Origin of the sequence: Verrucosispora sp. SN26_14.1, from assembly GCF_004307965.1 — a bacterium.
Classification (GTDB): Bacteria; Actinomycetota; Actinomycetes; order Mycobacteriales; family Micromonosporaceae; genus Micromonospora.
In genome coordinates this window covers 1-41750 of record NZ_SISL01000014.1, presented here as the reverse complement: position 1 = coordinate 41750, position 41750 = coordinate 1, and the positions used below count along the sequence as shown (strand labels likewise).

Below are 41750 nucleotides of genomic sequence, written 5' to 3'. Positions count from 1 at the left end.
GCGCGGCGGCGGCCACCGTCTCGGCGGCGGCGACGGCGAACCGGGCGGAGACGCCGGAGCGCGGGTCGACCGAGGGCGACTCGCGGACCGCGCGGGCGAACCGGGCGAGGACCTCCAGCACGTGTTCCGGCACCTCGGCGACCAGGTCGGCCTCCTGCCGGATCAGCTCCAGTTCCCGCTCCAGGTCGGTCGGGTAGTGGGTGCGGACCTCGGCGCCGAACCGGTCCTTGAGCGGGGTGATGATCCGCCCCCGGTTGGTGTAGTCCTCCGGGTTGGCGCTGGCGACCAGGAGCAGGTCCAGCGGGAGCCGGAGCTGGTAGCCACGGACCTGGATGTCCCGCTCCTCCAGCACGTTCAGCATCGCCACCTGGATGCGTTCGGCCAGGTCCGGCAGCTCGTTGACGGCGAAAATCCCCCGGTTGGTGCGCGGCACCAGCCCGAAGTGGATCGTCTCGGGGTCGCCGAGCGTACGGCCCTGGGCCAGCCGGATCGGGTCGACGTCACCGATCAGGTCACCGACGCTGGTGTCCGGGGTGGCCAGCTTCTCGCCGTACCGCATCGAGCGGTGCAGCCAGCCGATCGGCAGGTCGTCGCCGGACTCGGCGACCAGCGTCCGCGACGCCGGGGTGACCGGGTGCAGCGGGTGCTCGTTCAGCACCGACCCGGGGATCACCGGGGTCCACTCGTCCAGCAGCGTCACCAACGACCGGATGAGCCGGGTCTTGCCCTGGCCCCGCTCGCCGAGCAGCACCATGTCGTGCCCGGCCAGCAGCGCCCGCTCCACCTCCGGCAGCACCGTGTCGTCGTACCCGACGATGCCGGGGAAGCGTGGCACGCCGCTGCGCATCCGGGCCAGCAGGTTGTCCCGCAGTTCCTGCTTGACGCTGCGGTACCGGTGGCCGGCGGCGCGCAGCGCACCGAGCGTGCCGGGCAGGTCGGCCGGTGGGACCGGGGTCATCGAGGTCGGTGCAGTCACCCGCCCAACGCTAGCGCGCTCGGGTGGCTTTCAGCTCTCCCCGTCGGATCCCCGGCTCAGCCGGGTGAGTGCGGCGTCGATGGCGGCCCGCTGCGACTCCTCGCAGTAGGTCTGCGGATCGACCGCTGCCAGCGCGTTCAGCCCTTCGACCACCGCGACCAGGCTGATCGCGGTCTCCGCGCTGGCGGCCGGCGGCCAGTCCGGGCGGACCTCGGCGACCAGGCCGCCGATGCGGTCCAGGAACCGCCGGTTGTAGGCGCGATGCAGGTCGGCGAGGACCGGGTCGGCCAGCGCGGCGGCGAGGAAGCCGACCCACACCCGCGCTTCCTCGCGCTTCTCCTCGGTCGGCGAGGCGGCCTGCCACAGCACGGCCCGCAGTGCCGCCCGGGGCGAGTCGGCGGCGGCTTCGACGGCGTCGGCGCGCTGGCCGGTACGACGGTGCAACAGCTCCCGGGCGTGCGCCAGCAGCGCCTGCTTGTCGGCGAAGGTGTGCAGCACCATGCCGGTGGTGCAGCCGGCCCGTGCCGCGACCGCGCGCAGGGTGAGGCCGGGCAGCCCCCGCTCGGCAAGCACCGACCAGGTGGCCGCCGAGAGGCGCTGTCGCTGGTCGGCGAGGTCCCGCCGTCTGGGCATCCGTCCCTCCCCTGGCCGTGGCCCGTTACCGTAGCGTACGTTACGGTAACGCTTGTTACGGAAACCGGAGAGGGAACGACGATGGTCTCCATCGACCACGAACCGTGGGGCTCGACCGACGCGACCCGCCTGCGCGCCGCGCAACGGGCCGAACTCGACGCCCGCTACGGCTGCGACGACCACGAGCCGGGGACGCCGCCGAGCGCCGAGACGATCAGCGTCTTCCTCGTCGCCCGCGACGCCACCGGCACCGCCGTGGGCTGCGGCGGCCTGCGCCTGCTCGGGCCCGACTCGGCCGAGATCAAGCGGATGTACGTGGTCCCGCCCGCCCGGGGCACCGGTGTGGCCGTCGCCGTCCTACGCGCCCTGGAGGAGGCGGCCCGTCAGGCCGGCGTGCGCACCCTGCTGCTGGAAACCGGCACCGCCCAGCCCGACGCGCAGCGCTTCTACGAACGCGAGGGCTATCGGCGCATCGACAACTTCGGCCCGTACCACGGTGCGGCGCTCTCCGTCTGCTACGCCCGAGACCTGCCCTGAGCGAGCACCGCTCCCTGCCGCATCTCGCGAGGATCCGAGCCGCAGACGGGGCAGCTACCCTCCGTACCTGCGTCGGCAGTTCCCCTCTCCACCACTCCGGGCCCTTTGCTCTGCTTCAGCCCACGCAATAGCGGCTGAGCAGGAGTGATCCACGTGCAGGGACCGACCGCAGAAGGACCGCCGACCACCGAGGGTGACTGCCGCGTCCGTTGAAGCAGAGCAAAGGGCCCGGAGGGAAGGTCGGTGGCCGCCCCGGAGCGGGGCACCGGGAGCGGTTGGAGCACCGGGAGCGGGTCACCGGGAGCGGCAGAGGACCGGCAGCGGCCGAGGACCAGGCCGATGGTGGGCCGGGCGGACGGTGGGCCGGGCGGACGGTGGGCCGGTCAGCGGCCGGCGCGGGCCTTGATCATGCGCGGTACGGCGGCCAGGCCGGTCAGGGGGCGGAACGCCCGGGCGGCGTTGACCAGGGCGGCGTACTCGTCGTCGGTCAGGTCGATCTCGGCGGCGGCGGCGTTGCGCTCCATCTGCTCCACGCTGGACGCCCCGGGGATGGCCACCACGTTCGGGTGGCGCAGCACGTACGCCAGGGCGATCTGGCTCGGCGTGGCGTCGTGGGCGGCGGCCACCTGGCGCAGCGTCTCGATCAGGGCGGTGCCTCGGGCCAGGTTCTCCGGCAGGAAGTACGGGTTGGCCCGGCGGATCGCGCCGACCGGTGGGTGGTGTGCGTCGTACCGGCCGGAGAGGAAGCCCTGGGCCAGCGGGCTGTACGCGATGACGACCCGACCCGCCTGGGCCGCGTACGGCAACAGGTCCTGCTCCGGTTTGCGGTCCACCATGCTGTAGCGGACCTGGTTGCTCAGCACCCGGCGCCCCAGCACGGTCTCGGCCACCTGCCAGCGGCGCAGGCTGTAGTTGCTCACCCCGACCTCGCCGACCAGGCCGACGTCCTGCAACGCGCGCATGCCCCGCATGGTGGTGCCGTCGGCGACGAGCGGGTTGGGCGAGTGCACCTGGTACAGGTCGATGCTGCTGACGCCGAGCCGGGCCGCCGAGGCGACCGCCCGCTGCTGCACCACCGCCGCCACCGGCAGCACCGGAAAGATCTTGGTAGCCACGGTGACCTTGTCCCGGTCGGCGGCCAACGCGGCGCCGAGGATGCGCTCGCTGCGACCGAGGCCGTAGATCTCGGCGGTGTCGAAGACGGTCACTCCCAGCTCGACGGCACGCCGGACGATGTCCGCCGCCAACCGTTCGTAGTCGGGGCCGTAACCCCACTCCCGCGAACCGAACTGCCAGGTGCCGAGGCCGATCTTGGACAGGGGCTTCGGGGTGTCGAGCTGCACGTAGCGCATGATGTCGACCGTACCCGCCGCGCTGTGCCCCGGCCGCCGGTCCGGCGGGCGAGGCCGCCCCGGGCGGTCACCAGGGGCGCGGGTTGGCCCGGTGGTTGCGGACCGTGCAGACGGGTCCCGGCGGTGGCCCGCCGCGCGAGCCGCGCAGCCACCGGACGATCGACACGAGCAGCAACGTGACCAGCAGGCCGCCCGCGACCAGCGGCCAGCGACGGCCGTCCAGGTAGGTGACCGCGGCGACGGGTACGTTCTCGGCGGCCTCGGTCCCCGCGTCGGCACCGGCGCCCGGCAGCGCGTCCGTGGTCTCCGGGGTGCCGCCGACCGCGCTGGCCGGTGTGGTGCCGGGGCGGAGCGCGTCGACCGCCACGACGTCCACGTCCGAGCAGGAGTAGTAGGTGTCGGCGGTCTCCGAGTGCTGCCAGATCGTGTAGATCACGTGCCGGCCGCTGCGGTCCGTCGGCAGCCGGCCGGACATCAGGTACGTCCCGTCCCGCAGCGGCGGGTCGGTGATCCGCAGGAAGGGCAGCCTGTCCAGGTCCGCCCAGGTCAACGCCCTCGACGGGGTGTAGCCCGGCCGGGTCAGATAGAGCCGGAAGGTGCCCTTCTGGGCGGCGGTGGCGCGGTACTGGAAGGCGAACTCGGCGCCAGCGGTCAGCGGCGTCGCCGGCCAGTCGGTGCGCGGCAGGTCCAGCCCCCGGTACGCGGACAGGCCGCCGCTGCACAGCTCCCCGTCGGGGATCGTCTCCCGGTCCCGGCCGTCGACGCCGTACACCCGGACGTTGTCCCACTCGCGCAGCGCGGCGCCCTCCTTCTCCGCCGCCAGGCAGGCCGACGTGCCCACGTGCGGCCCGCCGGGCGCGCAGCCGGCCGAGCGGCTGACCGGGTACGTCGGGGCACCCTGCGCGGCGGCGGGCAGCGCACCGGTCGTCGTCCCGACGAGGGCGACCAACGCGACGACGACAACTCGACGTACGGCCATGATTTCGGACCTCCCACGCACCAGTACGGGCCGGAGGCGTCGAGAGTTCGATCTCTCCGGCCCGGATCGGCGGGCGGCCCGATCGACCGGCGTCAGGAGCGGTACGCGGCCACCGCCTTGGCGAACCGTTCCACCAGTTCACGGCAGTCGTCGGTGGAGACGGTCAGGTGCGGCAGCAGTGGCATCACGCCGCTCGCGTAGCTGGTCAGCAGCCCGTACTCGCGGCACACCCCGCGCAGGTTGTGCACGTCGCGCAACGACCAGAGGTCGCCGTCGGCGTCCCGCAGCTCCACGCCGAGCATCATGCCGATGCCCCGGACCGCGCCGATGCGGGGATCCGCCTGCGAGGCGGCGTCCAGCATCTCGACCAGTTCGGCGCCGCGACGGCGGACCGCGGGAAGGAACCCGTCGGCGGTGAGGATGTCGAGCACCGCCAGGCCGGCCGCCGCGCCGATCGGGTGGCCGTCGGTGGTGGAGCCGTTGGGGAAGCCGAGCCGCACGGGCGGGTCGGCGAGGGCCTCGTAGATGTCGCTCGCCACGACGAGTGCGGCGAGCGGGAAGTAGCCGGCGCTCAGGCCCTTGCCGAGGACCAGCATGTCGGGGACCTCGGCGAGCCGCTCGACGTAGCTCATCGCGGCGACCCGGCCGGCACCGGTGGTCACCTCGTCGGCGATGGTGTGGATGCCCCGGCGACGGCACTCGACGATGAGCGTCTCCAGGTAGTGCTCCGGCGCGGGCAGGAACGAGGTGCCGGAGACCGGCTCGAACATCACCGCCGTCACCCGCTCCACGCCGACCGACTCGATGGCGTCGAGGACCGGGCGTACGCACTCGCCGGTGCACGCGTCGGGGTCGCAGGTCACCGGCGGCGGCGTCGACACGTGCACCACGTGCCCGTCGATCGGGGCGGAGTAGTCGTGCAGGATCGGCTCGTCGGTCAGCGCCGTGGCCAGCGGTCCGGTCCCGTGGTACGCGTCGTGCAGCGCGATCACGGTGTGCCGGTCCGTCTCACCGGTCATCCGGCGGTAGAACCGGGACAGCATCGCCGCCGCCTCGGTCATCTGGCTGCCGGTGTTGCCGAAGCGTACGTGTCGCAGCGGCTGCGGCAGCAGCGCCACGAGCGCGGCGGCGTAGTCGACGGTGACCTGCGGCGGATGCTCGTAGCGCATCACGGTGCCGCTGGGCAGCACGTCGAGCTGACGGGTCATCGCCTGCTTCACCGACTCGCACGAGTACCCCAGCGTGACGTTCCACATCGACGAGCGGGCGTCCAGGTAGCGCCGCCCGGCGGCGTCCTCCAGGTGGCTGCCGGCGCCGCTGACCAGGAACAGATCGGGGCCGTTCTCCCGCAGGTGGGGGCCCATCGGCGTGAGGCCGTGCCAGACCGCGTACTCGCTGTTCGTCATGGTCATCTCCGCGGGGTGAGGGGGGCCGGGGTGTCGAGTGCCGCGCGGACGATGCGGTCCGCGTCGGGGAGCAGGCCGTCGAGCAGCGCCGGGCTCACCGGCGCGGGCACCGGGACGCCGGTGAGCAGCTCGACGTGCTCGGGGCGGACGGCGCCGGTGCGTACCAGGTGATAGGCCAGATCGGTGAGGACGGACCCGGCCCGGGGCTGTTCGTCCACCAGGATCACCGGCCGGTCGGGCACCACCATCGCGGCGACCCCGTCCCGGTCCAGGGGCGCCGCCGTCCGCAGGTCGACCACCCGGGCCTGGACGCCGTGCTCCGCCAGCCGTCGTGCGGCCAGCAGACTCTCGATGACCGTGTTGCCGATCCCGACCAGCGTCAGGTCGTCGCCGGGCCGGGCCAGCCCGGCGACGCCGAACGGCAGCGGGGCCGCGGACGGCTCGGGCTCCGGCAGGTCGGCCCAGGTGGGGGTGAACAGGCGCGGGGACTCCAGCAGGACGACCGGGTCGGGGTGTCGCAGCGCGGTCCGCAGCAGGCCGCCGACGGCGTTCGGCGAGCCGGGTACGGCGACGACCAGGCCGGGGATCTGGCTGAGCAGGCCGTACGGCACGTGTTCGTGCTGCGCGCCGAGGTGCTCGCCGCCCTGGGTGACGCCCCGGATCACCAGCGGCACCGAGAACTGGCCGTCGCTCATGTACCGCCAGGTGGTGACCTGGTTGACCAGTTGGTCGAAGGCGCTGAACAGGAACGCCGCCCGGTGGACGCTGAACAGCACCCGCCGACCCACCAGGGCCATGCCCAGCGCCATGCCGAGCATCGCGTTCTCCGCGATCGGCATCCGGACCATCCGCTCGGGGCCGTACTGCGCGACCAGGTCCTCCTGCTGGAAGGTGCTGAAGTGGCTCAGCGTCGGCTGCTCGGTGAACGCCTCCCGGACCGCCTCACCGATCGGGTGCCGGCGGCTCACCGGCCCGCCCCGATCAGGTCACCGGTGACGGTCACGCCGGTGGTCGCGGTCGCCGGATCGGGCTCCTCGGCGTCCAGCGCCGCCTGCAGCAGCGCGTCGACCTCGGCGGCCACCTCGGCGTGCAGGGCGGTCAGGTCGACCGTGAGCCGTCCGGCGGCGACGGTCAGTGGATCGCGTTCCGCCCACCGTCGCCGTTCCTCCTCGGGCCGGTACTGCGGCGGCGGATGCTGCCCGAGTTGGGTGTGGAAGTCGCGCAGGTAGGTGTGCGCCACGACGACCTGCGGTCCGGTGCCGGCACGGCAGGCCGCCAACGCGGTGTCGGCCGCGTCGTGCACCGCCTCGACGTCGTTGCCGTCGACCTCGACGTACGGCAGCTTCAACCCGGCGACGAGTTCGACGGGGCTCAGATGGCGTACCAGGGCACTCGCCGTCTGGTCCTGCCAGCCGTTGTCCTCGCAGACCACCAGCAGCGGCAGCCGCTGGGCGGCGGCGATGGTGAGGGTCTCGTACGCGCCGCCGGCACCGAGCGCGCCGTCACCGCAGAAGACCAGTACGGCCCGCCCGTCACCGTCGAGCCGGGCGGCCATCGCGGCACCGGCGGCGATCGGGAGTTGGGCGGCGACGATCGACGTCGAGCCGAGCAGACGGTGGTCCCGGTCGGCGAGGTGCATCGAGCCGGACTTGCCGCCGCACAGACCACCGCTGCGGCCGAGCACCTCGCGCATCACCCGGTCGGGCGGGCAACCGGCGGCAAGGGCGTGCCCGTGGCAGCGGTAGAAGCTGACCACCCACTCGGCGGGGTCCCGGGCGCCCAGCACACCGACGGCGACCGCCTCCTGACCGGTGTACGGATGGATCGCGCCGGGCACCAGGCCCTGTTCCGCGCACCGCAGCAGGCTTTCCTCGAAGAGTCGGATGGTGAGCATGTCACGGTAGGCGGACAACAGGTCCATGGTGCTTCCCGTCGTTGGCTTCTCAGCGAGTGCGGTCCCGGGCGGAGATCGCAGAACGCGGTGCGCCAAACGTGATGCCGGTTCAACTTTCGGGTCGGCGGGGTGCGGCGTCAACGGCTGGCTCCGAGGATGGCGCGATGCTGCCAACCTGGTCGCCGCCGTCGGAATCGTCGATTGGCGAGATCGTGCCATCTTCCGGGCCGGACAGGTCCGTACCGGTGCCGCGCAGGCTGCTCACGCAGCCGCCGAGCAGCGCGGCGGAGGCGAACAGGATCAGCGTGGGCACCAGTCCCCACCACTGCGCCAGGGCTCCGCCGAGCAGTGCGCCGACCGGGATCGCGAAGGTCGTCGCGGCCCGCCCGAGGGCGATCACCCGGCCGAGTTGGTGAGTGGGCACCAGCGACTGCTGGAGGGTGGTGGTCGCGATGAACCAGACGGTGGCGCAGAACGAGAAGATCGCCTCGTAGACCACGAGCGTGACGAAGGGCGGGGCGACGGTGGCGGCCGGGATGAGGAACAGCGCGGCACCGGCCAGCGGGGCGAACACCGGCACCACCCGGGTCATGCCCAGCCGGCGGATGACCCGGCCCGCCACCGTGACGGCCAGCATGGACACCACGCTGCTGACCACGTAGGTGATCCCGATCAGCCCGGGTGACAGGTGCAGGTGCTGGTAGGCGTAGACGAGATAGAGGGCACCGAGCGCCGAGCCGCCGAAGTTGAGGGCCGCCGCCGTCACCGCCACCCGCACCAGGACCGGGCGCTGACGCATCGCCGCCACGCCCTCGCGCAGCTGGTCGAGCAGTCCGGCCGTCGCACCCGCGGAGGTGGCGGCGGGGTCGGTGCGGGGGCCGATCCGCAGCCGGGCGTACGCGACCACGCTGACCAGCCGGGCCAGCGCGTCGACGCCCATCGCGGCGGCGGCGCCGGCCACCTGGATCAGCCAGCCGGCCAGGGCGGGCCCGGCCACCTGCCCGACCGACCGCGCCCCGGCCATCGCCGAATTCGCCTGGACCAGCCGTTCCGCCGGGACCAGGCGGGGAATCGAGGCCTGGAGGCCGATGGTGACCAGGGCACCCAGGCCACCGGCGACGACCGCGACCACGGCCAGCATCGGGATGGTGAGCACGTCCAGCAGACCGGCGACCGGCACCGTGGCCACCACGGCCGCGTAGCCGAGACTCCCACCGACGAGCAGGCGGCGCGGCGAGCGGGTCCGGTCGACCACCACCCCGAGCATCGGGGACGCGAGGGCATGCGTGCCGAACTCGATCGCGAACAACGCGCTGGCCACCAGCGGCGACGCTCCCAGGTGGAGGATCGCCAGCGTGGGCAGCGCCAGCGCGGTGATCTCGGTGCCGACGACACCGGCCCCGTGCGCCGCGACCAGCGGGCCCAGACCCTCCACCCGGCGCCGTAGCCGCCCCAGTCCCGCAGTCATCAGCGCAGGGTATGCCGCCCGGGTGGCAGGTCCGTGCCACCGCCCGGCGGGCACCTTGACCATGGTCCACACCGCCGTTACCGTGGCGCCAAGCTCCGGGCGGAGAAGTGGCTGGTAGCACCGGCCGCAGGCAGGACACGAGGCGCGTGGCCGGTCCCAGCCGAACCCACGGGTTCGCCGCCGGATCGCCCTGCCAGACGTGAGGCCGAGATCCCTTCCCCTGTCGGTAGTGGAGCTGGTCATGGCACTCATTCGTCACGATGAACTCGACAGCGACGCCGTCGCGTACCGCGTCTTCGGTGTGACCCGGGACAAGAAGGCCTGGCGCGCGAGCGACATCATCGGCGACGGACTGCGCCGCAAGGACTGGGACCGCACCGAGATCGCCTGGCGGGCCGCCTCGCGCGGGTACTACGCCGAGCAGGCCGGACTGGTCGCCGCCGCCACGCTGGCGGCGAACACCGAGGACGCGCCGTTCCGCTTCAGCCTGGCCCTGGCCACCGCCGACGAGGCACGCCACGCGGACGCCTTCTACCAGTACGCCCGCGCGATCGGCGGCGACGTCGAGCCGGACGCGCAGGAGACGATGGAACCGCTCGACGAGATGCTGCTGAGCCTGCCGCACATGGGTCGGGCGCTGGTCCACACGATCCTGGAGGGGCTCGCGTCGGACGAGTTCATCCTCTTCAGCGAGATCTTCGCCGGTGACCCGCTCGCCCGCCTGTACGAGGCGGTGCGGACCGACGAGATGCAGCACATCGCCATCGGGCTGAACTATCTCTCCCGGGTCTCCGCCACCCCGGCCGGCGCCGAACTCTGGCGCGCGCACGGCCAGGAGTGGCACGACATCGGCTTCGACATCACGGCGCTGAACAGCATCGCGACGTCGTGCGCCACGTTGACCGGCCGCGACCCCGAGAAGGTGCGGTCCTGGTTCGTCCGGCGGCACCGGGCCCGACTGCGGGCCGCCGGTCTGTCCTTCCTCGACCTCGAAGGAGGTGAACGTAAATGAAGATCAAGAAGGTGGCGATCAAGAAGGTCACGCACGGCTCCTGCAAGTACGCCGTCATCCTGTGAAACACAGGTGACTGATCCGGTGGTCCGGGTGGGGTGACCCGCCCGGACCACCGGTAGCCCGCGCTGCCCACCAGTTCCTGCCACCCGCGCCGGATCCCGGAGACGAGACGATGACCATCTGCCTCGCGGCCATGCCGTGGCAGTCCCTGGACTGCCCGTCGCTGCCCATCGGACTACTGAAGGCCGTCACCGTCGCCGCCGGCCGACCGGAACCACTCAGCTACCACGGCGGCATCCGGTGGGCCGAGTACCTGCTTGAGGCCTCCGGCGGCGAACTGGGACCGCCGGAGTACACCGAGGTCGCGGAGGAGGGGCTGTTCCACGGGCTCGGCGACTGGGTGTTCGCCGGGGTGTTGCGCGGCGACGACGCGTTCGGTGTGCCGGAGTTGCGCCGCTACGCCGAGGACCGTGGCCTCGACATCGACCGGGTCACCCGGATGCGCGAGTACGCCGCCGGCTTCGTCGAGGTCGCGGCCCGCGAGATCCTCGCCACCGAACCGACCCTGGTCGGCTTCACCACGACGTTCATGCAGAACGCGCCGAGCCTCGCCACCGCCAAGCGGATCAAGGAGCTGGCTCCGCACGTGCCCATCGTGCTCGGCGGCGGCAACTGCGACGGGATGATGGGCGCCGCGATCCACGAGAACTTCCCCTTCGTCGACTACGTCGTCCGCGGCGAGGGCGAGATCGCCTTCCCCGCCCTGCTCGACGCGCTGGACGGCCGGATAGCCCTGGCCGCCGTACCCGGACTGTGCTGGCGTGACCAGGACGGCCGGCACGACAACCCGCAGGGAAAGCTGATCCCGCCGGCCCTGATGCCGGTGCCGGACTACGACGACTGGTTCGCGCTCATCGCCGAGTCGCCGGTCGGCGAGTACGTGGAGCCGAAGCTGGTGCTGGAGAGCGCCCGGGGCTGCTGGTGGGGCGAGAAGCACCACTGCACCTTCTGCGGCCTGAACGGCACCGGCATGCAGTTCCGGGCCAAGGCGCCGGAGACGGTCATCGAGGAGCTGACCTCGCTGGTCCGCCGGCACCAGACGCTGGACGCGATCATGGTCGACAACATCATCGACAACCGCTACTACCGTGATCTGCTGCCCAGCGTGGCCGCGCTCGACTGGGACCTGCGCATCCACTACGAGGTCAAGTCGAACCTGCGCCCGGACGAGATCACCGTGTTGCGGCAGGCCGGTGTCACCCACGTGCAGCCGGGCATCGAGTCGCTGGTCAGCCCGGTCCTCAAGCTGATGGACAAGGGCGTCACCGGGGTACGCAACGTCCGCACGCTGCGCGACTGCGAGGCCGCCTCGCTGACCGTCTCCTGGAGCTGGCTCTACGGATTCCCGACCGAGTCCACCGCCGACTACGAGGCGGTCCTGCGGCAACTACCGGCACTGGTGCACCTGCAACCGCCGGCCGGTGCCGCCCGGATCCTGCTGGAGCGCTTCAGCCCGTACTTCGAGAACCCGCTGCTGGGGTTCCCGAACCGCCGGCCCGCCAGGATGTACGACCACGTCTACGCACTCGCGCCGGAACAGCTGACCGACATGGTCTATCTGTTCGACACCGATCCGGCCGGGCTCTCCGAGACCGACGCCGAGGGGCTGCACAAGCTCATCGGGATCTGGATCGACGCGTACCCGTCCAGCTCGTTGCGGATCCTCAGTGCCGACGACGAGGAGATCGTGATCGAGGACCGGCGGGTCGGCTGGCCGGAGCAGGACCACCGGATCACCGGGGCCGGGTTCGTGGCCGCGTACCGCGAGTTGGAGAACGGGCGGACCGCGAAGGCCCTGGCCGCCCGGGTCGCCGAGTACGGCCTGCCCCCGGAGGAGTTGCAGGACTGGTTGGCGAAGCTGGCCGGTGACGGGCTGCTCTTCACCGAGCAGGGCCACTGGATCTCCCTGGCCACCCCCACCGAACCGTTGAAGGTGAGCTGATCCCATGACGACGGCGACGAGCGCGGTGATCGCCTTCGACGCACTGCGGACGGACCCGGCGGCGTACAGCCTGCTCGCGGTCGAGCTGCCCGAGCCGTTGCGGTTCGGGCAGTCCCCGGCGCAGGACCTCGACCTGCTGCGGCTGCTCCGTGCGGTCACCAGCCACGCGGTGCGGCTGCGGTGGACGCTGAGCGGTCGTCCGTCGTTCCCGCTGCACACCTACTCGCACCTGTTGCCACCGTGCCTCGGCGTGGAACTGGACGACGTCACCCACACGGTGGCGTGGGCGCGGGACTACCGCTACGGGTCGTTCTACTACCGCCGGGGGCCCGGGATCGTCACGATCAAGGACGTCCGGCCCGGCCAGCCGGCCTCGCGGATGGTGATCGAGGACGGTGCCGACCGGTTCGAAATTCTCGCCGAGTCGGCGGACGGCCGCCCGGAGGCCGACGACGCGGAGCTGGTCGCTGACGCGGTCGAGGCAGGTCTGGCCGTCGAAGCCGACGGCCGCACGCTCGTACTCCCGTTCCGGATGCGGCACTGGCCGGTGCCATACCTGGCGGTCTGATCAGACCAGGCCGCGCCGCGCGGCATGGACACCGGCCTGGAATCGGGTGTTGGCGTCGAGCCGGTGCATCATGTCGGACACCCGCCGGGCAAAGGTCCGCCGGCTCATGTGCAACGTCGCCGCGGCCTGGTCGTCGGTGAGTCCGTCGCCGAGCGCGCGGATCAGCTCCTCGCCCTCGTCGACCCGGGCGGTCGTGGTGCGGGCGGCCCGGGTGCGCTGCACCGCGGTGTCCCACATCAGGCCGAACACCGTGGCCATCGAGTCACCCATCACCACGCTGCGGATCCGCGTGAGCCGGCCGTTGCACGGGTTCACCGGATCCTGGTGGGGCAGATAGACCACGGCCCGGTCCCGCACCACGAGGAAGTAGGGCAGGTCCACCGGGGCCGGCAGGGCGATCCCGTCCCGGGCGAGGGCGGCCACCGGCTCGGCCGGCGACTCCCGGCCGGGCGTGAAGAGCAGGCGGACCGTCAGGTTGCGGGCCCGTAGCTCGCCGAACACCTCCGCCGGCAGCGGCATCTGACCGGGTACGGGCGCCACGACCAGGAGTTCGGTCCGGGTGAGGTCGGTCAACTCGGCGCTGAGCAGCAGGGCGCTGATGTCGGCGCTGAGTACGCGCCGATCCTGATAAGCAGCCCGCTGGACGAGGTTTCTATCAGTAATGGTGGAACGGACGGGTATTGAGCTTGGGCTATCGTATATCACCTTATATGCCCATCGATAACGGCACGCGTCACCGACCGACCATCGGCCGGCACGGTCCTGCTGCATTTCCACCGGACCACGGAGAGTGAAAGTCGGACCCTCCGCCGCCCATTCAGAGCGGGTGTCGGACGCCGCGCGACCGGACGATGATCACAGCTCCCACTGCCGGATCACCTCCCAGCCGTCGAGTCGCTCGGCGGCCCGTACACAAAGATCAGCCAGACTCAGTTCGGCGGATCTCATGTCACAGATAGCGACATAGGCCCCTATCCACATCAAACCCGCTCGTTCTATAACCTTGACGTGTTCGACCCGATCGCCGTCCACACGACAGCCGAGAATCAGGTCCCTTAGCCGTTCGGGCGTCAGCGGCGTCCGTGCCGTCGTCACCGGAATGAGCGTTACGGCTGACAGCTGCACGTTTCCATCCAATGTGTCGTAGACATCCCCCCGCCAACACACCCCCACGTTCAGCGAACGGCATCCGCGACCTAGCGCAGCGGCATTCCCCAGGAGTACCCGGCGGTCGGCCCGTCGGTTTTGGGAACCCGGTCTCCGAGCACCGGAGCGGAGGCGCTGACCACGAGAGCCAGGGCGGCAAGGGCGAACTTCATGCGACGAGACATACGGCGTCTTTCCTTCCCGAATCAGGCAACCTGCCTAACGGTTTCCCCGATTACCGCGTCGGCGAAGCCAGTCTCTTGCGACGCCCGGATACGGTCAACAAGATCGAAGTGACGGGATCGCGCCAGGCGGGTTCACGTCAGCGTGGCAGGATCTTGCCAGCCGTCTTTGCCATCTGACAATCTCTTTCCCGGCACGCCACCGGTCAGGCACGGAGTACTAGTGGAAGGGAGCAGCGTGTTCAGCACCCTGGGCATATCGACCACCGCAGAGGCCGTTTACATGACCATGTTGCGCCAGTCGACCTGGGGGGTCGCCGAGATCGCCGAGTCCCTACGCATCGACGCGCGGCAGGTGCACGACGCACTCGACGAGCTGATCGAACTCGCTCTGGTCCGCGAGTCGCCCGTCAGCCCCGGCAAGATCACGCCGACCAGTCCGAAGGTCGGTCTCGCGGCGCTGCTCGCCCGCGCCAAGGCGGACATCGCCCAACAGCAGTACGAGATCGAGGCGACCCAGGCGGCCATCGACGCGCTCTCCGAGGCGCACCACGTCGACCAGCCCGACCAGCAGGACCAACTGATCCAGATCGTGCAGCTCGACTCGGTGCGCCAACGCCTCCAGCAACTCGCCCGGCTGACGCAGGTGGAGTGCCTCTCGTTCAACCCGGGCGGGGCGCACCGGCCGGACGCGATGGCCGCCAGCAAGCCGGTCAACCAGGAGGCCCTGGAGCGGGGCGTGACCATCAAGTCGATCTATCAGGAGAGTTTCCGGAACGACCCGGACACGCTGGCCTACGCCCGCTGGTTCAACAACCTCGGCGGCGAGACCCGCTGCCTGCCGGTGGTGCTGTTCCAGATGATCATCGTGGACCGTCGGATCGCCCTGTTGCCGGTCGACCCCACCGACGCCCGCAAGGGCGCCGTCGAGATCCACAATCCGGGCGTCACCGCCGCCCTCAGTGCGCTGTTCGACCACGCCTGGTCCACCGCGACACCGTTCGGCGCCGCCGCGAACGCCGACGAGAACGGGTTGGAACCGACCGAGCGGCAGTTGCTCCAACTCCTCGGTGACGGCTATACCGACGAGGCCACCGCCCGCAAACTCGGCCTGTCGGTCCGCACCGTGCAACGGATGATGTCCGACCTGACCACCCGGTTGGGCGCGGAGAGCCGTTTCCAGGCCGGCGCCAACGCGGTGCGGCAACGCTGGCTGTGATCCGGTCCGCGCCCCGCCCCGGGAGGTCCCGCGACGCGGGACCACGGGGCGAGGGCGCGGCGGGTCACACCGACGGTTCGCAGATGAGCCAGTCGCCGTCCTCGCGGAGCATCGACACCAGCCGTGCCTGGGTGGTGCCGTCGGCGTAGCTGACGCTGACCCCGACCGTGCCGGTGGTCTTCCACGGCAGGCCGTTGACCCGCAGCTCACCGGTCATCTCGTGGGAGCTGGGCAGCCGCGCCTCGGCCGCCGAGGTGAACGCCTCCCGGGACTGGTCGGCGCGTACGTCGGCGCAGAGCGACCCGTACGCGTCGTCGAAGCGCCGCTCCTCCAACGCACGGTAGTAGTCGTCCACCACGTCCTTGGCGACACCACCACTGCGGGCCGTCAGGAACACGGCCGACCCCGCTCCGGCGAGCACCAGCAACACGACCGCACCGATCACCACCAGCAACACCGTCTTCCTGGTCTGTTCCGACTCCTGCTTCCTCATGCCGGCACTCCGCTCCGCGTCGTCCCCTGCTCCCTGCGACCGGCACCGCCCTGCGTGCCGCCCCCGGGCGCGTCTGCCTCGATGATCTGCTCACTCCGTTCGCTCGTGTCGGCGCCGAACACGGCGGTGGTCGCGCCGGCGGTCTCCGCGCCGTCGATCACCAACTCCTGCCCGGTCAGGAAGCTCGCCTCCGGGGAGGCGAGATAGTGGAACGCCGCCGCGATCTCGTCCGGTGACGCGTGCCGTCCGGCAGGGATCTTCGCGTTCACCTCGTCGAGCATCGCCGGCGTGTACTCGGCCAACTGCATGGGCGTGAGCACCGCACCCGGGCTGACGCAGGCGACCCGGATCCACGGGCTCAACTCCAGGGCGAACGTGCGGCACAGCGCCACGATGCCGGCCTTGGTCGCGTTGTAGTCGGCGTAGAGCGGGTATCCGCGCGCGCCGTTGACCGATGCGGTGGCCAGCAGGACGCCGGCCCGCTGCCGCACCATCACCCGGGCCGCCGCCTGCCACAGTCCGAGCACGCCCAGCAGATTGACGTCGATGACGCGGCGCGCGTCGGCCTCGGACAGGTCCAGCACCCCGTGCCGCACGCTGATGCCGGCATTGGCGATCACCACGTCGATCGGGGCGGTCTCGGCGACCTGAGTGACCGCGTCGCGGACCGCCGACCAGTCCGCGACGTCGGTCTCGATCCACTGCACCGCCGGGTTCTGCGGATCGGCGGGGGCCTGCACGTCCAGGTTGAACACCCGGTCCCCGCCCGCGGCGAACCGTTGGGCCGTGGCCCAGCCGATGCCGCTGGAGGCACCGGAGATGATTACCGTCCGCATCGAACTCTCCCAGTTCTCGTTGGGTCGTGGTGGGCGCGGTGACCGCGCCCACCACCGGTGTTCCCGGTCAGACCAGCACCCGGCCGCCCGCCGGCGACCCGCTGCCCGACCGCAGGTTGCGGCTGACCGTCAACTTCTTGAGCCACCGATCGGTCCCGTCGTACCGGGCCCGGAACGACTTGCGGCCGTGCACCGCCTGGTAGTTGTCGACGATGAGCAGCGTGCCGCGCTCCACCACCACGTCGTGCTGGTGGGCGAGCAACTGCGAGTGCAGCGCGTCCAGCGCCCGCCGGGCGGCCGCGTCGTCGTCACCGCCCACGCACCGCATGAACGGCAGGTCGATCCGCAGGTACGGCCGGGACGGATCGCCGAACAGCACGGCGACCGGATCCGGGTCGTCCCGCATCCGCTCGACCAGCTTGAGGGCCGGATGGTCCGGCTGGCTCAGGGTGAGCTGACGGATGTGCTCGTCGTCGGGAAGGATGTGATAGCGCGGCTGCCGCAGCACCTCGACGTCGGCCGGGTCCAGGTCCAGTTCCCGGACCGACGCCACCGTGGTGGCCACCTTGTCCTCGTTGCGGACGCCGAACAGCAGCAGGTAGTCGCAGCGGCTCGGGTGGAAGGCGTCCTCGGTGTGGAACTCCAGCAACGCCTCGCTGCCGTGACCGTTCTGCCGCACCTCGTCACCGGCGATCGGCACGATGTTCTGGATGAGCCGCCCGCCCTGGAGGGTGGTCCAGGTGAACGGGTCCCCCAGCGCCATGCCGCACAGCGCCATGAACACCTCGACCTCGGTGACGTGGCTGCCGCGCCGCTCGGCGTCCCAGTGCGTCGGCGTCGGCCCGACCTGCCCGTCGTCGACCGGGAAGCCGAGCACCGAGCAGGCCGCGGCCGGCTCGCCGTGCCGGAACTCGTCCAGGAACTCCCAGAGACCGGCCGGCAGGTGCCGCACCGCGTACCGGTGGCGGTCGTAGAAGTCCGGCTGCCGGGGGTCCACGTCGGGCGTCGAGCGTACGGTCTCGCTGATCGCACGCAACGCCGTCAGATCGGCGTCGCTGAGCTGGTATCGGGGCCAGTCGGTGGTCACCGGGACGCTCCGGAGTCCGCCGCCATCGCCCGGGCGAGGCTCGCCGGCCGCATGTCCGCCCAGGTGATCTCGACGAAGGCGAGGCAGTCGTCGCGCCCGGCCGGGCCGTGCGCCACCGACCAGCCGTCGGGCACCGGGTTCGACTCGGGCCACAGGGAGTACTGCGCTTCGGCGTTGACCAGCACCAGGTATGTGCCGTCAGGCCGGTCGAACGGGTTGGACATCTCAGGCGCTCCTGGGGGCCGACGGGACCAGCTCGAAGAGGATCCCGGACGGAGGCGCGGCGACGTGACGCTCGCGGACCAGGTCCCACCCGGCTGCCTCGAACGCCTCCAACCACTCCTCCCGACTGGGGATGTAGACGCCCATCAGGGCGTGGATCAGCTCGAAGCCGAGGGTGAAGATGGTGGTCGTCTCCGGGCTGGCCGGACCCGGGGTACGGACCACGTCGCAGAGCATCAGTCGCTTGACGTTCGGGAACGCCCGGCGCAGGTTGGCCAGCCCGTCGACGCACCGCTGCATCGGCCAGAAGTCGTGGCCCATGAAGACGCAGGTCACCACCTCCACGTCGGCGAAGACCTCGGTGGGCTCCAGGGCCAGCACGTCACCTTGGACGATGTGGACGCGACCCTCCAGGCCCGCGTCGGCCACCGACTTCTCGGCCAGTTCCACCGAGCCCCGGGCGATGTCGACGCCGACCGCGCTCACCGACGGGTCGCGCTGGGCGATCCGGATCAGGCGCTGCCCGGAGCCGCAGCCGAGGTCGGCGATCACGGCGAAGTCGAGCCCGGTGACGATCTCGTCGAAGAGCGGCTCCACCTCGCTGTCGCCGATCAGCCGGGAGCCGATCGCCACGGCCCGCATGTCGCGGTGGTAGAAGTCGCCCGTCCGCTGTTCGGGTGCGGCGACGTCCGGGGCGATGGAGAACAGTTCGCCGCACCCCTTGACCACCCAGTAGAAGTAGCCCCGGGCGGCGTAGACGTCGGCGAAGCCCGGTCCGGTCCGGTACCGGTCCCCGTCGGCCTCGACCACCTTCGCCCAGACCAGCGTGTCCAGCAGCCCCCGGACCACGCCGTGGTCGAGGCGGTTGCCGGCGGCCGTGGCCACGTCCGTGCCGCCCTCGGCGTGCAACAGGTCGAGCAGGCCGATCTGGTGGCTGGCGGAGATCGCCGAGGTGACCACATAGGACGAGAAGAGGCTCGCGGCTGCTCCGACCGTGTACGAGGGAGCGTCCGCAGAATATGTCTCGACGATGGTGTCGGTCATTGTTTCCTCCTTAGCGGATTTGTGGCGCCGCCGGAGACGACTCAGCCCACAACGCGTCCATCGTCTCGTGTGAGATGTGCCGTTCCAGATCGGTGGTGGCGGCGTAACCCATATTGATGATCGTCCGTACTCCCCCGGTGATCGGATAGACCCTGTGCAAGGTGGTGTCGGTGCGCATCAGATAGAGGTCACCGGGCACGAAGGAGGCCGAATAGGTCGGGCCGGCCAGGAATGCCCGGTGGATCTCCGGGTTCTCCTTGTTCCACGTCGTCCCCGGCACGCACTGCACGAAGCCGCCGTGCTCGACCGCCGGGCACTCGATGATCCAGACCAGCGCGAAGGCGTAGTCGTCCCAGTGCCAGCCGTGCGTGTCCCCGCTCTCCTCGAGCCGGGTGATCACGTACTGCTCCGGCTCGTACGGGCAGGGCAGCACGGCTTCGCCGGCCACCTTCGAGAGCAGCGCGAGCAGGGCCTCGGACTGGTACACCGCCGGGATGACCGTGCTGCGCTCGGCCACCTCGTCCCGTCGCACGTTGCGCATCCGGCGCAGGGTGTTGCCGGTCGCGGCGAACCGCAGGTCGCGTCGGACACCGGCCTCGCCGACCAGGTTCAGCACCTCGGTCGCGACGGTCTCCTTCAACTCCTCCGGAACGACGAAGGACACTTTTGTGAAACCGAACTTCGCGAGGTGCTCACGTGCCTCGGTCAGCTGTTCCGAGCTGACCTCGTGCGCCGCGAGTTTCGCGAGGGGATCCACCACAGAAGCTTCCACAGTTACCTCCTATTCGCTTCTCTTACGCCGTTTTCGCCCATACCCGAGCCACCGGTCGCGGCGCGGACAACGCACTTTCATCGCGTCGAACATGCGGAAGGAACACGGTCACGCCACGGTTGACCGGAAGAACTCGACGAGCAGGGCGTTGACGGCGTCCGGCCGTTCCAGATAACCGAAGTGCCCGCACCGGGCGACCTCGGTGAACCGGGCGCCGGGGATCGCCTCGGCGACCTCCCGACCGAGATGCGGCGGAGTCACCAGGTCGTCGGCGAAGCCGACCACCAGAGTGCCGTCCGTCGGCGGTGTGACGGCCCGGTACGCGTCGAGCCGGTCCGCCATCCGTTCCAGTTCGGTCTGGGCCTCGGCCACCTCCAGAGAGGGCGGGAAGAACTCCATCAGGTCCAGCCAGGAGCGGGCCTGCTTCTCGTCGTTGAGCGTGTGCGGGGACAGGCTCTGGATCAGCCGCCACACGGCGTACGCCTGCGGCGGCAGCGTCGCCTCCCCCAGCGCGATGGCCGCCTCCGCCGTGGCGAGCGCGCCCCGGAACGTGTCGGTCCGGCCCCGCGTCGCCATCAGCACCGCCTGCTGCACCAGGTCCGGCCGGGTGACCATCACCTCCTGCACCACGTGCGCGCCCATCGACGTGCCGACCAGCCGGGCCCGGCCGCCGCAGATTCGCTCGACCAGGGCGACGACGTCGCCGACGAGGTCTTCCACGGTCGGCTTCGCCGCGCCCGGCGGCACCGGCGCGACGCCACGGTTGTCGAAGGTGACGACCCGGTACCCGGCCGCCACCAGCGCCGGCACCTGGTGCAGCTGCCACACGCTGCCCGGGCTACCGGTCCCCATCACCAGGACGACGGGTTCCCCGGTGCCGCGCTCGGCATAGCTGATCTTCGTGCCGTTGGCCACGACGAGTGGCATGACTGGCTCCCTCGCTCCTGGGTCAGGCCACCGGAAGGGACAGGTTCCGGACGTCCCGGGGCGGCCGGGTCGGCGACAGCGGCAGCGACCGCGTCCCGCCGACCACGGTGCGGCGGGGGCGGGGCATCGGGTCGACGTCGCTGTCGGAGACGCAGACGCTCATCACCCGGTGTCCCTCGAAGAAGAGCAGCCCGCGTTCCCGCAGTCCGGCCAGCCGCGCCTCCAGCACCTCGGCCAGATGCGGCAGCTCGGCGCCCAGCTTGTCCACCCGTACCGGCTTGTCGAGGTGCAGCAGCAGCTCGGTGTCGACCTCGTCGATCGGGTAGACCAGCTCCGCACCCGCGCGGGTGTCCCGGATCGTGGTGCCACCGGCCGTCCGGGTCAGGGTCAGCGCCGGGCCGCTGCCCGCCGCCCACGCCGAGTTCCACTGCCCGACCCGCTCGCGCAGCGGACGCAGCCAGGTCGCCGACGAGATCATGTAGTCGGAGACGTTCTGGTCGGCGAAGTAGTAGGCCACGTCGCGCAGGCCGTCACGGTCGAACGGGTACGTCAGCCGGTAGTGGTCCACCGGTTCCAGGTCCAGCCCGTACTCGGCGGCGTTGTTGAAGTACGGGCTGAACCGGTCGAACCGCACCGGGAAGCAGCCCTGCGGTGGCGGCAGATGGGCCAGCAGCGGCAGGTCCTCGACGTAGCGCCGATAGGTCTCCTCGGCCTCGCCGGGGAACCCGATCAGCAGGTTCCACACCGGGCTGATCCCGAGCCGCAGGCAGTTCTTCAGGAACTGGATGTTCTGGAACGACGACGTGCCCTTGCGCATCAGCTTGAGCGTCGGCGTCGCCATCGCCTCGATGCCCGGCTGGATCTCGTTCACCCCGGCGCGTTCCAGCACCGTCATGTCCTCGATGTCCAGGCCGACCTTCACCTCGTAGAAGATCGAGATGCCCTCGGGCGGATCGAGCTTCGGGAACACGTCGGTGAGGTAGTCCATCGGCATGATGTTGTCCGTGCAGCAGTACTTCTTCGCCCACGGCGCGTGCGAGAAGAGCCAGTCGAACTGCTTGAGCGCGTTCTCCGGTCGCATCGCCCGGTAGGCCATGGTCTGACCGTTGAGACCGCAGAACGTGCAGTGTGCCCGCTCCCCCCACCAGCAGCCCCGCGAGGTCTCGAAGAACAGCATCGGCTCCGCCGCGGCGGCCGGTAGCTGCACCATCTGGTCGAACGACTCGCGGAACTCGGTGTAGTCGGGGTCGAAGTAGTCGTCGATGTCGGCGTTGGGGCCGATCCCCTTGCGGTAGCGGCTCTCCATCTGGTTCCGCCGGGTGACGACCCCACGGATCCGGTGCGCCCGCTCCAGGTCGTCGTCGAGCACGCTGCGCAGGAACTCGGGGAACGTGACCAGCGCCGGGCCGGAGAAGACGAAGTCGAGCTGCGGGCAGTTCTGCGCCAACGCCGCGCCCATCGGCGCCTCACAGTTGGCGCCGCCGATCAGCGTGGTCACCGCCGGGTTGCGGTCCTTGACCATCCGGGCCGCCGCGAGACTGGGCAGGTTCTGCGTGAACATCGAGCTGAAGCCGAGCAGGTCCGCCTCGTCGAGGCGGTACTTCTCCACCATGCCGCGCAGGAAGTCCTTGAGACCCTCGCGGCGGCGCAGCACGGTACGCCGCAGGTCGGCCTTTGCCGGGCCGGTGAAGTAGCGGCTGAAGTACTCGTCCACGTTGTCCGGCAGCTCCGGGAAGGCGAGCTGCCGGAACATCCAGTCCCCCACCCCGGCGACGTGGAAGTCCATGTCCCCGGCGATGGCGTCGTACTCCTGCGCGCCGAAGTAGCGGACGAAGTCGTGGTTGAGGTAGCAGACCTGCACGTCGAAGTCGTCCGGGAAGTCCCGGCGGACCAACGCGGAGAGCTGACTGAGCGCGAACGACGGTCGACGCCGGTCGGCGAAGGGCATGTTGACGAGGACTAGCTGGCGCACGTGGACCCTTCCACGATCGAGGGCTGCCAGCGCGAGTACTGGCGCAACCCGTACAGCAGCGGGGTGTCGGCGGTGTACTGGACGTCGGAGACCTGGCCCACCACCAGCGCGTGGTCACCGACGACCCGGACGTCGGAGAGGGCGCAGGCGGCGAACCCGCAGGCGTCCTCCACCAGCCACGGCAACCGGTCGTCGCCTCGGGGCTGCCACCTCACCTGGTGGAAGCGGTCCGCCTGACCGGTGGCGAAGACCTCGGCGGCCCGCTGGCCCCCGGCGTGCAGCAGGTTGACCCCGAACCTCCCCCGGTCCTCGATGGCGGCCAGCGTGCGGCTACCCACCTTGAGGCTGACCAGCAGCGTCGGCGGCTCCAGCGTGACGCTCATCAGCGACGAGCAGGTCAGCCCCCACGGCGCCCCCTCGCCGTCCACACTGGTCACCACCGCCACGCCGGTCGGGAAACCGCTCATGAAGGTCCGGCAGCCGTCGGCCAGCGACGGCTCGGATCCGGGACGCATCGGTACGACCGTCATCACCCCTCCGCCGCCGGTTGGATGGTGCTCAGGTACTCGTACGCGCTCGGCAGGGTGCTCACCAGCCGCTCCGCGTCGGCCCGGATCGCGGCCAGCTCGGCCGACGCGCGGGTGGGGTCGATGTGCGCCAGCGCCGGCCGGGGACTCTTCGGGGCGAGACCCATCCCGAGGCAGATCGTGATCCACGAGTAGACCTCGAACCCGTGGTAGTACGGGTAGATGGTGCTCTCGTCGAGCAGCCGCACGGCCGCGGTCTCCAGGCGCTCGGCCAGCCCGTCCGGGATCGCCCGGACCTTGGTCTCCCGCCAGTAGTCGGTGTCCTGCCGGGGCGAGGCGACGTAGTGCAGGACCAGGAACTCCTTGACCCCGTCGATCACCCGCGCGACCTTGTCGTTGTAGCCACGGATGAGCGTCTCGTCCCAGGTGTTGTCCGGGAAGTGCTTCACCAACTGCTCGATGGCGTGCTGGATGAAGAAGATGCCGGTGGACTCCAGCGGCTCGACGAAACCGCTGGAGAGGCCGACCGCGACGCAGTTGTTCACCCAGGATCGCTCGTTGCGACCGATCCGCATCCGGATGTGGTTGGCCTGCAGGTCGTCCTGACCGGGCGCGGCGAACTCGCGCAGCGTGCGCTCCGCCTCCTCCGGCTCGCAGAACTCGTCGGAGTAGACGTAGCCGGTGCCGATCCGGCCGTACAGCGGGATGGTCCAGATCCAGCCGGCGTCCTTGGCGGTGGCCCTGGTGTAGGGGGCGATCCCGTGCTCCGCCATGTCGCGGGGCACCCGCAGCGCCACCGCGCGGTTGTTCGGCAGCACGTCGGTGAAGGAGACGAACTTCTCCTTCAACGTCTGGTTGATCAGCAGGCCCCGGAAGCCGGTGCAGTCGACGAAGAGGTCACCGGTGACGTCGCCCTGGTCGCGGGTGGAGACGTGGGTGATCCAGCCGCGCTCGTCCTGCCCGACACCCACCACGTCGTCGACGACGTGCCGGACGCCCTGCGCGACGCCGAGCTTGGTCAGGTAGCGGGCCATCAGCGCGGCGTCGAAGTGGTAGGCGTACGGGAACTGCGCCCGCTGTTCGTCCAGGGTGGAGCGGCCCAGCTCACCGTCGAGGCTCGCGGTGAACAGACTGCCGTCGAGCATGCGCGGGGAGCGCTGCGCCTCGCAGAGGTACGGCGTGATGAACGAGCCCCGGTCGAAGCTCTCGGTCGGGTCGCCGAGGGCCAGGTTCCACTCCGCCGCGGTGAACCCGTCGGAGGTCCGCAGCCGCTCGAACGGGTGGAAGAAGTGGCTGCCGTCGCCGCGCCAGTTGTCGTACTTGATGGCCAGCTTGTAGGAGCCGCTGCACTGCGGCATCCACTCCCGCTCGTCCAGCCCCAGGTAGTCGAAGAAGTGCCGGATGGTGCTGAACGTCGCCTCGCCGACGCCGATCGTGCCGACCGCCGCCGACTCCACGAGGGTGACCGAGATCCGGTCCTGGAAGGCGGTCTTGAGGTAGGTGGCGGTCATCCAGCCGGCGGTCCCGCCACCGACGATGACAACGTCGCGGATCATCATGCCTGCGCTCCCTGGATCGCTTCCCGAACGGTCCGCACGCTGCGCGGCCGCATGTCCTTCCACACCCGGTCGATGTGGTCGAGGCACTCCTGACGGGTGCCGTCGGTGCCCTCGTCCTGCCAGCCCGGCGGGTTGGGCCGGTCCGACCACCACACCGAGTACTGCTCCTCGTGGTTGACCACGACCTTGAAACGGACGTCATCCGGCTGCGTCATCGGTGGTTCCTCTCATGCCGTGGGGATCTCGTGGTCACGGGCGTGCCGCAACCGGTCGGCCAACGCCGGGCCGATGGTGTCCAGTGCCGGAGCCTGCGTCATCCGGTCGTGCTCGTCGTCGACCGGCAGCACGTCGACGCGGCCGTCGACGTACGCCTGCCAGACCGTGGCCGGGTCGAGGCGGTCGTCCCAGGTCCGGGTGGCCACGAACAACTGCACGTCGCCGTGGAAGCGTTCGGGCGTGAACGCGTCCATCAGGCGGGCGTTGTTGAGCACCACCCCGGTCAGCGCCTCCACGGTCTTCGCGTCGAGCAGTTCGTCGCCCGGATCAGGCCGCTCCCCGTCCTCCGGGTCCCCGGTCGTCGCGTCCCGGTCGGTGGCCGCACCCGGCCGGCCGAGGGCGTCGAAGAGCAGCGCCCGGGCCTCGGCCGCGGTCTCCACCCGGACGTCCTCCACGTCCATCGCCGGGTAGCTGTCGATCAGCGTGAGCACCGCGACCTGCTCCCCGTCGGCCTGCAGGCGGGTGGCCATGGCGTGCGCGACCAGACCACCGAAGGACCAGCCGAGCAGGTGGTAGGGGCCGTGCGGCTGGATCCGCCGGATCTCGGCGAGGTAGTCGGCGGCCATCTCCTCGACGCTGCCGGCCAGCACCTCACCGCCGTCCGCGCCGCGCGCCTGCAACCCGTAGATCGGCCGGTCGATGCCCGACTGCCGGAGCAGCCCCGAGTAGCACCAGCTCAGACCACCGACCGGGTGTACGCAGAACAGCGGCGCGCCGTCGCCGTGCACGCGCATCGGCATCAGCACGTCGAACGGGTCGGCGGCCACCCCGGACTCGACGGCCGACGCGAGGCTGGCCACGGTCGGGTTCTCGAACAGCGCCCGGATGGTCAGCTCCACGCCCAGCGCGGCCCGCACCCGGGAGACCAGGCGGGTCGCCAGCAGCGAGTGACCGCCCAGGTCGAAGAAGCCGTCGTCGACACCGACCGTGTCCAGGCCCAGCACCTCGGCGAACAGGCCGCAGAGCACCGTCTCGCGGGGGCCCACCGGTCCCCGGCCACCGGCGCCGCCGGTCGACTCCGGGACGGGCAGCGCCGTGCGGTCCAGCTTGCCGTTGGGAGTCAGCGGCAGCGAGTCCATCGGCACCAGCGCCGAGGGCACCATGAAGCCGGGGAGTTGTTCGCCGGCCAGCGCCCGCAGGGCGGCCAGGTCGACCTGGCCACCGGCGACCGGGCAGACGTACCCGACCAGTCGCTGGTCGCCGGGGCGGTCCTCGCGTACCACCACGGCGACCTGGCCGACGGCGGGGTCGGCGGCCAGGACGGCCTCGATCTCGCCGAGCTCCACCCGGAACCCGCGGACCTTCACCTGGTCGTCGGCGCGGCCGACGAAGCTCAGGTTGCCGTCCAGCCCCCAGCGCACCACGTCGCCGGTGCGGTACATGCGCGATCCGGGCGGGCCGAACGGGTCGGCGACGAACCGGGTCGCGGTGAGTCCGGCGCGTCCCCAGTAGCCCCGGCCCAGGCCGGCACCGGCCACGTACAGCTCACCGGCGGCGCCGGGTGCCACCATCCGCAGCGCCTCGTTAAGCACGTACAGCCGGGAGTTGAGGATCGGCTTGCCGATCAGCGGCACGTCCCCGTCGGAGACCCGGTACGACGCGGTGTCGTTCGAGCACTCGGTCTGGCCGTAGAAGTTGTAGCTGGCGGTGTCCGGGGTGGCCCGCATCGCGTTCCACAGCGTCTCGGTGACGGCCTCGCCGCCGACCATCAGCACGGTCGGGTGGTGCCGGCCGTCGGCGAACATGCCGGCCGCGACGAGCTGCTGCATGAACGACGGCGTCAGATCCACGAACCCGATGCGCTGCCGGTCGATGTAGTCGACGAAGGCCTCCGCGTCGCGGCGCACGAAGTCGTTGATGACGTGCAGCTCGTGCCCGTCGAGCATCCAGAGCAGCGAGTCCCACGAGGTGTCGAACGTCAGCGGCGCGGTGAAGCCGATCCGCAACCGGCCGCCGCCGGCCGCCGCCACCTCGGGCCGGAAGAACGTGGTGCGGTGGCTCCAGTACAGGTTGACCATGCCCCGGTGTTCGATCACGACGGCCTTCGGCCGACCCGTCGACCCGGAGGTGTAGATGACGTACGCGGGGTTCTCCGGCCGCAGCGGCGCAAGGCGTTCCGGGTCGGCCAGCTCCGCGTCGGAGAGCGCGGCCAGCTCGGTGCGGACCGCCTCGTCGTCGAGCCGGACCACGGGGGTGGTCAGCGGGGGCAGCGCCGCGAGCCCGGCGGCGGTGCCGAGCACCACCACCGGCGCGGCGTCGGCCAGCATGAACGCCAGCCGGTCCGCCGGATGCTCCAGGTCCAGCGGCAGGTACGCGCCACCGGCCTTGAGTACCGCGAACAGCGCCACGACCATCTCCGCCGACCTCGGTACGGCCAGCGCGACCACCCGCTCCGGGCCGACCCCCCGGTCGACCAGCAACCGGGCCAGCCGGTTGGCCCGCCCGTCCAGCTCGGCGAAGGTCATCCGGGTGTCGTCGTGGACCACCGCCACCTCGTCACCGGTGGCGGCCACCTGCTCGGCGAGCAGGTCGATCAGCCGCACCGGCGGCGCGGGCCGACTCGGGCCCATCCAGTCCACGGTGAGCGCCTGACGTTCCTGCGCCGACATCACCTCCAGCTCGCTGACCGGCAGGTGCGGGTCGGTCGCCGCGGCGGAGAGCAGCCGCACCAGGCGCTCGGCCAGGGCCGCCACCGACGGCTCGTCGAACAGGTCGGTCGAGTACTCCAGGTAGCCGCGCAGGCCCGCCGGAGAGCCGTCCGGACCGTAGTCCTCGAACACGTCGAGCGTCAGGTCGTACTCGGACACCCCGTGCCGGACCGCCTCGTGGCTGACCTGCAACCCGGCGAAGTCGAACGCGGCCGAGGCGTTGTTCTGGAAGGCCAGCAGCACCTGGAACAGCGGGAACCGGGCCAGCGAACGGGTCGGGCTGACCGCCTCCACGACACGCTCGAAGGGCACGTCCTGGTGGTCGTAGGCGGCCAGGTCGGTGTCGCGTACCCGGTCGAGCAGCTCGGCGAAGCTCGGGTCGCCGCCGACGTCGGTGCGCAGCACCAGCGTGTTGACGAAGTAGCCGACCATCGCCTCCAGCGCCGGGTCACCCCGGCCCGCCGACGGGGTGCCGATCGGGATGTCGGTGCCCGCGCCCATCCGGGACAGCAGCGCGGCGAGCCCGGCCTGCACCACCATGAACAGGCTCAGTCGCCGGTCGCGGGCCAGGCGCAGCAGCCCGTCGTGCTGGTCGGAGTCGAGCCGCAGGGCGACGGTGTCCCCCGCGTAGCTGGCCACCGGCGGGCGGGCCCGGTCGGTGGGCAGCGACAGTTCCTCCGGCGCACCGGCCAGGTTGGCCCGCCAGTAGTCGAGCTGCCGGTTGACCTCGCTGTCCCGGTCGCCGTCGTCGCCGAGGATCTCCCGCTGCCAGACCGCGTAGTCGGCGTACTGCACCGGCAGCGGCGACCACTGCGGGGCCCTGCCCTGCCGGCGCAGCGAGTAGGCGTCGGCCAGATCCCGGCTCAGCGGGGCGAGCGACGCCCCGTCGACCGCGATGTGGTGCATGACCAGCAGCAGCACGTGCAGTTCCGGGTCGATCCGGAACAGCTGCGCCCGCAGCGGGATCTGCGCGGCGAGGTCGAAGCCCTGCGCGGTGGCCGAGGCCAGCGCGTCGGCGAGGTCCGCCTCGGTGATGTCCCGCACCGGCATCGGCGGCCGGGTCGGCGGCAGGACCGTCTGGAACGGCACCCCGCCCTCCTCGCCGAACACGGTGCGCAGCGGCTCGTGCCGCGCCACCAGGTCGGCGACGGCGGCGGCGAGCGCGTCGGCGTCGAGCGAACCGGCCAGCCGCAACGCGATCGGCGTGTTGCGGGCACCGGTGTCGGTGCCGTCCATCCGGTCCAGGAACCAGAGGCGCTGCTGGCCGAAGGAGAGCGGGATCCGCTCGCCGCGCGGCACCGGGCGGACCGCCGGTCGGGCCGTCACCGTGGGGTCGATCGCCTTGGCGAGCGCGGCCACGGTCGGGTTCTCGAACAACGCCCGGATGGTCAGCTCCACCCCCAGCACCGACCGCACCCGGGAGACCAGGCGGGTGGCCAGCAGCGAGTGCCCGCCCAGGTCGAAGAAGCCGTCGTCGACGCCGACCCGGTCGACGCCGAGCACCTCGGCGAAGAGCCCGCACAGCACCGACTCGCGGGGACCGACCGGCCGGCGTCCACCACCGGCGCCACGGGTCGGTGCCGGCAACGCGGCCCGGTCCAGCTTGCCGTTCGGCGTCAGCGGCAGCGCCGACAGCTTCACGATCGCCGACGGCACCATGAAACCGGGCAGCCGCTCGGCCGCCGAGGCCCGCAGCTCCTCCACGTCGACCCGGGCACCGTCCGCCGCACAGACGTAACCCACCAGCCGCTGGTCGCCGGGGCGGTCCTCGCGGACCACCACCGCGACCTGGCCCACTCCGGGGCCCGCCGCCAGCACCGCCTCGATCTCACCCAGCTCGACCCGGAACCCGCGGACCTTGACCTGCTCGTCGGCGCGGCCGAGGAAGCTCAACCCGCCGTCGGGCCGCCACCGCACCAGGTCGCCGGTGCGGTACATACGCGATCCGGCCGGTCCGTACGGGTCGGCGACGAACCGCGAGGCGGTCAGGCCGGGCCGTCCCCGGTAGCCACGGGCCAGCCCGGGACCGGCCACGTACAGTTCGCCGGCCGCCCCGGGCGCCACCAGCCGCAGCCCCTCGTCCAGCACGTAGACCCGGGCACCCGAGATGGGGCGACCGATGTCGGAGCGGACCGACTGCGGGTCGGGCGGGCCGTCGGCCTCGTACACCCGGGAGCTGACGTCGATGGTCGCCTCGGTCGGCCCGTACGCGATGACCATGCGACGGCCCGTCGACCAGTACGCGGCCACGTCGGGCGGGCAGCCCTCGCCGCCCGTGATGATCGCTCTCAGGTGCGGCAGTTCCCGTTGCGGGACGGTGGCCAGCACCGACGGCGGGATGTGCGCGTGGCTGATCCGGTGCTCGGCCAGGTAGGCGTGGAGTTCCTCGCCGGCCACGGTGGTCGGCGACACCACGAGGCAGCCGCCGGCCAGCAGCGCCATCGACACCTCCGCCACCATCACGTCGAAGCTCGGCGACACCAGCTGCGACACTCGCGCGCCGGGCCGGGCGTCGTGCCGGACGATCTGGTTGGCCAGCAGCCCGGCCAGACCGGCGTGGGTCACCTCGACGCCCTTGGGCACGCCGGTGGAGCCCGAGGTGTAGATGAGGTACGCCGGGTCGGCGACCCGCAGCGGGCCGAGCCGGTCGGTGTCGGAGAGGTTCGCCGGAGAGGCCGCCGCCAGGTCGATCTCCTCCAGCACCACCGCGGTGGACGCCGCCGCCACCGGTGGCACGGCCAGCCCCGCCCGGGTGGTGAGCACCACCGTGGGCGCGCTGTCGTCGAGCAGGAAGGCGAGCCGCTCGGCGGGATACGTGAGGTCCACCGCCAGGTAGGCCGCACCGGTCTTGGCGACCGCGACGATGGCGACGATCAGGTCGATCGAGCGGGGCAACGCGAGCGCGACCGTCCGCTCCGGGCCGACGCCCCGGGCGACGAGGGTACGGGCCAGGCGGTTGGCCCGCTCGTTGAGTTCGGTGTAGCGCAGCGTGCGCCCGTCCGCCTCGACGGCGGGGGCCGACGGGGTGGCCGCGACCTGCGCCTCGAACAGTTCCGGCAGGGTCAGGGCGGACACCGCGCCGGCACTGCCCGCCCAGGTGGTGAGCAGTTCCCGCCGTTCCCGCTCGGCCAGGATCTCCACCGCGCAGACCGGTGCCGTCGGCTCCGCCACCAGGTTGCCCACCAGCCGGACCAGCCGGTCGGCCAGCAGCTCGGCGGTGGTGTGGTCGAACAGGTCCGTGGCGAAGTAGACCTCACCGGTGAGCCGGTCGTCGACCAGGTGCATCATCAGCGCCAGGTCGAACTGGAGCGACGAGAGCGCGAGATCCTGCGTCCGCACCTCGACGTCGGCCAGGCCGGTGGGCTCGTCCTCGGCCCCGGCCAGCGTGAACATCACCTGGAACAGCGGCGACATGCTCTGGTCCCGGACCGGGTTGAGCCGCTCCACCACCTGGTCGAAGGGCACCTCGGCGTGGCTGAGCGCGCCGAGCACGGTGCCGCGTACCCGCTCCAGCAGTTCGGCGAAGGTCGGGCCGTGCGGGCTGTCGCCGAGCTCGGTGCGGACCACCACGCTGTTGACCAGGAAGCCGACCACGTCGGCGAGTTCGGGGTGGTCACGGCCGGTGACCGGGGTGCCGACGGCGATGTCGCGCTGGCCGCTCACCCGCGCCAGGAGCACCTGGAAGGCGGCCAGCAGCACCATGAACGGCGTGACGCCGCGTGCCGCGGAGAGGTCGCGCAGCCGCCGGACGGTCTCGGCCGGCACCTCCAGCCGCACCCGGTCGGCGGCGAAGCTGGGCGTCGCCGGGCGCGGCCGGTCCAGCGGCAGACGCAGCACCGGCAGGTCGGCGAGTTGCCCCTGCCAGTAGTCGAGCGCCTCCTCGTACCGGCCGCTGTCCCGCCGCTCCCGCTGCCACCAGGCGAAGTCGGCGTAGTGCAGGGTCACCGGGTCGAGGTCGGGCGCGGTGCCGGCCCGCCGGGCCCGGTAGCACTCGGTCACCTCGCGCCACACGACCTGGTGGGACCAGCCGTCGTAGGCGATGTGGTGCAGCACCACCAGCAGCACGTGGTCGTGCTCGCCGACCCGCAGCAGGAAGCCGCGCAGCACCGGGCCGCTGCCCAGGTCGAACGGGCGGGCCCACTCGTCGTGCAGGACCCGGGTGATCAGGTCGTCGGCGAGGCCGGTGACCGTGACCACGGGCAGCTCGACCGGGTACGGCGCGTCGACCACCTGCACCGGGCCGTCGTCGGTGGCGACGTAGTGGGTCCGCAGGATCTCGTGCCGGGCGACCACGTCACCGAGCGCGCCGGCCAGGGCGTCCACGTCGAGCGCGCCGTGCAGCCGCACCGCGACCGGCATGTTGTACGCCGGTGACTCCGGCGCGTACTGCCAGAGGAAGTAGAGCCGCTCCTGCGCGTACGACAGCGGCATCCCGTCGGAGAGGCGGGGCACCGGTATCGGGGCCGGGCCGGCGATGTGCACGGTGGTGGCGAGCCGGGCGGCCATCGAGGCGACCGTGGGGGCGTCGAACACCGCCTGCACCGGCAGCTCGATCCCGAGCGCCTGACGCAGGCCGAAGACGACCCGGGTGGCCAGCAGCGAGTGCCCGCCGATCTCGAAGAAGTCGTCGTGCACGCCGATCGGGTCGGTCCGGCCCAGCACCTGCTGCCACACCTGCGCCACGGCCCGTTCGGTCTCGTCGCGCGGGGCGACCCGGTCCACCGTGCCGTCCTCGGGCGTGACCGCCGGCAGCCGGGACTTGTCCACCTTGCCGCTGAGCGTGCGGGGCAGCCGGTCGATCGGCACGAACGCCGAGACCCGCAACTGCGCCGGCAGGCGCTCGTCCAGGTACGCGCGGAGGTCGCCGCCGGTGGGCGCGGTGCCGGTCGCGGCCACCACGTACGCCACCAGCCGGTGGTGGGAGACCCCGTCCCGGACCGCCACCACGCACGCCTCGCTGACCGCGTGGTGCCCGCGCAGCACCGCCTCGATCTCGCCCGGCTCGACCCGGTGACCCCGGATCTGCACCTGGTCGTCGCTGCGGCCGATGAACTCGACGGCCCCGTCGGCGAGCCACCGGCCCCGGTCACCGGTGCGGTAGAGCCGGCTGCCGCTGTCGCTGCCGTACGGGTCGGGCAGGAACCGGTCGGCGGTGAGGCCGGGCCGGTTGAGGTAGCCCCGGGTCACCCCGTGGCCGCCGACGTACAGGTCACCGACCACCCCGATCGGGACCGGACGCAGCCGCTCGTCGAGCACGTGCACGGCGGTGTTGGCCACCGGGGAACCCACCGGCACGATGCCGGAGGCGGTGCTCACCCCGGGCCGGGCCGCGAACATGGTGCTGTCGATCGACGTCTCGGTGGCACCCCAGGCGTTGACGATCCGCACCCCGGGCGGCAGCACCTCCAGCGCGGGGGCTAAGTCGCTGATCGCGAAGCTGTCCGCGCCGACCATCAGCAGCTTGAGGTCGGGCAGCCGCCGGCCGCTCTCGGTCAGGTGCGCGGTGACGGCGGTCAGCACGGCGGGCACCGTGTCGAAGGCGTCGACGCGCTCCGCCGCCAACTCGCCCACCAGCGCCTGCGGGTCACGGGCCAGCGAGCGGGGGCCGAGCACCAGACAGCTACCGAAGGCCAGGCTACGGACGACGTCACCGACGAAGACGTCAAAGGCGGAGCTGGCGATCGTCATCCAGCGGCGCAGCGGTCCCGGGTCCCAGGTGGTCCAGGCCGCGCGCAGGTTCGCCGTGCCGCCCCGGGTGACCATCACGCCCTTCGGCGTACCGGTCGAACCGGAGGTGTAGATCACGTACGCGAGGGCGGACGGCGGGGCGGTACGCGGCGGACGGGCGGCCGACACGTCGGCGAGCGTGGCCGGGTCGTCGAGCCGGACCTGCCGCCACGGACCGGTGGGCAGGTCGGCTGCGGTGCTGGCGTCACAGAGCACCACCGTCGGCGCGGCGTCGTCGAGCAGCACGGCGATGCGGGCCGCCGGCTGCTCCGGGTCCACCGGCATGAACGCGGCGTCGGCCTTGAGCACGGCCAGCGGCGCGACCACGGTGTCGTGGCCGCGTCCGACACAGATCGCCACCCGGTCGTCGATGCCGACACCGAGCCCGCGCAGCAGGTTCGCGATCCGGTTCGCGCGGTCCTCGACGGTGCCGTAGTCGAGCGTCCGCCCGTCCCAGACCAGCGCGGGTGCGTCCGGGGTGGCGTCCGCGTACGCCTCGAAGTGCTGCTCCACGGAGATCGACGGCGAGTAGCTGAGCCGGGTGCTGTTCCAGTCCCGCACCAGACGGCGCTCGTGGCTGGTGGAGAGGCGGTAGTCGCCGATCGGGCGGTCCGGTGCCTCGGCGATGCCGGTGAGCAACTGTTCCAGGTGCTCCACGATCCGCTCGGCGGCGTCGGCGTCGAAGAGGTCCACGCTGTACTCGAGTTCACCGGTCAGCCCCTCGGGACCGTCCCGCAGGCCGAGCGTGAGGTCGACCTGCGCGCCCTGGGCCGCCCCCGAGTACGGCTCGACGTCGACGTCGCCCAGGTCCCAGGCGTCGTTGGCGCCGGCCGCGTCGCCGTCGGTGGTGAACATGACCTGGAACAGCGGGGTGGCGCTGGCGTCCCGGGCCGGGTTGATCCGCTCGACGACCTGGTCGAACGGCACGTCCTGGTGGGCCAGGCCGTCGAGCACGACGCTCCGGACGCGGCCGAGCAGTTCGGTGAAGGTGGGGTCGCCGGAGAGGTCACCGCGGAGCACGACGGTGTTGGCGAAGAAGCCGACCAGCCCGGCGACGGCGTCGGAGTCCCGGCCGGCGACCGGCGTGCCGACGGCGATGTCCGGCTGGCCGGAGAGCCGGGACAGCAGCACCTGGAAGGCGGAGAGCAGCACGACGAACGGGGTGCAGCCGGTGGACCGGCCGAGTTCCCGCAGCCTGTCGGCGACCGCAACGGGCAGCCGGACCGGCACCCGGTCACCGGCGAAGGTGGGGGTGGTCGGGCGGGGCCGGGCGACCGGCAGGTCCAGCACCGGCACCTCGGTCAGTTGCTCCTGCCAGTGCCGCAGGCCGGGCTCGTACCCGCCGTCGGCCTGGCGGCGTCGCTGCCACCAGGCGACGTCGGCGACCTGCACCGGTAGCGCGGGCAGCCGCTGGGCCGCCGCCGCGCCGTCCCGGTAGACCGTGGACAGCTCCCGCCACATGATCGGCAGGGACCACCCGTCGCAGGCGATGTGGTGCATCACCAGCAGCAGTACGTGTTCCTCGGGTGACCGCCGGAACAGCGTGGCCCGCAGCACCGGCCCCTCGGCCAGGTCGAACGGCCGCAGCGTCTCGGCGTCGATCAGCTCCCGCAGCGCCGACTGCGCCCCGGCCCCGGCCGGTACGTCCACCACCGGCAGCGGCACCGGGGCCGCCGCCTCGACCACCTGCTCCGGGCCCTGCGCCCCGTCGACGTACCGGGTCCGCAGCACCTCGTGCCGCGCCACCACCGCCGACAGCGCGGTGCCCAGCGCCGCCACGTCCACCCGCCCCGTCAGGCGCACCGCCACCGGCGCGTGGTACGCCGCCGAGGCCGGTGCCAGCCGCCACAGGAAGTAGAGCCGTTCCTGGGCGAACGACAGCGGCAGTGCCTCGTCGCGCGGGGCGCGCGGAATCCCGGTGGGACGCGCGTCGCCGCGTCCCAGCCGCTCCAGCAGCAGCCGACGGCGCTCCGGGGAGAGCTGGGCGAGCCGCTCGGCGAGGGTGTCAGACATGGAGGTCCCTTCGGAACTGGGCCGTCGGTGGCCGGCTAGGAGTTCGCCAGGAGCGCCCGGACGTCCTCGTCGGACATCGACTCGACGCTCTCCAGCGCCTCGGCGAGGAGGTCGTCCTGTTCGCCGAGCGCCTCGTTGATGGCCTTGGCCAGGTCCTCGACGTACGGCGCTTCGAGGATCCGGCGCAGTTCCAGGTCCACCCCGAACGTGGTGCGGATGCGGAACGCCACCTGCACGGCCTGGAGCGAGTGCCCGCCGAGGGCGAAGAAGTTGTCGCCGATGCCGACCCGCTCGACGCCGAGGATGTCGGCCCAGACGGCGGCGACCTCCCGTTCCAGGGCGTCGCGCGGGGCCACGTGCGCACCTGCGGCCTCCGGCCGCTCGGGGTCGGGCTCCGGCAGCACCGCCCGGTCGATCTTCCCGTTCGGGGTGAGCGGCAGCGTGCCCATCACCACGAACGCGGACGGCACCTCGTACTCCGGCAGGCGCTCGGCCATGAACGCGCGCAGCCCGGCCACGTCCACGGACGTGCCGGCCGCCGGCTCGACGTAGCCGACCAGGCGCACCGGGCCGGTGCCGGACCGCAGCGCCAGCACCACCCCGGAGGCCACCGTCGGGTGCGCCACCAGCACCGCCTCGACCTCACCCAGCTCGACCCGGAAACCCCGGACCTTGACCTGGTGGTCGGCGCGGCCGACGAACTCCAACGTCCCGTCGGCACGCCAGGAGACCACGTCCCCGGTCCGGTAGAGCCGGGCACCGGGCACACCGGAGAAGGCGTCCGGCACGAACCGGTCGGCGGTCAGCCCCGGCCGGTTCCAGTAGCACCAGGCGACACCGGGGCCGCCCAGCCACAGCTCGCCGGGAACCCCCACGCCGACCGGACGGCCCCACTCGTCCACCACGTACGTGGTGGTGTTGGTGATCGCCGCACCGATCGCGCCGGAGCTGGCCGGGACCTCGGGCAGCGGGTTGCAGGTCGAGATGCTGGTGACCTCGGTCGGGCCGTAGATGTTGTTCATCCGGGCACCGCCCGCCCGCACCGCGGCGTCGATCGCGCCGAGGTTGATCCGCTCACCGCCGATGTAGACCTGCTGGAGCGTGGTGAAGGCGTCCGGGATCTCGTTGACCGTGGAGTTGAACAACGCGGTGACGATCGCGACGGCGCTGACGTTCTCCCGGCGCAGCAGTTCGACGAAGCGCGGCGGCGAGAGCGCCACGTCGGTGGGGACCACCACCACCCGGCCGCCGTTGAGCAGCGGCCCCCAGACCTCGAACAGCAGCGGGTCGAAGGAGGCGTTGGAGACCTGGCCGACGGCGCGCAGTTCCTCGGGCCGGATCAGGTCGGTGTCGCGGACCAGGCGGACGATGCCACGGTGCGGCACGACCGCGCCCTTGGGCCGGCCGGTGGAGCCGGAGGTGTAGATGAGGGACGCGGCGTCCTCGGTGACGGTGCCGGCCCCGGTCGGCGTCCCCCGGCCGTCGGGCAGCGGCGGCACGTCGGTGATGTCGACGGTCTCGCGGCCGGTCAGCGGGAGCTGGTCGAGCAGGTCCCGGTGCCCCACCACCACCCGCACGTCGGTGTCGGTCAGCATGAACTCCAACCGCTGCGCCGGGTAGTCCGGGTCCAGCGGCACGTACGCGCCACCGGCCCGCAGCACGCCGAGCATCCCCACCACGAGGTCGGCGGAGCGCCGGCAGCACAGGCCGACCAACGAACCCCGGCCCACGCCGGACTCCGTCAAGCGCGCCGCCAGCGCGTCCGCGCGGGCCAGCAGCGACGCGTACGACACCGACACCTCGCCGTCGACCACCGCGACCGCATCCGGCGTCGCCTGCGCCCAGCCGGCCACCAGCGCGTCCACGGTCAGCTCCGGGGACTGCTCCCGCCCGGTCCGGTTCCACCCGTCGACCTGGGCACGTTCGGCGGGCGAGGTGAGGTCCACCTCGACCAACGAGCGGTCCGGGTCGGCCACGATGGAGCGCAGCGCGGCCAGGTAGTAGCCGCGTACGCGCCGGATCTGCTCCGGCGAGAACTCGGTGGTGTGGTAGTCGAGCCCCATCAGCAGCCCGCTGGCGCCCGGGTCGCGCAGGAAGCCGCAGACGAACGGGTAGTTGGTCGGCTCGACCCGCATGGTGGTGAAGGAGTTGATCTTCGGATCGACGATCCGGACGTCCCGGTCGGCCAGGCCCCGCATGACGTGGAAGTGGTTGTAGACGAAGTGCGACTCGTAGAGCGACTCCCCGCCGGCCAGGCGCTGGATCTCCGCCATCGGGAAGCGGCGGTGCGGCAGCAGCTCGTTCTCCTCGTCGAGCATCGCCCGGATCAGGTCCGCCCAGGTGCCACCGGCCACGGTCGCGGTGACCGGCAACGAGTTGAGGAACAGGCCCCGCGACTCGGTGCCGTCGAGCACCTCCAGGCGGCCGTTGAAGGCCATCCCGGTGGACACCTCACGGCTGCCGGTCAGGTGGGCCAGCACCCGCATGTGCGCGGCGAGCAGCACGCTCTTCAGCGGTACGCCGACACCGGCGGCCACCCGCTCCAACCCGGCACAGAGGTCGTCCGGGATCTTCGTCTCCAGCCAGCGGTAGAAGTCGGAGTGTCCCGGCGGCAGTTCCCACTCCAGCAGCGGCTGCTCGTCCACGGCGGGCTCCGGCTCCGGCAGCGGCTCCACCTCGGCGCCCTGCGGCCAGCGCGGCAGCCGGAGGCGGTTGGCCTGCCGGACCCGCGCCGACCAGAACTCCCGCTCCTCCGTCGAGGCGAGCGCCTCCCGCTCGGCCTCGACGAACTCGCGGTAGGTCGAGGCGGGCTTCGGATCGGCGCTGCTCGACGGGTCGCGCATCAGTTCCATGTAGCGCTGGAGGATCTCGGTGATCGAGGAGTGCAGGCTCCAGCCGTCGAGGATGGCGTGGTGCTCGACCAGGGTCCACTCGAAGGACTCCGCGCTGCGCCAGTGGAAGACGAAGCGCCACAGCGGCGGCCGGGCCAGGTCGAACGGGACCTCGCGCAGCCCCTCGATCACCTCGACGATGCGGCGGTCCTGCTCCTGCTCGTCCAGCTCGCGGACGTCGTACACCTCGATCGGCAGGTCCGCCTCGCGGTGCACCACCTGGAGCATCTCGCTGTACTCGCTGAGGTGGAACGAGGTCCGCAGGATGTCGTGCCGGTCGACGATCTGCCCGATGGCCCGCCGGATCAACGCCTCGTCGAACGGCGCGCGGACGTGGAAGCTGTCGACGTTCTGGTACAGCCGACGTCCCTCGTCGGCCTCCATGTGGAAGATCATCCCGGCCTGGAGCACCGCCATCGGGTACGCGTCCACCGCGTCCTCGGGCAGCCGCTCCCGGTCCGCCTCGGAGATCAGCGCGAAGGGCCGCCGCTCGGCGGCGGGCGCCTGCGCGGTGGTGACCTCACCGGCCAGCGCGGCGATGGTGGTGCGCTGGAACAGTTGCTGCAACGAGAAGTCGAGCCCCTTGGCGCGGGCCAGGCCGATCACCTGGACGCTGCGGATCGAGTCGCCGCCGAGGTGGAAGAAGTTGTCCTCGACGCTGACCTGGTCGAGTTCCAGCACGGTCGCCCAGATCTCGGCGAGAGCCTGCTCGGTCTCGTTGCGGGGCGCCACGTACGCCCGGGCCAGCGCCGGGCGGTCGACGCCGGGCTCCGGCAGCCGTCGCCGGTCGATCTTGCCGTTGGCGGTCAGCGGGAAGGCGTCGAGCACCGTCACCACCGACGGGATCATGTGGCTGGGCAGCGTCGGTTCGAGGAACTCGTGCACCTCGGGAACGGTCAGGTCCCCGTCGGCGACCAGGTAGGCGACGAGCCGACGTTCGGTGCCCGCCTCACCGTGCGCGATCACCAGGCAGGCGCTCACCGCGGGGTGGGCCAGCAGCGCGGCCTCGACCTCGGCCGGTTCGATCCGGAAGCCCCGGATCTTGACCTGGTGATCGAGGCGGCCCAGGTACTCCAGCGTGCCGTCGGGACGCCAGGTCGCCAGGTCGCCGCTGCGGTAGCGCCGTCCGCCCGGGACGACCGGGTCGGCGACGAAACGCTGCGCGGTCAGCTCCGGCCGACGCCAGTAGCCGTGCGCCACGCCGTCACCGCCGACATAGAGCTCACCGGGTACGCCGATCGGGGCGGGACGGCCGTACTCGTCCAGCACGTGCAGGCTCAGGTCGGCCACCTGCCGCCCGATCGGGCTGTGCCGCTCGGCCAGCAGATCGGCGGTGAGCAGGCAGTACGTGGTGTGCACCGTGGTCTCGGTGATGCCGTACATGTTGACCATCTCGGGGCTGGTCTCCGGGTGCCGGGTCCACCAGCGACGCACCGCGTCGGGGTCCAGCGCCTCGCCCGCGAAGATGACCACCCGGACGGCCAGGTCCGCCCGACGCCGCTCGTCGACGGCCTCGAACTGCCGGAACGCCCCCGGCGTCTGGCTGAGCACGGTGACTCCGGCGCGCTCCACCAACTCGTAGAACGCCTCCGGGTCGCGGCTCTCCCAGTAGCGCACCACCGCCAGCGTGGCGCCGTGGGTCAGCGCGCCCCACGCCTCGAAGACGGAGACGTCGAACGAGGCGGAGTGGAAGAGGCTGAACACGTCCTGCGGGCCGAAGTGGAACTGCTCCTCGGTGGCCGCGAACAGCCGCAGCACGTTGCGGTGCGAGACCATGACCGCCTTCGGCAGCCCGGTCGATCCGGAGGTGTAGATGAGGTACGCGGGGTCGTCGACCGCCGGTGGGACGAGGTCCGGGGCGTCGGCGGTGTCGACGCGTACCGCCTGCTCGATCGCCACGGTGCGGACGTCCTCGGGCAGCGTCAGGTCGGCCGGGATCGCGTCGCTCTGGGCCACCACGACCCGCAGGCCGCTGTCGCGCACGATGAAGTCGAGCCGGTCGGCCGGGTAGTTGGGGTCCAGCGGCACGTAGGCCGCCCCCGCCCGCAGCGCACCGAGCATCCCGACGACCAGGTCGGTCGAGCGGCGGCAGCACACCCCCACCATGTCGCCCCGACCGACACCGGCCCGGCGCAGGGTGGCGGCCACCGCGTCGGCGGCGGCCAGCAGGTCCGCGTACGTGGTGCGGGTCTCGCCGTCGAGCACCGCGACGTGGTCGGGGCGCTGCTGCGCGTGCCGGGCGACCAGGTCGCCGATGGGCGCGTCGACGGGGAAGGTCCGGGTGATGCCCGACCAGCCCTCGATCGTGTCGCGCTCCTGCTCCGGCAGGCCGCAGACCTCGGCGACGGACCGGTCCGCGTCGGCGACCAACCGCTGCACCAGCGTGAACCACTGCGCGGCGAAGCGGTCCATGGTGGAGGCGTCGAAGAGGTCGGTGGCGTACTCCAGCTCCACCCGCATGCCGTCGGCGCCGGTGTCGTAGACCAGCAGGGTGACGTCGAACTTGGCGGTGCCGGTGTCGATGCCGACCGGGGCGGCGTTCACGCCGTCGCCGAGCCGCCATCCGGTGGGGTCCTGGCGTTGCAGCACGAACTGCACCTGCACCAGCGGCGACCAGGCCAGCTCCCGTTCCGGCGCGAGCGCCTCCACCAGGGCCGCGAACGGCACGTCCTGGTGGTCCTGGGCGTCGGCCGAGGCGGCCCGGACCCGACCGACCAGGTCGGCGAAGGTCGGTGCGCCGGAGGTGTCCACCCGCAGCGCGAGGGTGTTGACGAAGAACCCGACCAGGTCGTCCACCTCCGGCACCGGCCGACCGGCGACCGGCGTGGCCACCACCACGTCGGTGCGGCGCGACCAGCGCCCGAGCAGCAGGGCGAAGCTGGCGAAGAGGACGTCGAAGACGGTGCTGGAGCGCTGCCGGGCCAGTGCCCGGACGGCGTCGGCCACGTCGGGCGCCAGCTCGGCGTGCCGGGTGTGCCCGGCGTAGCTCTGCACCGGGCGGCGGACCCGGTCGGCGGGCAGTTCCAGCACCGGCGGCAGGTCGTCGAGCTGCTGCCGCCACCACTCGACGCCGTCGGACAGGCGGTCACCGGTGAGCTGGTCCCGCTGCCAGGCGGCGAAGTCGCCGTAGCCGAGGGACCGGTCCCGGGCCGGCGGGCGGGTGCCGGCGACCAGCGCCCGGTACGCCTCGGCGAGTTCGCCGAGCAGGATCTCCAGCGACTGCCCGTCGCAGGCGACGTGGTGGATCGACAGCCAGAGCAGCCACCCGTCGTCGGCGTGCCGGATCAGCCCGGCGCGCAGCAGTGGTGCCCGCGACAGGTCGAAGGGTTCGGCGACGGCGGCACGCGCCGCGTCCCGCGCCGCCGCCTCGGCTCCCGTC

Annotated in this window: 28 protein-coding genes; 5 read left to right on the top strand and 23 right to left on the bottom strand. The window is 71.9% G+C overall.

Annotation, left to right across the window (positions count from 1 at the left end):
* A partial coding sequence (locus EYA84_RS03120; RefSeq protein WP_131051473.1) for a magnesium chelatase occupies positions 1–958 on the bottom strand: 958 nt, incomplete at its 3' end.
* 48 nt (positions 959–1006) lie between these two features.
* Positions 1007–1609 (bottom strand): TetR/AcrR family transcriptional regulator, encoded by a 603-nt coding sequence (locus EYA84_RS03115; RefSeq protein WP_131051471.1) that lies wholly within the window; start codon positions 1607–1609, stop codon positions 1007–1009.
* A gap of 81 nt (positions 1610–1690) precedes the next feature.
* Between EYA84_RS03115 and EYA84_RS03110 the strand changes: the two genes are divergently transcribed.
* Positions 1691–2146, top strand: coding sequence for a GNAT family N-acetyltransferase (locus EYA84_RS03110; protein WP_131051470.1), 456 nt, complete (start codon positions 1691–1693; stop codon positions 2144–2146).
* Positions 2147–2529: 383 nt separating this feature from the next.
* Here EYA84_RS03110 and EYA84_RS03105 read toward each other — a convergent pair whose 3' ends face one another.
* The 6 genes from EYA84_RS03105 to EYA84_RS03080 form a co-directional block, all read right to left on the bottom strand.
* The gene (locus EYA84_RS03105) at positions 2530–3498 is read right to left on the bottom strand and encodes an aldo/keto reductase (protein WP_131051469.1); all 969 of its coding nucleotides are present in this window, start codon (positions 3496–3498) and stop codon (positions 2530–2532) included.
* A gap of 67 nt (positions 3499–3565) precedes the next feature.
* Positions 3566–4477 carry a lytic polysaccharide monooxygenase gene (locus tag EYA84_RS03100; RefSeq protein WP_131051468.1) on the bottom strand — a complete coding sequence of 304 codons (912 nt, stop codon included), beginning with the start codon at positions 4475–4477 and terminating at the stop codon, positions 3566–3568.
* A gap of 92 nt (positions 4478–4569) precedes the next feature.
* A complete protein-coding gene (locus tag EYA84_RS03095) occupies positions 4570–5883 on the bottom strand; it encodes an aspartate aminotransferase family protein (RefSeq protein WP_161594892.1) in 1314 nt (437 codons plus the stop codon).
* A 2-nt stretch (positions 5884–5885) separates the two neighbouring features.
* Positions 5886–6851 carry an alpha-ketoacid dehydrogenase subunit beta gene (locus EYA84_RS03090; protein WP_131051466.1) on the bottom strand — a complete coding sequence of 322 codons (966 nt, stop codon included), beginning with the start codon at positions 6849–6851 and terminating at the stop codon, positions 5886–5888.
* Positions 6848–7795, bottom strand: a complete 948-nt coding sequence (locus EYA84_RS03085; protein WP_161594891.1) for a thiamine pyrophosphate-dependent dehydrogenase E1 component subunit alpha — start codon at positions 7793–7795, stop codon at positions 6848–6850. Before EYA84_RS03085 ends, EYA84_RS03090 begins: the two co-directional genes overlap by 4 nt.
* A 91-nt stretch (positions 7796–7886) precedes the next feature.
* The gene (locus EYA84_RS03080; protein ID WP_161594890.1) at positions 7887–9245 is read right to left on the bottom strand and encodes an MFS transporter; all 1359 of its coding nucleotides are present in this window, start codon (positions 9243–9245) and stop codon (positions 7887–7889) included.
* Positions 9246–9486: 241 nt separating this feature from the next.
* On the opposite strand from EYA84_RS03080, the gene EYA84_RS03075 reads away from it, so the two are divergent.
* The 3 genes from EYA84_RS03075 (at position 9487) to EYA84_RS03065 (ending at position 12830) form a co-directional block, all read left to right on the top strand.
* Complete coding sequence (locus EYA84_RS03075) at positions 9487–10257, top strand: ferritin-like domain-containing protein (RefSeq protein ID WP_131051463.1); 771 nt, start codon at positions 9487–9489, stop codon at positions 10255–10257.
* Positions 10258–10432: 175 nt separating this feature from the next.
* Entirely contained in the window at positions 10433–12262 is a 1830-nt protein-coding gene (locus tag EYA84_RS03070; protein WP_131051462.1) for a RiPP maturation radical SAM C-methyltransferase, read from the top strand.
* A 4-nt stretch (positions 12263–12266) separates the two neighbouring features.
* Entirely contained in the window at positions 12267–12830 is a 564-nt protein-coding gene (locus EYA84_RS03065; protein WP_131051461.1) for a DUF5825 family protein, read from the top strand.
* Here EYA84_RS03065 and EYA84_RS03060 read toward each other — a convergent pair whose 3' ends face one another.
* Together EYA84_RS03060 and EYA84_RS33830 are read right to left on the bottom strand one after the other, a co-directional pair.
* Positions 12831–13403 carry a response regulator transcription factor gene (locus EYA84_RS03060; RefSeq protein ID WP_131051460.1) on the bottom strand — a complete coding sequence of 191 codons (573 nt, stop codon included), beginning with the start codon at positions 13401–13403 and terminating at the stop codon, positions 12831–12833.
* A gap of 623 nt (positions 13404–14026) precedes the next feature.
* The gene (locus tag EYA84_RS33830; RefSeq protein ID WP_255446594.1) at positions 14027–14149 is read right to left on the bottom strand and encodes a hypothetical protein; all 123 of its coding nucleotides are present in this window, start codon (positions 14147–14149) and stop codon (positions 14027–14029) included.
* A gap of 247 nt (positions 14150–14396) precedes the next feature.
* Between EYA84_RS33830 and EYA84_RS03055 the strand changes: the two genes are divergently transcribed.
* Positions 14397–15377, top strand: a complete 981-nt coding sequence (locus tag EYA84_RS03055; RefSeq protein WP_131051459.1) for a helix-turn-helix transcriptional regulator — start codon at positions 14397–14399, stop codon at positions 15375–15377.
* Between the two features lie 64 nt (positions 15378–15441).
* On the opposite strand, the gene EYA84_RS03050 is transcribed toward EYA84_RS03055, so the two are convergent.
* The 13 genes from EYA84_RS03050 to EYA84_RS02990 all read right to left on the bottom strand — a co-directional run.
* On the bottom strand, positions 15442–15870 hold the full coding sequence (locus tag EYA84_RS03050) for a hypothetical protein (RefSeq protein ID WP_131051458.1): 429 nt from the start codon (positions 15868–15870) through the stop codon (positions 15442–15444).
* Entirely contained in the window at positions 15867–16706 is an 840-nt protein-coding gene (locus EYA84_RS03045; RefSeq protein WP_131051457.1) for an SDR family NAD(P)-dependent oxidoreductase, read from the bottom strand. Before EYA84_RS03045 ends, EYA84_RS03050 begins: the two co-directional genes overlap by 4 nt.
* A gap of 67 nt (positions 16707–16773) precedes the next feature.
* Positions 16774–17793 carry a guanitoxin biosynthesis L-enduracididine beta-hydroxylase GntD gene (gene gntD, locus EYA84_RS03040; RefSeq protein WP_131051456.1) on the bottom strand — a complete coding sequence of 340 codons (1020 nt, stop codon included), beginning with the start codon at positions 17791–17793 and terminating at the stop codon, positions 16774–16776.
* A complete protein-coding gene (locus EYA84_RS03035) occupies positions 17790–18017 on the bottom strand; it encodes an MbtH family protein (RefSeq protein WP_131051455.1) in 228 nt (75 codons plus the stop codon). Before EYA84_RS03035 ends, gntD begins: the two co-directional genes overlap by 4 nt.
* 1 nt (position 18018) lies before the next feature.
* Positions 18019–19059, bottom strand: a complete 1041-nt coding sequence (locus tag EYA84_RS03030) for a class I SAM-dependent methyltransferase (RefSeq protein ID WP_131051454.1) — start codon at positions 19057–19059, stop codon at positions 18019–18021.
* A 10-nt stretch (positions 19060–19069) separates the two neighbouring features.
* Positions 19070–19816, bottom strand: a complete 747-nt coding sequence (locus EYA84_RS03025; protein WP_131051453.1) for a hypothetical protein — start codon at positions 19814–19816, stop codon at positions 19070–19072.
* Between the two features lie 123 nt (positions 19817–19939).
* Positions 19940–20758, bottom strand: a complete 819-nt coding sequence (locus EYA84_RS03020; RefSeq protein WP_131051452.1) for an alpha/beta fold hydrolase — start codon at positions 20756–20758, stop codon at positions 19940–19942.
* Between the two features lie 22 nt (positions 20759–20780).
* Entirely contained in the window at positions 20781–22730 is a 1950-nt protein-coding gene (locus EYA84_RS03015; protein ID WP_131051451.1) for a RiPP maturation radical SAM C-methyltransferase, read from the bottom strand.
* Complete coding sequence (locus EYA84_RS03010; RefSeq protein ID WP_131051450.1) at positions 22718–23260, bottom strand: flavin reductase family protein; 543 nt, start codon at positions 23258–23260, stop codon at positions 22718–22720. The genes EYA84_RS03015 and EYA84_RS03010 overlap by 13 nt, the downstream gene beginning before the upstream one ends.
* Entirely contained in the window at positions 23260–24816 is a 1557-nt protein-coding gene (locus EYA84_RS03005; RefSeq protein ID WP_201272278.1) for a tryptophan halogenase family protein, read from the bottom strand. Before EYA84_RS03005 ends, EYA84_RS03010 begins: the two co-directional genes overlap by 1 nt.
* Positions 24813–25031 carry an MbtH family protein gene (locus EYA84_RS03000; RefSeq protein ID WP_131051449.1) on the bottom strand — a complete coding sequence of 73 codons (219 nt, stop codon included), beginning with the start codon at positions 25029–25031 and terminating at the stop codon, positions 24813–24815. The genes EYA84_RS03005 and EYA84_RS03000 overlap by 4 nt, the downstream gene beginning before the upstream one ends.
* Before the next feature lie 12 nt (positions 25032–25043).
* Entirely contained in the window at positions 25044–35480 is a 10437-nt protein-coding gene (locus EYA84_RS02995; RefSeq protein WP_131051448.1) for a non-ribosomal peptide synthetase, read from the bottom strand.
* A gap of 35 nt (positions 35481–35515) precedes the next feature.
* Positions 35516–41750, bottom strand: a 6235-nt coding sequence (locus tag EYA84_RS02990) for a non-ribosomal peptide synthetase (protein WP_131051447.1), incomplete at its 5' end; no start/stop codon positions are given.

Excerpts from the sequence above, each read along its gene's own strand:
- EYA84_RS03065 (WP_131051461.1), top strand. The coding sequence starts at position 12,267 with ATGACGACGGCGACGAGCGCGGTGATCGCCTTCGACGCACTGCGGACG.
- EYA84_RS03030 (WP_131051454.1), bottom strand. The coding sequence starts at position 19,059 with ATGACCGACACCATCGTCGAGACATATTCTGCGGACGCTCCCTCGTAC.
- EYA84_RS03005 (WP_201272278.1), bottom strand. The coding sequence starts at position 24,816 with ATGATGATCCGCGACGTTGTCATCGTCGGTGGCGGGACCGCCGGCTGG.
- EYA84_RS03035 (WP_131051455.1), bottom strand. The coding sequence starts at position 18,017 with ATGTCCAACCCGTTCGACCGGCCTGACGGCACATACCTGGTGCTGGTC.
- EYA84_RS03010 (WP_131051450.1), bottom strand. The coding sequence starts at position 23,260 with ATGACGGTCGTACCGATGCGTCCCGGATCCGAGCCGTCGCTGGCCGAC.
- EYA84_RS03050 (WP_131051458.1), bottom strand. The coding sequence starts at position 15,870 with ATGAGGAAGCAGGAGTCGGAACAGACCAGGAAGACGGTGTTGCTGGTG.
- EYA84_RS03105 (WP_131051469.1), bottom strand. The coding sequence starts at position 3,498 with ATGCGCTACGTGCAGCTCGACACCCCGAAGCCCCTGTCCAAGATCGGC.
- EYA84_RS03100 (WP_131051468.1), bottom strand. The coding sequence starts at position 4,477 with ATGGCCGTACGTCGAGTTGTCGTCGTCGCGTTGGTCGCCCTCGTCGGG.
- EYA84_RS03115 (WP_131051471.1), bottom strand. The coding sequence starts at position 1,609 with ATGCCCAGACGGCGGGACCTCGCCGACCAGCGACAGCGCCTCTCGGCG.
- EYA84_RS03080 (WP_161594890.1), bottom strand. The coding sequence starts at position 9,245 with ATGACTGCGGGACTGGGGCGGCTACGGCGCCGGGTGGAGGGTCTGGGC.
- EYA84_RS03075 (WP_131051463.1), top strand. The coding sequence starts at position 9,487 with ATGGCACTCATTCGTCACGATGAACTCGACAGCGACGCCGTCGCGTAC.
- EYA84_RS03020 (WP_131051452.1), bottom strand. The coding sequence starts at position 20,758 with ATGCCACTCGTCGTGGCCAACGGCACGAAGATCAGCTATGCCGAGCGC.
- EYA84_RS33830 (WP_255446594.1), bottom strand. The coding sequence starts at position 14,149 with ATGAAGTTCGCCCTTGCCGCCCTGGCTCTCGTGGTCAGCGCCTCCGCT.
- EYA84_RS02995 (WP_131051448.1), bottom strand. The coding sequence starts at position 35,480 with ATGTCTGACACCCTCGCCGAGCGGCTCGCCCAGCTCTCCCCGGAGCGC.
- EYA84_RS03070 (WP_131051462.1), top strand. The coding sequence starts at position 10,433 with ATGACCATCTGCCTCGCGGCCATGCCGTGGCAGTCCCTGGACTGCCCG.
- EYA84_RS03095 (WP_161594892.1), bottom strand. The coding sequence starts at position 5,883 with ATGACGAACAGCGAGTACGCGGTCTGGCACGGCCTCACGCCGATGGGC.
- EYA84_RS03110 (WP_131051470.1), top strand. The coding sequence starts at position 1,691 with ATGGTCTCCATCGACCACGAACCGTGGGGCTCGACCGACGCGACCCGC.
- EYA84_RS03000 (WP_131051449.1), bottom strand. The coding sequence starts at position 25,031 with ATGACGCAGCCGGATGACGTCCGTTTCAAGGTCGTGGTCAACCACGAG.
- EYA84_RS03045 (WP_131051457.1), bottom strand. The coding sequence starts at position 16,706 with ATGCGGACGGTAATCATCTCCGGTGCCTCCAGCGGCATCGGCTGGGCC.